This window comes from Sphingomonas sp. CL5.1 (genome assembly GCF_013344685.1).
Taxonomy (GTDB): Bacteria; Pseudomonadota; Alphaproteobacteria; order Sphingomonadales; family Sphingomonadaceae; genus Sphingomonas.
In genome coordinates, this window is the sequence record NZ_CP050137.1 from 1,938,073 (window position 1) to 1,995,312 (window position 57,240).

51 protein-coding genes (2 of these 51 cut by a window edge) are annotated in these 57,240 nt (G+C 66.5%); 31 read left to right on the top strand and 20 right to left on the bottom strand.

Annotated features, from left to right (window positions below; all coding sequences use genetic code 11):
- The 8 genes from F9288_RS09400 to F9288_RS09435 all read left to right on the top strand — a co-directional run.
- Window positions 1-731: the 3' portion of an FAD-binding oxidoreductase gene (locus tag F9288_RS09400; RefSeq protein ID WP_174836372.1), read on the top strand. It extends 670 nt beyond the left edge of the window; 731 of the gene's 1,401 nt are visible here — the last part of the coding sequence; its start codon lies off the left edge, out of view; it ends in the stop codon at window positions 729-731.
- Between the two features lie 85 nt (window positions 732-816).
- Window positions 817-2,100 carry an MFS transporter gene (locus F9288_RS09405; protein ID WP_254621146.1) on the top strand — a complete coding sequence of 428 codons (1,284 nt, stop codon included), beginning with the start codon at window positions 817-819 and terminating at the stop codon, window positions 2,098-2,100.
- Window positions 2,097-3,005: an ROK family protein gene (locus F9288_RS09410; RefSeq protein ID WP_174836373.1), complete on the top strand. Its 909-nt coding sequence runs from the start codon at window positions 2,097-2,099 to the stop codon at window positions 3,003-3,005. Before F9288_RS09405 ends, F9288_RS09410 begins: the two co-directional genes overlap by 4 nt.
- Window positions 3,002-4,462: a mannitol dehydrogenase family protein gene (locus tag F9288_RS09415; RefSeq protein WP_174836374.1), complete on the top strand. Its 1,461-nt coding sequence runs from the start codon at window positions 3,002-3,004 to the stop codon at window positions 4,460-4,462. The genes F9288_RS09410 and F9288_RS09415 overlap by 4 nt, the downstream gene beginning before the upstream one ends.
- 121 nt (window positions 4,463-4,583) lie before the next feature.
- Window positions 4,584-5,594, top strand: a complete 1,011-nt coding sequence (locus F9288_RS09420; protein ID WP_174836375.1) for an alpha/beta hydrolase — start codon at window positions 4,584-4,586, stop codon at window positions 5,592-5,594.
- A complete protein-coding gene (locus F9288_RS09425) occupies window positions 5,591-6,313 on the top strand; it encodes an AraC family transcriptional regulator (RefSeq protein ID WP_174836376.1) in 723 nt (240 codons plus the stop codon). Before F9288_RS09420 ends, F9288_RS09425 begins: the two co-directional genes overlap by 4 nt.
- On the top strand, window positions 6,310-7,068 hold the full coding sequence (locus F9288_RS09430; protein ID WP_174836377.1) for a FadR/GntR family transcriptional regulator: 759 nt from the start codon (window positions 6,310-6,312) through the stop codon (window positions 7,066-7,068). The genes F9288_RS09425 and F9288_RS09430 overlap by 4 nt, the downstream gene beginning before the upstream one ends.
- On the top strand, window positions 7,068-7,907 hold the full coding sequence (locus F9288_RS09435) for an alpha/beta fold hydrolase (RefSeq protein WP_174836378.1): 840 nt from the start codon (window positions 7,068-7,070) through the stop codon (window positions 7,905-7,907). Before F9288_RS09430 ends, F9288_RS09435 begins: the two co-directional genes overlap by 1 nt.
- On the opposite strand, the gene F9288_RS09440 is transcribed toward F9288_RS09435, so the two are convergent.
- The 5 genes from F9288_RS09440 to F9288_RS09460 all read right to left on the bottom strand — a co-directional run bounded on the left by F9288_RS09440 (window position 7,882) and on the right by F9288_RS09460 (window position 12,945).
- Entirely contained in the window at window positions 7,882-8,187 is a 306-nt protein-coding gene (locus F9288_RS09440) for a hypothetical protein (protein WP_174836379.1), read from the bottom strand. The genes F9288_RS09435 and F9288_RS09440 overlap by 26 nt on opposite strands.
- A 64-nt stretch (window positions 8,188-8,251) precedes the next feature.
- Window positions 8,252-9,130: a CoA ester lyase gene (locus F9288_RS09445; protein ID WP_302675324.1), complete on the bottom strand. Its 879-nt coding sequence runs from the start codon at window positions 9,128-9,130 to the stop codon at window positions 8,252-8,254.
- Window positions 9,127-10,401: an MFS transporter gene (locus F9288_RS09450; RefSeq protein ID WP_174836381.1), complete on the bottom strand. Its 1,275-nt coding sequence runs from the start codon at window positions 10,399-10,401 to the stop codon at window positions 9,127-9,129. The genes F9288_RS09445 and F9288_RS09450 overlap by 4 nt, the downstream gene beginning before the upstream one ends.
- Before the next feature lie 20 nt (window positions 10,402-10,421).
- On the bottom strand, window positions 10,422-11,900 hold the full coding sequence (locus tag F9288_RS09455) for an MmgE/PrpD family protein (RefSeq protein WP_174836382.1): 1,479 nt from the start codon (window positions 11,898-11,900) through the stop codon (window positions 10,422-10,424).
- A gap of 19 nt (window positions 11,901-11,919) precedes the next feature.
- Window positions 11,920-12,945 (bottom strand): cyclase family protein, encoded by a 1,026-nt coding sequence (locus F9288_RS09460; protein ID WP_174836383.1) that lies wholly within the window; start codon window positions 12,943-12,945, stop codon window positions 11,920-11,922.
- Window positions 12,946-13,045: 100 nt separating this feature from the next.
- Between F9288_RS09460 and F9288_RS09465 the strand changes: the two genes are divergently transcribed.
- A complete protein-coding gene (locus F9288_RS09465; RefSeq protein WP_217482615.1) occupies window positions 13,046-14,281 on the top strand; it encodes a CaiB/BaiF CoA-transferase family protein in 1,236 nt (411 codons plus the stop codon).
- Window positions 14,282-14,284: 3 nt separating this feature from the next.
- Here F9288_RS09465 and F9288_RS09470 read toward each other — a convergent pair whose 3' ends face one another.
- Window positions 14,285-15,472, bottom strand: a complete 1,188-nt coding sequence (locus F9288_RS09470; RefSeq protein ID WP_174836384.1) for a citrate synthase — start codon at window positions 15,470-15,472, stop codon at window positions 14,285-14,287.
- A gap of 207 nt (window positions 15,473-15,679) precedes the next feature.
- Between F9288_RS09470 and F9288_RS09475 the strand changes: the two genes are divergently transcribed.
- Window positions 15,680-18,628, top strand: coding sequence for a TonB-dependent siderophore receptor (locus tag F9288_RS09475; RefSeq protein ID WP_174836385.1), 2,949 nt, complete (start codon window positions 15,680-15,682; stop codon window positions 18,626-18,628).
- Window positions 18,629-18,736: 108 nt separating this feature from the next.
- Here F9288_RS09475 and F9288_RS09480 read toward each other — a convergent pair whose 3' ends face one another.
- From F9288_RS09480 to F9288_RS09490, 3 genes are read right to left on the bottom strand one after another with little or no spacing between them, the layout of a single operon-like run.
- Window positions 18,737-20,002 (bottom strand): TolC family outer membrane protein, encoded by a 1,266-nt coding sequence (locus tag F9288_RS09480; RefSeq protein WP_174836386.1) that lies wholly within the window; start codon window positions 20,000-20,002, stop codon window positions 18,737-18,739.
- Window positions 19,999-20,202, bottom strand: coding sequence for a DUF2892 domain-containing protein (locus tag F9288_RS09485; protein ID WP_174836387.1), 204 nt, complete (start codon window positions 20,200-20,202; stop codon window positions 19,999-20,001). The genes F9288_RS09480 and F9288_RS09485 overlap by 4 nt, the downstream gene beginning before the upstream one ends.
- Before the next feature lie 36 nt (window positions 20,203-20,238).
- On the bottom strand, window positions 20,239-21,516 hold the full coding sequence (locus F9288_RS09490) for an NAD(P)/FAD-dependent oxidoreductase (RefSeq protein WP_174836388.1): 1,278 nt from the start codon (window positions 21,514-21,516) through the stop codon (window positions 20,239-20,241).
- An 82-nt stretch (window positions 21,517-21,598) separates the two neighbouring features.
- On the opposite strand from F9288_RS09490, the gene F9288_RS09495 reads away from it, so the two are divergent.
- The 4 genes from F9288_RS09495 to F9288_RS09510 are packed head-to-tail and all read left to right on the top strand — an operon-like array spanning window position 21,599 to window position 26,564.
- Window positions 21,599-21,937, top strand: a complete 339-nt coding sequence (locus F9288_RS09495) for a rhodanese-like domain-containing protein (protein ID WP_174836389.1) — start codon at window positions 21,599-21,601, stop codon at window positions 21,935-21,937.
- Window positions 21,938-21,949: 12 nt separating this feature from the next.
- Window positions 21,950-23,041, top strand: a complete 1,092-nt coding sequence (locus F9288_RS09500; RefSeq protein WP_254621147.1) for an efflux RND transporter periplasmic adaptor subunit — start codon at window positions 21,950-21,952, stop codon at window positions 23,039-23,041.
- Complete coding sequence (locus F9288_RS09505) at window positions 23,038-26,244, top strand: efflux RND transporter permease subunit (RefSeq protein ID WP_174836390.1); 3,207 nt, start codon at window positions 23,038-23,040, stop codon at window positions 26,242-26,244. The genes F9288_RS09500 and F9288_RS09505 overlap by 4 nt, the downstream gene beginning before the upstream one ends.
- Window positions 26,241-26,564: a helix-turn-helix transcriptional regulator gene (locus tag F9288_RS09510; RefSeq protein ID WP_174836391.1), complete on the top strand. Its 324-nt coding sequence runs from the start codon at window positions 26,241-26,243 to the stop codon at window positions 26,562-26,564. The genes F9288_RS09505 and F9288_RS09510 overlap by 4 nt, the downstream gene beginning before the upstream one ends.
- A 101-nt stretch (window positions 26,565-26,665) precedes the next feature.
- Here the strand turns inward: F9288_RS09510 and cydX are convergent, their stop codons facing one another.
- The 3 genes from cydX to F9288_RS09525 are packed head-to-tail and all read right to left on the bottom strand — an operon-like array spanning window position 26,666 to window position 29,550.
- Window positions 26,666-26,770, bottom strand: coding sequence for a cytochrome bd-I oxidase subunit CydX (gene cydX, locus F9288_RS09515; protein ID WP_174836392.1), 105 nt, complete (start codon window positions 26,768-26,770; stop codon window positions 26,666-26,668).
- 29 nt (window positions 26,771-26,799) lie between these two features.
- Window positions 26,800-27,948, bottom strand: a complete 1,149-nt coding sequence (gene cydB, locus F9288_RS09520) for a cytochrome d ubiquinol oxidase subunit II (protein ID WP_174836393.1) — start codon at window positions 27,946-27,948, stop codon at window positions 26,800-26,802.
- A gap of 12 nt (window positions 27,949-27,960) precedes the next feature.
- Window positions 27,961-29,550 (bottom strand): cytochrome ubiquinol oxidase subunit I, encoded by a 1,590-nt coding sequence (locus F9288_RS09525; protein ID WP_174836394.1) that lies wholly within the window; start codon window positions 29,548-29,550, stop codon window positions 27,961-27,963.
- A gap of 91 nt (window positions 29,551-29,641) precedes the next feature.
- Here F9288_RS09525 and cydD point away from each other — a divergent pair, with 91 nt between their 5' ends.
- Window positions 29,642-31,222: a thiol reductant ABC exporter subunit CydD gene (gene cydD / locus F9288_RS09530; RefSeq protein WP_174836395.1), complete on the top strand. Its 1,581-nt coding sequence runs from the start codon at window positions 29,642-29,644 to the stop codon at window positions 31,220-31,222.
- Entirely contained in the window at window positions 31,219-32,829 is a 1,611-nt protein-coding gene (locus tag F9288_RS09535) for an amino acid ABC transporter ATP-binding/permease protein (RefSeq protein WP_174836396.1), read from the top strand. The genes cydD and F9288_RS09535 overlap by 4 nt, the downstream gene beginning before the upstream one ends.
- A gap of 35 nt (window positions 32,830-32,864) precedes the next feature.
- Here F9288_RS09535 and F9288_RS09540 read toward each other — a convergent pair whose 3' ends face one another.
- The 3 genes from F9288_RS09540 to F9288_RS09550 all read right to left on the bottom strand — a co-directional run bounded on the left by F9288_RS09540 (window position 32,865) and on the right by F9288_RS09550 (window position 35,437).
- Window positions 32,865-33,239 (bottom strand): helix-turn-helix transcriptional regulator, encoded by a 375-nt coding sequence (locus F9288_RS09540; protein WP_174836397.1) that lies wholly within the window; start codon window positions 33,237-33,239, stop codon window positions 32,865-32,867.
- A complete protein-coding gene (locus F9288_RS09545) occupies window positions 33,236-33,901 on the bottom strand; it encodes a peroxiredoxin (RefSeq protein ID WP_174836398.1) in 666 nt (221 codons plus the stop codon). Before F9288_RS09545 ends, F9288_RS09540 begins: the two co-directional genes overlap by 4 nt.
- 210 nt (window positions 33,902-34,111) lie before the next feature.
- Window positions 34,112-35,437, bottom strand: coding sequence for a hypothetical protein (locus F9288_RS09550; protein ID WP_174836399.1), 1,326 nt, complete (start codon window positions 35,435-35,437; stop codon window positions 34,112-34,114).
- 228 nt (window positions 35,438-35,665) lie between these two features.
- Here F9288_RS09550 and F9288_RS22135 point away from each other — a divergent pair, with 228 nt between their 5' ends.
- On the top strand, window positions 35,666-36,556 hold the full coding sequence (locus F9288_RS22135) for a LamG-like jellyroll fold domain-containing protein (RefSeq protein ID WP_254621148.1): 891 nt from the start codon (window positions 35,666-35,668) through the stop codon (window positions 36,554-36,556).
- A 340-nt stretch (window positions 36,557-36,896) separates the two neighbouring features.
- Window positions 36,897-38,525, top strand: a complete 1,629-nt coding sequence (locus F9288_RS09560; protein ID WP_174836400.1) for a Na+/H+ antiporter — start codon at window positions 36,897-36,899, stop codon at window positions 38,523-38,525.
- A 13-nt stretch (window positions 38,526-38,538) separates the two neighbouring features.
- On the opposite strand, the gene F9288_RS09565 is transcribed toward F9288_RS09560, so the two are convergent.
- On the bottom strand, window positions 38,539-38,676 hold the full coding sequence (locus F9288_RS09565; protein ID WP_174836401.1) for a hypothetical protein: 138 nt from the start codon (window positions 38,674-38,676) through the stop codon (window positions 38,539-38,541).
- 43 nt (window positions 38,677-38,719) lie between these two features.
- Window positions 38,720-39,376 (bottom strand): TetR/AcrR family transcriptional regulator, encoded by a 657-nt coding sequence (locus tag F9288_RS09570; RefSeq protein WP_174836402.1) that lies wholly within the window; start codon window positions 39,374-39,376, stop codon window positions 38,720-38,722.
- Window positions 39,377-39,498: 122 nt separating this feature from the next.
- Between F9288_RS09570 and F9288_RS22390 the strand changes: the two genes are divergently transcribed.
- From F9288_RS22390 to F9288_RS09595, 5 genes are all read left to right on the top strand, one after another.
- Window positions 39,499-41,988 carry a cytochrome P450 gene (locus tag F9288_RS22390; protein WP_174836403.1) on the top strand — a complete coding sequence of 830 codons (2,490 nt, stop codon included), beginning with the start codon at window positions 39,499-39,501 and terminating at the stop codon, window positions 41,986-41,988.
- A gap of 137 nt (window positions 41,989-42,125) precedes the next feature.
- Window positions 42,126-42,428: a 2Fe-2S iron-sulfur cluster-binding protein gene (locus F9288_RS09580; RefSeq protein ID WP_368076231.1), complete on the top strand. Its 303-nt coding sequence runs from the start codon at window positions 42,126-42,128 to the stop codon at window positions 42,426-42,428.
- 53 nt (window positions 42,429-42,481) lie between these two features.
- Entirely contained in the window at window positions 42,482-43,396 is a 915-nt protein-coding gene (locus tag F9288_RS09585) for an NAD(P)-dependent oxidoreductase (RefSeq protein ID WP_174836405.1), read from the top strand.
- A 23-nt stretch (window positions 43,397-43,419) separates the two neighbouring features.
- A complete protein-coding gene (locus F9288_RS09590; RefSeq protein ID WP_174836406.1) occupies window positions 43,420-43,752 on the top strand; it encodes a cupin domain-containing protein in 333 nt (110 codons plus the stop codon).
- Window positions 43,753-43,802: 50 nt separating this feature from the next.
- A complete protein-coding gene (locus tag F9288_RS09595) occupies window positions 43,803-44,222 on the top strand; it encodes a thioesterase family protein (protein ID WP_174836407.1) in 420 nt (139 codons plus the stop codon).
- A 60-nt stretch (window positions 44,223-44,282) separates the two neighbouring features.
- Here F9288_RS09595 and F9288_RS09600 read toward each other — a convergent pair whose 3' ends face one another.
- Window positions 44,283-45,146 (bottom strand): TetR/AcrR family transcriptional regulator, encoded by an 864-nt coding sequence (locus F9288_RS09600; RefSeq protein WP_174836408.1) that lies wholly within the window; start codon window positions 45,144-45,146, stop codon window positions 44,283-44,285.
- Window positions 45,127-46,596, bottom strand: a complete 1,470-nt coding sequence (locus tag F9288_RS09605; RefSeq protein ID WP_174836409.1) for a sulfotransferase — start codon at window positions 46,594-46,596, stop codon at window positions 45,127-45,129. Before F9288_RS09605 ends, F9288_RS09600 begins: the two co-directional genes overlap by 20 nt.
- On the opposite strand from F9288_RS09605, the gene F9288_RS09610 reads away from it, so the two are divergent.
- Both F9288_RS09610 and F9288_RS09615 read left to right on the top strand, forming a co-directional pair.
- On the top strand, window positions 46,595-49,513 hold the full coding sequence (locus tag F9288_RS09610; protein WP_174836410.1) for a TonB-dependent receptor: 2,919 nt from the start codon (window positions 46,595-46,597) through the stop codon (window positions 49,511-49,513). The two genes, F9288_RS09605 and F9288_RS09610, sit on opposite strands and share 2 nt — an antisense overlap.
- A 48-nt stretch (window positions 49,514-49,561) precedes the next feature.
- Window positions 49,562-50,581 carry an aminotransferase class IV gene (locus tag F9288_RS09615; protein ID WP_217482616.1) on the top strand — a complete coding sequence of 340 codons (1,020 nt, stop codon included), beginning with the start codon at window positions 49,562-49,564 and terminating at the stop codon, window positions 50,579-50,581.
- Window positions 50,582-50,710: 129 nt separating this feature from the next.
- On the opposite strand, the gene F9288_RS09620 is transcribed toward F9288_RS09615, so the two are convergent.
- A complete protein-coding gene (locus tag F9288_RS09620; protein WP_174836411.1) occupies window positions 50,711-51,499 on the bottom strand; it encodes an SDR family NAD(P)-dependent oxidoreductase in 789 nt (262 codons plus the stop codon).
- Between the two features lie 216 nt (window positions 51,500-51,715).
- Between F9288_RS09620 and F9288_RS09625 the strand changes: the two genes are divergently transcribed.
- The 6 genes from F9288_RS09625 to F9288_RS09650 all read left to right on the top strand — a co-directional run.
- Window positions 51,716-53,029 carry an MFS transporter gene (locus F9288_RS09625; RefSeq protein ID WP_174836412.1) on the top strand — a complete coding sequence of 438 codons (1,314 nt, stop codon included), beginning with the start codon at window positions 51,716-51,718 and terminating at the stop codon, window positions 53,027-53,029.
- A gap of 61 nt (window positions 53,030-53,090) precedes the next feature.
- Entirely contained in the window at window positions 53,091-54,431 is a 1,341-nt protein-coding gene (locus tag F9288_RS09630; RefSeq protein WP_174836413.1) for an MFS transporter, read from the top strand.
- Window positions 54,432-54,500: 69 nt separating this feature from the next.
- Window positions 54,501-55,763 (top strand): FAD-binding oxidoreductase, encoded by a 1,263-nt coding sequence (locus F9288_RS09635; RefSeq protein WP_174836414.1) that lies wholly within the window; start codon window positions 54,501-54,503, stop codon window positions 55,761-55,763.
- A complete protein-coding gene (locus tag F9288_RS09640) occupies window positions 55,760-55,981 on the top strand; it encodes a hypothetical protein (RefSeq protein ID WP_174836415.1) in 222 nt (73 codons plus the stop codon). Before F9288_RS09635 ends, F9288_RS09640 begins: the two co-directional genes overlap by 4 nt.
- Window positions 55,982-55,993: 12 nt before the next feature.
- Complete coding sequence (locus F9288_RS09645) at window positions 55,994-56,875, top strand: phytanoyl-CoA dioxygenase family protein (RefSeq protein WP_174836416.1); 882 nt, start codon at window positions 55,994-55,996, stop codon at window positions 56,873-56,875.
- Between the two features lie 23 nt (window positions 56,876-56,898).
- Window positions 56,899-57,240, top strand: partial view of a hypothetical protein gene (locus F9288_RS09650; RefSeq protein WP_174836417.1) — the 5' end (the start) only. It continues 678 nt past the right edge of the window; 342 of the gene's 1,020 nt are visible here — the first part of the coding sequence; the start codon lies at window positions 56,899-56,901; the stop codon falls past the right edge of the window.

Here is a 57,240-nt window from a genome sequence, read left to right on the forward strand (position 1 = left end):
CGGAGGCGGTCAGCGCGGCGGTCTGCGGCTTCGAGACGATCGAAGGGGCGGTGGAGACGGTCGTCCAGGCGATCCAGTGCGGCGTGCCGCTCGCGCGGATCGAGCTGCTCGACGATGCGCAGATCCGGGCGGTGAATGCGTGGTCGAAGCTCGACCTGCCGGAGCTTCCGACCCTGTTCCTCGAATTTCACGGATCGGAGAACGGCGTCGCCGAGCAGATCGGGACGGTCGGCGCGCTCGCCAGCCAGAATGGCGGGGGCGATTTCCAGTGGTCGAACCTGCCGGAGGAGCGATCGAGGCTGTGGCGGGCGCGTCACGAGGCCTTTTACGCCGCGGTCAACCTGCGGCCGGGCGCGGTCGGGTGGAGCACCGACGTCTGCGTGCCGATCAGCCGCCTGCCGGAATGTATCGCCGAGACCAGGCGCGATCTGGACGGGGCCTCGATACCGGCGACGATCGTGGGCCATGTCGGCGACGGCAACTTCCATGTGATCTTTCCGATCGACCCCCGATCGGCCGGGGAATTGCGGGAAGTCGAGGCATTGAACGACCGGATCGTCGCGCGGGCGCTGGCGATGGACGGCACCTGCACCGGCGAGCATGGCATCGGCCTCGGCAAGCAGGCGGCGCTGATCGAGGAACTCGGCGACGCGGTCGACCTCATGCGGACCGTGAAGCGCGCGCTCGATCCTCAGGACCTGTTCAACCCCGGCAAGATCTTTCAGCTATAATCATGCGGTCCCTGCCAAGCCCGAACGCGGAAGGCCCCGTCGCGTCGCGACGCCCGGACAGGCATCTCTCCGCGCGGCCCTGCCGGTGAGCGCCGGCAGGGATTTTCGCGCTGCGCTCCCGTCGCTGCTGATCATCGCCGTGCTGATGGCGGCGGGCAACACGATGATGGGCGTGTTCGCCACCGTGCAGGAAGCGGCCAAGGCCGAGCTTGGCCTGAGCGACACGCAGATCGGCCTGATGCAGGGCCTCGCCAATTCGATCCCGCTCGCCCTGTTGTCGATCCCCATGGGGCTGCTGGTCGACAGGCTGAACAGGGTCCGGCTGCTCGCCCTGACCTCGCTCATCTGGACGGCCGGCACGTTGCTGACGGCCTATGCCGACAACCTGTCCATCCTGTTCGCGGCCCGGATGCTGGCGGGGCTGGGGGCCAATATCTCCACCACCATCGGGGTGTCGCTCGCGGCGGACCTGTGCCGGGCGGAGATACGCGGCCGGTCGATGCTGCTGCTGACGATCGGGAAATATGCCGGCAGCGCGGCCGCTTTCGCGCTGGGCGGGCAGCTTTTCGGCCTGTTCGCGAAAAGCGGCCTGTACGGGTTTCCGGCGTGGCGGGCGGTCCATCTCGTCCTGGGGCTGGGCAGCGCGGCGTTGACCCTGTTGCTGCTCGCGCTGCGCGAACCGGCGCGGCGGGAGCGCGAGGCGGTCTCCGCCCCCGCGCGGACGGTGGCGCGGGAACTATGGGCGCGCCGCGCGTTTCTTCTTCCGATGTTCGTGGGACAGACCAGCGTGCTGATGGCGGACGCGGCGGCGGCGATCTGGGCAGCGCCCGTCCTGTCGCGCAGTTTCGGGCAGACGCCCGCGCAGTTCGCCGGCTGGATGGGCCTTGTCATATTCAGCGTGGGTGTCGTCGGTGCCTTCACCGGCGGGATCGCGGCGGACTGGGGGCATCGCAGCGGCAGGCGTGGCGGCATATTGATCGGCGCGTTGGTCGCGGCGCTGATCGCTTTCCCGGCGGCGCTGTTCCCGGTCATGCCGAATGTCTTCTGGTTCGGGGCGGCGATGACGCTGCTGCTGCTCGGTGGGACCGTCACCGGCCTCGTCGTGGCGACGGCCATCGCGGTTCTCCTGCCCAATGAACTGCGCGGCCTGTGCGTCGGCACATTCGTCGCGTTCGGCGGGCTGATCGCCTTCGGGCTGAGCCCGCCGCTAGTCACCGGGCTGAGCCTGTGGCTGGGTGGCGAGAGCCATCTTGCCCCCGCGCTCGCGATCGTCGGCCTCGCCGTCAGCATCGTCGGCGTGCTGGGCTTCGCGCTCGCCTGGCGCAATGCGCCGCTCAACTACAGCGACGAAGCGGAGGGTGTCCGGTGAGCGGGCTTTTCGGCGCGATCGAGGCGGGCGGCACGAAGTGGAACCTCGGCACCTTCTCCGCCGATGGCGAGGCGATCGAAAGCGCGCGCATCGCCACCACCGGACCGGAGGAGACGATCGGCCAGGCCCTCGCCTTCTTCGCGGCGCGAGGCGCCGGGCCGGGTTTCGCCGCGATCGGCATCGCCTGCTTCGGCCCGATCGAGTTGCGCCCCGGCGCCCCGCATTGGGGCTATGTGCTCGACACGCCGAAGGCCGGATGGGCGGGCACCGATGTCGTCGGCCCCTTCCGCGCGCGGCTGCGCTGTCCGGCCGGCTTCGACACCGACGTCAACGGCGCCGCGCTGGCGGAGCATCTGTGGGGCGCCGCGCGCGGATGCGGGAACGCCGCCTATATCACCGTCGGGACGGGGATCGGCGGCGGCGCGATCATCCGTGGCGAGCCGGTCCACGGCTTTCGTCATCCGGAAATGGGCCATGTCGCCGTCGGGCGTCACTCGGACGACCGCGACTTTCCCGGCGTCTGCCCCTTTCACGGCGATTGCCTGGAGGGTCTGGCGAGCGGACCCGCCATCCACGCGCGCTGGGGCTGCTCGCTGTCGGAGCTGGCGGCGGATCATCCGGGCAGGCGGATCATCGCCGACTATCTCGGCCAGCTCGCGATCATGCAGATGGCGCTGCTGTCCTGCGAGCGGATCGTGTTCGGCGGCGGCGTGCTCGCGACGCCGGGGCTGCTCGACATGATCCGCGCGGAGGCGAAGCGCCGCGACAACGGCTATTTCGGTTATCGCGACGTCGCGGAGATCATCGTTCCTCCCGCCCTCGGCGATCGGGCGGGCCTGATGGGCGGACTGGCGCTCGCGCAACGCGCCCTCGCCGCGCAGGCGGACGGACAGCGCGGGGGATGACGGCCCTCGACACGCCGCCGCGCGGCGTCGCGGGCGTCGGCTATGACCGCTCCACCCTCGCCACCGGCATCGTCCATCTCGGGCTTGGCGGCTTCGCGCGGGCGCATCTGGCGCGCTACACCCACGATCTGATGCAGGCGGATGCCGACGCGCGGCGCTGGGGCATAACCGGCGTGGGTCTGCGCGAGACGGACAGGCCGCTGATCGCCGCGCTGGCGGCGCAGGATGGCCTCTATACGCTGACCGAGCGGGACGGTACCGGCGCGCGCTCGGCCGTCATCGGCTCGCTTGCCGGATTGCTCGACGCCTCCGCCGATACCGCGCCGCTGCTCGACGCCATCGACCGCGACGCGGTGGGCATCGTCACGCTGACCGTGACCGAGCATGGCTATTGCCTCGATCGCGCGACCAGGACGCTGGACCGCACGCATCCGCTGATCGTCCATGATATCGAGACGCCGGACAGGCCGCGCAGCGCGATCGGCGTCATCGTCGCGGCCCATGCCCGCCGCCGCCGTCGCAACGCGCCCGCGTTCACGGCGCTGAGCTGCGACAACATCCAGCACAATGGCGACGTGCTGCGCGGCGCGGTGCTCTCCCTCGCCGAGGCGAGCGATCCGGGGCTTGCCCGCTGGATCGCGGAGGCCGCGACCTTCCCCAATGCGATGGTCGACCGGATCACGCCGGTCCCGACCGAGGCGGACATGCGCGATCTTCGGCAGCGGACGGGGATCGCCGACGCGGCGCCCCTGCTGGCGGAGCCGTTCCGGCAATGGGTCATCGAGGATCGCTTCGTCGCCGGGCGGCCGGCGTGGGAGAAGGTGGGCGCGCAGTTCGTCGGCGATGTCACGCCCTATGAATTCATGAAGCTGCGCCTTCTCAACACCAGTCATCTCGTCGTCGCGGGGCTGGGGCAACTGGCGGGCCACGAGCGGATCGACGAGGCCATGGCCGATCCGCTCATCCGGCGCGTCATGATCGCGCTGATGGAGCGGGAGACCGGGCCGACGTTGCCGCCCGTTCCCGGCGTCGATCTCGCGGCCTACAAGGCGACGCTGGTCGCGCGTTTCGGCAATCCGGCCATTCGCGACACGACGCAGCGCGTCAACACCGATGCCCCGCTGAATTATCTTCTCGATCCCCTGCGCGATCGCCTGGCCGCACGGGCTTCGGTCGACCTTCTGGCGCTGGGGCTGGCGGCGTGGCTGCGCCGCGTGCGCGGGACCGATGACGCGGGGCGGCCGCTGACGGTCCAGCATCCCCTGGCGGACGCGCTGCGCGCGCGGGCGGTGGAGGGCGGCGCCGATCCCCGCCCGTTGCTGCGGATGACGGCGCTGTTCGGCGACCTCGGCCAGCATCGGCGGCTCGTCGCGCGGGCAGGGGACTGGCTCGGCCAGCTCTATGGCAGCGGCGTGGCCGGCACTCTCGGCAAGGCGGCCGCGGACGGCCTGATCTGATTCCCGGGCACTGGCCGAGCGGCGTGCATCGGCTTGGCTCTTGCCCTGTTACGGCGAATCGACCTATAGGATAGCTATAAACAAGCATGCATATAAGTTTGGCTCGGAGAGGCTTCAGGAAATGGGCAGCGTCGATTCATCTCCGGAAACGGCCGGGACGCGCTCCGCCGACGATGCGGGATTGATCGACCCCGAACTGCGCGCTTTCCTCGAAGCGCAGCCGACGATCGACATCACGATCACCAATCTCGCTCTCGTGCGGGAAGCGTCGATGCTTCCGCTGGCTCCACCCCCCGCCGTTCCGGTCGCCATTTCCCGGCGACTGGTTCCGGGGCCGGGCGGCGCGCCCGATATCCCCGTCCTGATCTATCGGCCGGAGGGGGCGGGCGGGGCGCTTGGCTGCATCTTCCACATCCATGGCGGCGGTTATGTGGCGGGAACGGCGGCGGCGATGGAGCCGGTCAATCTGTCGCTCGCCGATGCGCTGGGGTGCGCCGTCGTCAGCGTCGATTACCGGCTTGCCCCGGAAACCCCGTTTCCCGGCCCGCTCCACGATTGCCACGCCGCGTTGCGCTGGCTCGCCGCGCATGTTGCGGACCTCGGCATCGATCCCGCCGCGATCGGCGTGCTGGGCGAAAGCGCGGGCGGCGGGCTGGCGGCCGCGCTGGCCTTGCTCGACCGCGATTGCGGCGAGCGTCTTCTGGCGTTCCAGCATCTGGTCTATCCCATGCTGGACGATCGCACCTGCGTTCGGGAAAGCGCGCATCCCTTTGCCGGCCGCCATGTCTGGACGGCGCGGAGCAATCATTTCGGCTGGGCGAGCTATCTCGGGCGGAAGCCGGGTTCGGCCGAAATCGATTATCTCGCCGCGCCCGGCCGCTGCGAGGATCTCGCCGGGTTGCCGCCGGCCTATATCTCCACCGGCGCGCTCGATCTCTTCGTCGACGAGGACATGGACTATGCTCGACGCCTGTCGCGGGCCGGCGTCCCGGTCGAGCTGGCGCTCTATCCCGGCGCCGTGCACGGCTTCGATCTGCTGCCCGGCACCGCCATCGGGGAAAGGGCAAGGCGCGACCGCGTCGCGGCGCTCGGCCGGGCGCTGGCGTCGGCGCGCAGGGGTGCCGCGCGATGACCGCCCGAGCGACCAGCACGTTCGCGATCGCGATCAAGGGGGCGGAGCCGGCGGAGGATGCCGCTATCGCATTGCATGCCGATCTCCGGCTGGCGGAGGTGTCGATCCGCCTCGCATCGACCGAGGAAGCGCCGCATGACGCGCTCGCGGTCACCATCCCCGCGATGAGCTTCAACGCATTGCGATCGGCGATCGCGCGGCTCGACGATCACAGCTTCGCGATGACGCCCGCGCTTCTGCGCATCGCCCCCGCGCTGGTCGAGCGGGACGAGGACGTGCTCGAAGCCATCCACCGCTCGGTCAGGGCCGCCGAGTTCGCCTCGCAATTCATCACCACCCTATTGGCGGATCAGTTCAGGAAGCGTGCGCGATCGGCGCGCCTGACCGCCGACGATACCAGTCGCATCGCGGTCGCCATGGACCTCATCAACGAGAAATGGCGCGAGGGGATGAGCATCGAGGGGCTGGCGCGCGCCTGCGGCCTGAACCGCGACAAGCTCGCGCGGGGCTTCCGCAGCCTGTTCAGTTGCAGCATCGGCGATGCGATCGCGGAGCGAAGGCTGGGCCATGCGGAGGAACTGCTGGCGACGACGGATATCGCCATCGCTATCGTGGCCTATCGCAGCGGCTATCTGAACGACGCCAGTTTCTGCCGCGCGTTCAGGCGACGCTTCGGCATGTCCCCCGGCATGTATCGTGAGAGGAAAATGGCTGCATGATCCACCTGAACGGTTCGGGCGCCGCGCGTGCCGGCGGCAAGGGCAATTCGCTCGTCGATTGCGCGGTGGCGGCGGTGAAGGACCATATCGCGAAACATGCGATGCGCGTGGGCGACACGGTGCCGGGCGAGGCGTTCTTCGCCGGGCAGATCGGGGTCAGCCGCAGTGTGATGCGCGAGGCTTTCGGCGTCCTCGGCGCATTGGGCGTGCTGGACGTGGCCAACGGGCGGCGCCCCCGCGTCGGGGCGCTCGACAGCGGCGTCCTGGCCGAGGCTTTCGGGCATGGCGTGGCGACCGCCCAGATCACCGTCGCGGACGTATGGGACGTGCGCCGCGCCATCGAGGTGACGACGGTCAAGCTGGCAGCGGCGCAGCGCAGCAACGCCCAGGCATCGGCTATTCTCTCACTGGCCGAGGCGATGGCGACCGATGCAGACGATGCCGAGCGCCGGGCCGCCCACGATGTCGCGCTGCACCTGGCGATCGCGGAGGCGAGCGGCAATCCGCTGTTCGGAAAGATCGTTGCTTCCTTCGGCCCGCTGATGGAAGTCGCCGTCCCGACGGCCTGGCGCACCCGGACGAAGCGGCCGCAGCGCGATGCCATGATCGAATGCCACCTCGCCATCGCACGCGCCATCGCGACGCAGGACGTGAAGGCGGCCGTCAGCGCGATGGAGGCGCATTTCCGGGCGTCGATCCGCGATATGCTGCTGTCCGGCTTCAGCCGGGGCGGCAATGGCGAGGACGCGGGGTGATGGACGGTTCCGTTGTCACGTCGGACGGCGTGCGGCTTCATGTCGAAAGCCGGGGGGAGGGGCCACCGATCCTGTTCGTGGCGGGCTACACCGCCACGGCGGCGAGCTGGGCGTTCCAGGCGGATTCCGTGGTCGCGGCGGGTTATCGGGCCGTCATCCTCGACCGGCGCTGGCATGGGCAGTCGGATCGGCCCGCTCATGGACACAGGATCGCCCGCCACGCCGCGGACGTCCATGACGTCATCGACGCGCTCGGCCTCGAACGGCCGCTTCTGGTCGGCGCCTCGATGGGCGCCAGCGTCTGCTGGTCCTATCTGGATATCTTCGGGTGCGCGGCGGTGCGCGGGATGATCGGCATCGATCAGACGCCCAAGATGGTCAACGCCGACGGCTGGCCCTTCGGCTTCTATGGTCTGGACGAGACGAACCTCGGCACCTTCTTCGCCGACGGCGTGCCGTCCACCGGACAGGGGCGATCGATCGAGGCGAGTATCCGGGCGGCGACGGCATTGCAGCAGCGCGTGGGCGAAGCGCGGTTGTCTGACCCGATCGTGCCCTATACGCGTCCGCTGCTCGACGATCATGCGCGTCAGGACTGGCGGGACCTGATCGCGGTCGCCGATGTCCCGATGCTGTTGATCGCCGGTCAGGACAGCCAGCTCTGGCCGGCCGATCATGCGCGGGCCGCCGTCGCATCGAGCCGTCGCGCGCGGGCCGCCCTCATCGCGGATTGCGGTCATGCCGCGAATATCGATCAGCCCAAGGCGGTGAACGACCTCATCATCACGTTCGCCAAGGGCATCCAGGGGAACGCTATGTTCCAGAACCCAGGCTGCTGAAGTGATGCGACAGGTAGAGTGACAGCAGAAGTGCTCCGACGGCACTCGACGAGAGCGATGCGATGTCGCTGATGCTGAAACCGCCCGCGCGACCTGCCGCATATGCAGCGATCAGGTTCGCGAAGCCCCAAAGGACGTTTGCCTTGGCGGATGACTGGCCTTTGCCCGGCGGATTGGCGAACGGCGTGGGGAACGTTCGTCCGTTCATGCCGCTGAGGAGATGGGGAAGCGCGTTGAACAGGGCCGCGCCCGCGATAATGCACAACAGGTAGGATGCCATTGCGGACTCTCTCCGGGTTCGTTGTTGTCTCGGCCTGATTCGGCAGTCTGTCCGAGTGGCGAGGTTATCGCGAGCCTTTGGCACCCGGGAGATTCGGAGCCTGCGCCAGGATCGCGCGGGCCTGGCGCACCACCGCCTCGTCCACAAACGTCCCGTCGGGCATCTGGAATGCGCCGGCGCCGCCCGCCTGGTTTGACGCGGACCGGGCAACGATCTCCCGCGCCTTCCGCAACTCGGCCTCGGAGATCCCGAAGCTCGCGTTGACGACCTCGACCTGGGAGGGATGGATGCAGCTGCGAGCGCCGAATCCCAAAGCGCGGTCCTCCACGCACGCGCGCCGCAACGCCGTCAGGTCGGCGATCGGGGCGAAGACGTGGGCGACCGGCGGGGCGAGGCCGAGCAATCGGGAGCGCATGGCGATCTCCGCGCGGGCGATCAGCGTCTCGGTCCGCTCGGGCGTGGCGACGCCGCCGAGGTCAGCGACGAAATCGCCGGCACCAAAGGAGAAGCGCCCGACTCGCCGTGAGGCGGCGGCGAGTTCGGCAAGTGCATACAGGCCTGCGACCGATTCGATGATCGGCTGCAACGCAACGTCCGCGAGACGCGGACCGGCGGCGTCCAGGCTGACACCAAGACACCTTATCGCGCCGCCCGTTTCGGCTTTCGGCACGAGCAACCCCGCGAAGGCTGCGCCAGACGCGACCAGCGCCTCGACATCCTCCAGCCCGAGTTCGCCGTCGTTGATGCGGACGAAGACCGGCTTGGCCGCGTCATCGGCATTGGCGAGGAGCCAATCGGCCACCGCCGCGCGCGCGACGGGCTTCCCGGCGGGGGGAACGGCGTCTTCCAGATCGAGGATCACCGCATCGGCCGCGCCCGCCATCGCCTTCGTGAACAATGCCGACCTGTTTCCCGGGACGTAGAGGAGCGAGCGGATCCTCACGACAGTTCCACCCCCTTCGTCTCCGGCGCGATCAGGATGATCGCCACCGCGCCGATCAGCGCCAGAATGGTCAGCCCCATCCCGGCCTGGAACCCCGCCGTCGTAGCTCCCATCGCGCCGATCAGGACGGGGGCGATGAGCGCGCCGGCCCGGCCGCCATTATAGGCGATCGCCATGCCGAGCGCGCGCATCCGCGTGTCCTTCAGCATCTCGGCGATGAACGGTCCGAGGCCGCCGAAAATGCCGCCGATGCCGAAGCCGACCATCGCGGTCGCGAGCAGGAGCAGCGCATTCTGCGTCGCGAGGACGAAGACGCCGAGCGCCACCGCCCCGACCGTGAGATAGAGGATGAACGTCGGACGACGTCCGATCCGGTCCACGATCAGCGCCATGACGACGAAGCCGAGCAGGGTTCCGATCTGTTGCGCGAAGGTGAAGCCCAGACTCTTGAGGAAGGTCATGTGCTTGACCTCGATCAGGAAGGTCGGCGTCCACGTCGCCACCCCCCAGAATACGAACTGGACGCAGAAGACGAACAGGAAGGCGATCACCAGCGACCTGCTCATCAGCGACCCGCCCGTGGGCGAACCGCCGGCCGGGTCCGGGACTTTCTTCCGCCGCGCGAGCCACACCGGCGACTCGGGAGTCTTGAGGATCACGGGCAGAAGAATGATCGCGGGCAGCGCGCCTATGGCGAACAGCCACCGCCACGCCCCGTTCGAAAGGCCGCCAGCGAGCCATGTGACAAGCGCGGCGAGGCCGATGGCGATGGCCGATCCGATCGGCAGCCCCGATTGCATGATGGCCCCGCCCTTGCCGCGATGCTGCGGCGGCCAGGTCTCGGCGACCAGCGCCGCCGCCGCGCTCCACGCGCCGCCCATGCCGATCCCGCCGAGGAAGCGCAGAATCACGAGCGTCTGGAGGTCGCGGGCCAGGATCACCAGACCGGTCAGCAGCGAGTAGATCAGGATCGCGGCGTAGAGCGTGCGCACGCGGCCGAAGCGATCCGCGAGGTAACCGAACAGGATCCCGCCGAGGATGCTGCCGAAGGCCGACGCGCTGGTGATGCCGCCAGCCTGCGCCTTAGTCAGGTCGAAGACGCCGAGCAGCACGGGCGTCAGCACCGACAGGATCGCCAGGTCATAGACCTCAAATGTCCAGGCCAGGAACGCGGACGCGATCACCCACCAGCCCCCGGAGGAGATGTCCCTGGTCCACCCGCGCTGGAGGCCCGCGCCGCCGGGCGACGCGCCGTCTTCAGATACGATCATGCGATCCGCTCCCTTGCCGGTCAGCCGGCGACAATCGTGGCGCGCAGCAGCGCGTCGACGCTCGGCAGTTTCTCGAGCGCCCAGATCTGGTCGAGCAACCGGCGTCCCCTGGCGCGCGAGATCGCCGGACCGACCGTGCGCCAGAACTTCGCCTCCACCTCGGCGCGCGAGAACGGCCGCTGCGACGAGCCCGGCAAGTCGTCGACCTGCTCGGTCAGCACCTCGCCGGACTGAAGCGTGATCGTGACGCGGTTCGATGCCTGGCGCGGGAACTTCGCGGTAAGCGCGGGGTCCTCGCTCACCGTCGTCTTCGCCATCAATGCCCTGGCCTCCGGGTCCGCGAGCTTGTCGGGCGCGTAGCTCCGCCCGGTGATCTCACCGTCGATGAGCGCGCGCGCCACGACATAGGGCAGGCTGTGGTCGGCCGTCTCCCGCGTCGTCGGCGCGAACTTGTCCGCGCCCTTGCCCGCGGTGGTGTAGCCGTATCGGGTGCTGGCGATGGCGATCGACCTGATCGCGCCGCGGTCGGGAATCCGCGCCCTCAGGCTGATGGCGGCGACGACCGCGGTCAGCGTCAGCCCCTGCGCGGGAAACGGCTTCAGGCCGCAATCGTTGATCCGGAAGCGCCGTCCACGGCCGCCGAACGATGCGACATCGACGTCGAAGGGGCCGCCTACGACCATTTTGGCGAAACCCGCGTCGCCCTCGAAGATCGGGCTAGGCCCGGTGATGCCGGCCCGTGCCAGTCGGGCCGCCGCGACGCCGTCGCCGCCGGCCGCCGGGTTCGCCAGCGCCTTCCAGGCGGAGAGGACCTGCATGCGCGTCTGGTTCATCGCTATGTGGTTGACCAGCGCGAGGTTCACCGCCTCGGTGAGCTGCGCGACGCTCAGCCCCATGAGCTTGCCGGCAGCGAGCGCCGCCGCGACGACGCTGTAGGTCGGGTGATCCCACCCGCGCGGGCTGATCGCCGCCGCGTCGAACAGGCGGCATTCGATCTCGTAGACGAGGATCGTCGCGACGATGAAGTCCCTGACTGACCGCCGTTCGGCCTGCGCGACGGCCAGGCACGTCCCGATCAGGTCGCTCGGGTGGCCGATCTCCTTGCCCGCATAGCCGTCGTTCAGGTCGGAGAAGCGAATCGCCGACCCGTTGGCGAACGCGGCAAGCTGCGCGGTCGTGCGCTGTCCAGTGCCGATGAGCGTCGCCGGCCCGGACTCGCTCGCCGCGACCCGGTACACCGATTGCACCACCGGCTCGTCAAGCGCGCCCAGCGAGCAGCCCAGCGAGTCGGCGAGATGCAAGCGCAGCGTCTCCAGCGTCGGCTCGTCGATGTCGGCGTAGCTGAGATCGAACGCGTAGCGGGCGAGTCGCTCGGCCAACGGCTGCGCGCCGTCGGCGGCGAGCCCGGCGGCGCGGGCCGGCAATGCCCAGGCAGCGAGCAGCGCGATGGTGGCGCCGTCGCGCATCAGCGCCCGACGGCTGGTCAGTGCACTCTTCATCTTGGTCCTTCCACGATGATCATACGGTGGCGATCGGCGTCACCGGCGAACCGACCGCGCCGGGCAGGCGAAGCGGCGGCGCGGTGAGCAGGAAACGGCTGCGGTCGTGCTCGCGCAGCCACCGCGCGAGATCGCGCAACAGCCATTGCTCGCCGAGCGGGATGCCGAGCTTGAACAGGCAGAGTTCGTGGATCGGCGCGGCGGTGCCCGTCCGAGCGGCGTTGCGCGCGGGGATCAGCTCGACCGCCCGGTTGTCGGACGCGATCGCGGCGACTCCGCTCCGCGCGATCCAGTCGCGCAGTGCTTCGTCGCCGCCCTCCAGCCCCGCGCAGCTATGGTGGATCGCATCGTGGGTCGGCACGCCGCCGCCTTCCAGGATGACCTCGTCATAGCCGGTGTAGAGCAGCAGGATATCGCCGGGTTCTACTGTGACCCGGTCCTCGGCCATGATCGCCATGAGCTGGTCGCAGGTGACCGGCACGCGCTCCCGGCCGAACCGCGAATGGAGGTCGACCAGCACGCCGCGCCCCTGGATGCCCTTCACGGCGAAGCCATCGATGCCGAGTTCGTGCGCGTGGCTACCCTCGAACCGCTGGCCGGAGGGCGCGCCCGGCGTTTCGGTCGGTGCGACCACCGTCTCGCCGCCGCGCCAGCCATTATAATAGACGATCTCCGCCACGCCGTCGCCGTCCGCGTCGAACAGTGCGCCGGCGTGCGCGAAGCTGTCCCATTGCGTCGAATATTGCGAATAGAGCAGCACCGCATCGTCGCTGACGACGCCTCGGCCCCGAATCTGGTTGAAAACCGGGACGCCGTCCTGTTCCGCCGCGAACAGGCGCGGCGGGCGGCGGCGGGGGTTGGCAACATTGCCCCCCGGCAGGTCCAGCGGCAGGCTGAGGCAGAACGACAGGCCGGCCCGGACCTCGGCGATGCCCTGCAACACCTTCTCCGGCGTCAGCAGGTTCAGCCGCCCGAGCCGATCGTCGGCACCGAACTCGCCCCAGTTCGACCCATCAGGCCGATGCGTCCAGCGTAACTCAGCCATCGGCCTCCCTTCCTCGTTGACGCTTACCTAACGCATAACGTCAATGTTGACAATATATGTTGGAAAGAGTTTACGGCGTAAGAAAGCGCAATGGGAGACAATGTCCATGGTCGGTGAGGAAGCGGCAACGTCGAGCGGGGCGGCAACCAGATCGCAGCCGCTGGCCGGGCTGAAGGTCATAGACGCGGCGACCCTGTTCGCCGGGCCTGTCGCGGCGATGTTGCTGGGCGACTATGGCGCGGACGTGCTCAAGGTCGAGCACCCCCGTGGCGACCCCGCCAGGGGCCACGGCATGGGCGGCGCGGGCCATTCCGTGCTGTGGGCGCAAATGGGGCGCAACAAGCGGTCGGTCACGCTCAATATCGGCCGGCCCGAGGGCGCGGATATCTTCAAGCGCCTCTGCCGCGATGCCGATATCGTGATCGAGAACTTCCGGCCGGGGACGCTCGAGCGCTGGGGACTCGGCTATGACGTGCTGTCCGCGATCAATCCGCGGCTGATCCTCGTGCGGGTCACGGGGTTCGGCCAGTTCGGTCCCTATGCGCGGCGGCCCGGCTTCGGCACGCTGGCGGAGGCGATGAGCGGTTTCGCCGCGATGACGGGCCAGCCGGATGGCCCGCCGACCTTGCCCCCCTTCGGCCTCGCCGATGGAATCACCGGCTTCGCGGCGGCCTTCGCTGCGATGACGGCGGTGGAGAGCCGCCACCGGTCGGGGCGCGGCCAGGTCATCGACATCGCGCTGATCGAGCCGATCCTGACCATTCTCGGCGCGCACGCGACCGCCTATGACAAATACGGGACGATCCCGAAGCGGACCGGCAACCGCTCGCGGATGAACGCGCCGCGCAACACTTACCTTACGCGCGACGACAAGTGGGTCGCGATCTCGACCTCGTCGACCTCGATCGCCGAGCGCCTGATGCGATTGGTGGGGGCGGAGGAGATGGTCACGCAGCCATGGTTCGCGTCCGCGTCCGGGCGCTACCAGTATGTCGACGAGATCGATGCGCGAGTCGCCGCGTGGATACGCGTCCGCGACGCCGAAACGGTGGTTCGCGAGATGGAAGCGGCGGAAGCGGCGGTGGCGCCGATCTACACGATCGCCGACATCATGGAGGACCCGCAATATCGGGCTCTCGACACGATTACGCGTGTCCATGACGAAATCTTCGGCGATATCCGGATGCAGAACGTCATGTTCCGCATGTCGGAGGACGCCGGCGCGATCCGTTTCACCGGCCGTCCGCTGGGCGGCGACAACGACGCCGTGCTCGGCGATGAGCTGGGCATCGGCGAGGAGGAGCGCGCCAGGCTCCGGCAGGCGGGCGTGATCTGAAGCTCAGTCGGTCGGGGTCGGCACCCGGCGGATCAGCTCGCGATGGTGCGTGGGGCGGGTCCGCATATCGGATTGGAACTGCTCGATCGAATGCGCGACCCAGCCCGCTGACCGCGCGAGCGGGAACAGGATGTCGGAATCGTCGACGCCCAGCTTCAGGCTGACAAGGGCGCGCGCGAAGGGGAAGTCGGGCTGGAGCCCCGACCATTCGCGCATCAGCTCGATCGCCGACATCACCTTCTCAAGTTCCCGATCCGCCGGAAGCAGCGCGAAACAGCTGGCGAGCAGCGCCCGGGCGCGCGGGTCCTCGCCGTCATACTGGCGCGAGCCGAAGCCCGGCACATCGTCGCCATGCCGCAGCCGCCGCATGACCGGCTCGCGCGGATCGGCGCTCTCCGTGATCTCGGCGAGCAGGCGCCGCACCGAATAGGCGTAGCCGAACCAGCTCCGCCGCCCGGCGGCGACGAGCAGCCCGGCGGTCACCGTTCGCCAGGGGGTGACGCCGGTGCTCGCCAGCGCCCGAACCGCCCGCGCTGCCAGCTCCAGCCCGTGATCCGCCGTCAGCACGAGCAGCCGCCGGGTCAGGTCAAGCTGTGCCTCGTCAAGCTTGAGCGCCGCCCCGACGGTCTCGTGGATCGGCGTCTTCGCCGGCGCGGATTGCCCGAGCAGGATCGCGGCGAGCCATCGCATCGCGTCCGCGCCGGTCCGCGCCATGCCCTGCGGCGACAGGTCGAACGAACGCGGATTGGCGCCTTCGAGCAGGTGGAGCAGCGCGGTGGCCCGATCGATGCCGTTCTGCCCCATCATCGCGTTGGCGAGGCGCTCGAACTCATCCGTGGAGCGCGGGACATCGTCGGTGAAGACCTCCGCCTCATCGACCTCCCACAGCAACGCCGCCGTCTGTTCGAGCGTCGCATGCTCCGCAAGCGCGATCGCGTTGTGCCCGCGATATGACGGCCCGGTCGCGTCGATGTGGGTGATCGCGGTCGTCGGACCCGCGCTCGACATGCGCGGACCGTTCTTCCGCGACATCTCGCGAAGCAGATCGGCCTTCAGATAGCGGCGCGCCCGCGATCCTCCCACGGGACGCGAGCGCAGCCCCTTGCGGCCGACGTACACGTAGAGCGTCGACAGGCTGACGCCGAGCATCGTGGCCGCCTCGCTCGCGGAAACCCATTCCGCGTCATCCATTTGCTCGTCGATTTTGCCTCCCATGGATCGAGTATGCCGGGGCAAGGCGCGTGGATCAAGTTATAGGCGTGATAACCGCTAACCTAACATTAAATTGTAAAGATTGACTATAACATCGTTATGATGACAAAAGCGCCTCGCAACCGGCACGGCTCGTCTCCAGTCAGGGAAAACGCGCCAACAGGCCGATGATTGGGGAGGAAGACGATGCGCGGAAGGTTGGCTTCGGTATTGCTGGCAACGACCACTCTGGCTCTGGGACTCGCGCCCGGGATCGCGGCCGCGACCGGCTTGCCCCAGGATAATTCGCAACCCCCCGCCGTTCCGGCCGACGACGCCGCCCGCGTCGCCCAGCCCGGCGCGGCCGCCGGAAGCGCGCAGAACGATCCCTCCAGCGGCGAGATCGTCGTGACGGGTTCCCGCACCGTGACCAACGGATATTCGGCGCCGACGCCGGTGACCGTCCTCACCAGCGAGCTCCTGACCAATCAGCAGCCGCAGTCGCTGGCGCAGAGCCTGAGCCAGACGCCCGAGTTCCGCAATTCGGCGTCGCCGCAGGCCAATGGCACGGGCACGTCGGTCGGCAGCTCGCTGGGTGCCAGCTACCTCAACCTGCGTGGGCTCGGTCCGCAGCGGACGCTCGTCCTCCTCGACGGCCATCGCATCACGCCGACGTCGTTCCTTGGGCCGAGCGACATCGGCGTGCTGCCCGAAGGCCTGATCTCACGCGTTGACGTCGTGACGGGCGGCGCCTCGGCGGCCTATGGGTCGGATGCGATATCCGGTGTCGTCAACTTCGGCCTCGACACAAAGTTCACGGGCGTGAAGGGCGTCGCGCAGGCCGGCGTGTCCGAGCGCGGCGACAACGCCAACCGCAAGGTCGGGATCACCGCGGGCGCCGATGTTCTGGATGGCCGCGGCCACTTCGTGTTCAGCGCCGAATATTACGGCAACAATGGCATCGCGAACGAATACGGTCGCGACTGGGCGCTCCGCAGCTACGGCATCATCGCCGTTCCCGGCGTGAACGATGCCAACAAGAGCCCGACCAATCCGAAGAGCGTCGTAGTACCGAACGTGCGCACCGCCAACGGCAGTTTCGGCGGCCTCATCACCAATACATCCCTGCGCGGGACGCAGTTCCTGCCGGGCGGAACGCCGGCGCCGTTCAACTACGGTTCCTATCTCACCACCGCCACGATGGCGGGTGGTGATGGCGCCGATGCCTATTACGACCTTGCGTTGCAGCCCGATCAGCAGCGCGTCAACGTGTTCAGCCGCTTCGACTATAAGCTCACCGATGACATCAGCGCCTACGTGCAGGGGCTTTACGGCAGGGATCGGGTTATCTTCGTCTCCGGCCCGGCCGCCGAGCTCGGCAGCTCGCAATTCACGATATTCCGCGACAACGCCTTCCTGCCCGACACGATCAGGAACGCGATGACGACGGGCAACATCCCGTCCTTCACCCTGGGCAGAGTCAGCCGTGACATCGGCCTGGTCCGCTACAACAATCTCAACCAGACACTCCAGTTCAACACGGGGATCAAGGGCCGCCTGGGCAACGGCTGGAAGTTCGACGTTTACTACTCGCACGGCGAAAACCGTGACCGGTCCCTGATCACGAACGCGCCCATTGTCACGAACCTGTATCGGGCGGCCGACGCGGTGGTGAATCCTGCGACGAATCAGATCGTCTGCCGCTCCACGCTGACCAATCCGGGCGACGGATGCGTGCCGCTCAACCTCTTCGGCGAGGGGTCGCCGTCGGCCGCCGCGATCCGCTATGTCACCGGCAACGAATACGCGCTGCAGAAGTTCGTCGAGGACTACGCCGGCGCTTCACTGTCGGGCGATCTGTTCGCGCTGCCGGGTGGGCCGCTGTCGTTCGCACTCGGCGGCGAATACCGGCGGGATTCGGCACGGCAGACCGCGGACGCGCTATCCACAGCGACGGTTCCGACCAACACCGGCATCCAGGGCCTTCCCTCGACGATCGCCGGCAAGGTCGGTTACTACGACCGCGGCAATCTGCAGAATTTCTACGGCTCCACGCATGTCGCCGAAGGCTTCCTCGAGCTTCTCGCGCCGATCGTGCGTGACCTCCCGGCGATCCATTCTCTCGAGCTCAACGGCGCGGTGCGCTACGCGAACTACAAGAGCAGCGGCGGAGTCGTGACCTACAAGGCCGGCGTGGTCTACGAGCCGTTCGACTTCCTGCGGCTGCGCGCCACGCGCTCGCGCGACATCCGGGCGCCATCCTTGTTCGAACAATATCTGGCGCCGAGCCCCGCCTCGACCGGCGGGCCGGTCACCGATCCGTTCAACAACAACCGGGTGTCGCCGCAGATCATCGTGATCGTCGCGGGCAATCCGAACCTGGTCCCCGAGAAGGCTGACACGACCAGCTTCGGCGGGGTGCTCAAGCCGGCGTTCCTCCCCGGCTTTGGCCTGTCCATCGACTATTGGCGCGTCAACATCCGTAACGCCATCAGCCAGCTGTTCCTGAGCACACCGGTGAGCAACGCCCAGCTGCTGATCAACCAGTGCTTCGCGGGCAACACCGCTTTGTGCGGCGCCATCGGCCGCACTGACGGCGTCATCAGCTCGGTGAACAACACCTATTTCAACATCAGCCGCTTCGTCGCCTCCGGCGTGGACTTCGAGCTGAACTACCGCGTCCCGATCGCGGCGAGCGACACCAGCCTTTCGTTCCGCGCGGTCGCCTCGTACCTCCACGAACTGTCCAGCCAACTGCCCGGCGGCCTGGTGATCGATCGTGCCGGCGACAACGGCCAGTCGGCCGCTGGCAGTCCCCATTGGCAGGGGACCTTCAGCGCCCAGGCCGAGCACGGCCCGCTCTCGCTCTTCGTGCAGGAACGCTACATCGGCGGCGGAACGCTCGACAACACATTCACGCCGAGCGACATCAACATCAACCGGGTTCCCGCCGTCTGGTATACCGACCTTACGCTGCGGCTTCGCGTGCCGACGGTCTCGCGCTCCGCGGAGTTTTTCCTGACCGTGAACAACCTCTTCGATCGCGATCCGCCGATCGACCCGCGATTTGCCAACTTCGGCACCGTGCCGACGAACCGGAGCCTGTACGACGTGGTGGGCCGCCAGTTCACCAGCGGAATCCGTTTCAGGTTCTAGCTGCGTCAGGGCGAACGACGGCGGGTGTTCGCGCCTGGCGGACATCCGCGTCGCGGCGGCAGGTGGCAACCGCCCGAACTGGATCGATCGCGGACGTCCTTCGGGAAATCAGCGTCCAATGAGCGCCAGCAGGCGGTGGGCTGCAACGATCCGGTCGCTATGCGCCTTCGCTTCGTTGACCGCAGCCGCGGTCGCCTCGCGTTCGGCATCGAGCAGATCTAGCTGGGGCCTCATGCCGACGCGGACTTCGTGGCGGATGCTGTCGCGGGCCTGTGCCGCGGCGAGGGCCTGCTGGGTGGCGGCGGTTTCGACCAGGCTCGCCGACCGTACCCCCTGAAAGGCGCTGATCGTCTGCTCGTCGACGGCGGCGCGCGCGACGCGCACGCGCGCGTCGGCGGCTTTTACCGCGCTGTCCGATTCCGTGATCCTGGCGGAGACCCGGCCTCCGGAGAATAACTGCCAGCGCGCCCGCACACCGAAAGTGGCGGCATCGGAACGATAGTCGGGGAAGAACTGGTCGCGCACTGTCGCCCCCTCGGCAAAAGCGCCGATCGTGGGCAGGCGTTCGGCCCGAGCGCCGCGTGCGCCGGCACGGGCGGCGTCGAGCGCGGCTTCGGCCTGGGCGAGGGCGGGGTTGTTCGCGCGCGCGCTGTCGAGCGCTTCGTCGAGCGTGGCGGGCAGGGCCGGGCTTGCCGGAATGGGTTGAAGGTCCTGCGGCGTCAGACCCGTCAGGTTGGCGAACCGCGCCTGGGCCGAAACGGCAAAGCTCCGCGCCCCTTCGAGGGCGGCCTGTGCTTCGGCAAGGCGGGCGGCCGCCTGGGCGACGTCGGTGTTGGGGCTTTCGCCAGCCTTGAAGCGGAGCCGGGCCTGGCGCTGGATCTCCTCCATCTGGGCGACCATCTGCTCATAGAGCGCCACCATGCGGTGCGTGGTCAGCACCTCGCCATAAGCCTGGACCGTCGCGACGACGATCTGGCTGCGCGTCATGGTTTCACCGGCGCGTGCCGCTTTGCTGCCGGCTCTCGCCTGCGCGATCCCGGCGCTGACCCGGCCACCCGTATAGAGGGGCTGCTCGATGGTGAGCTGTGCCGCGCGCGGCGTGACATTGGCCGCCGGAAGCCCGAAAAATCCCTGCGGATCGAGCCGTCCATAGCCGATCATCCCGCTCAACGTCGCGCTGGGAAGTCCCTGGCCCCGCGCTTCCCTGATCCGGGCATCGGCGGCATCGGCATCGGCCCGCGCGGCTTCGATCTCAGGCGCATGGTCCATGGCCGCCGCGACCGCCTCTTCGAGCGTCGTCGCCTGCGCCGGCATGGCGACATTCGCCGGCGGGCAAGCGAGCAAGACGAGGGAAATCGCCTGCTTGAGCGTCATTTGAAGGCGGTCCCCGGACGGACGCCGAATGCCTTGAACGCCATGGCGGCGGGGCAGAAGCCGGTGAAGCTCGCCTGAAGCATGTTGAGGCCGGCGAATGCGGTGAGCGCGATCCACCACGGATGCACGGTCAGCGACAGGACGACGCCGAGCAGAACGACACAGCCGGCGAACGCCATCACGGCACGATCGAGGGTCATCATCTCACTCCTTCGCTCGAGGAATCGGAAACCGGATCAGAAACGCAGCTTGCGGATGCCCATCGCGTGCATGACGAACTTTTCGTAGAATGGCTCGCCCTCGCCCTTGCGGACCTTGCGCAGGAAATATTTCTCGAAGCCGATCTTGGCCAAATGGACCCATTTGCCGCTGGACGACCAGTTGACGTTGCGCGGCGGGATCTGGGGCTGGGCGACGAAGGCGACGCCGCCATCGCCGAAATCGGCGAGGCAGACCGCGTTCCACGTAGCTTCGGCGGTCGGCGCCTTCCCTTCGAGGATCGACGCGACGTTGGCGGCGATCGCCGTGACCATGGATTCGATCATGAAGCCGGTCTTGGGCACGCCCACGGGCACCGGGGTCGGCCCCGTCGGCGGGATGGCGACACAGACGCCGAGCGCGAAGATTTCGGGGAAAGCTGGATTGCGCTGATGCTTGTCGACGATGATGAAGCCGCGCGGGTTGGTCAGCCCCTCGATATTGCTGACCGCGGGCACGCCCCGGAACGCCGGAAGCATCATCGAGAAACCGAAGGGCAGATCGTGCGCCTTCCTGACCGAGCCGTCCTCGCCGACTTCCTCGACGTGCATGACGCCGGGATCGACCCTGGTCACGCGGGCATTGGTGATCCATTTGATATGGCGGTCGCGCAGCTCGCTTTCGAGCAGCGACTTGGTGTCGCCGACGCCATCGAGGCCGAGATGGCCGATATACGGCTCGGCGGTGACAAAGGTCATCGGCACCCGGTCGCGAATCTTGCGACGGCGCAGCTCGGTGTCGAGGATCAGCGCGAATTCGTAAGCCGGGCCGTAGCAGGACGCGCCCTGCACAGCGCCAACGACGATGGGGCCGGGATTCTTCACGAACGCGTCGAAGGCATCGGCCGCCTCGGCGGCATGGGCGGTCTGGCAGACCGACGCGGTATGGCCTTGCGGCCCGAGGCCCTCGATTTCGTCGAACGCAAGTTCGGGGCCGGTCGCGATTACAAGATAATCGTAAGTGATTGATGTTCCGTCATTGAGCTCGAGTCGTTTTTCGCTCGCATGGAGACGCCTGGCGCCGACGGAGGTGAAGCCGATCCTCTTTTTCGCGAACACCGGCGGGAGGCGGACCTGGATAGCCTCCGGCTCGCGCCAGCGTACCGCGACCCACGGGTTCGAGGGGATGAAGCTGTACATATCCGTGTCGGACACGGTCATCACGTCCGCGAGGTCCTTGACGGCGGCCTTGATCTCATAGGAGGCGATCGTGCCCCCCAGGCCCGCGCCCAGCACAACGATCAACGGCCTGCCCATCTGCGATCCCTCCTCATTCAACATCATTGACTAATATAATCATTACACGTTATATGCAATCTACAAACTGTGAGAGGCTCTCATGCTCGGATTCAGGAAACGCGAGGCGCATCGCGAGATCGGCCCCGGAGAATTGCACGCCATGCTGGAGGACGGCACGGTGCTGCTGATCGACGTGCGTGAGCCGGGCGAGTTCGCCGCCGGCCACATTCCGGGCGCGGTGAACATGCCGCTGTCGGCCTTTTCACCTGATGACGTCCCCGATCCCGAGGGTCGGACGGTCGTGCTGCAATGCGCGGGCGGGCGGCGTTCCGGGCAAGCGCTCGACCAGTGCGCGGCCGCGCAAGCGGCGATCGACACGCATCTCGCGGGCGGCATCGGCGCATGGAAAGATGCCGGATTGCCGGTGGTCGGCGGCTGAGCGCGGAAAAGAATGAGCCGAACGAGGGGCATGAGCGGCATGATGAGCGGCGGGGGCAAATGGCTCTGGTTGGCATGCGCCGCGCTGGCGCTGTCGGCATGCGGCGGTCAGCCGGAGAAGGACGAGGCGGCGGCGACGCTGCCCGCCGGCGACGTGATGCGGCTCGCCCCCACGGAGATCGCCGACATGAAGGCGGTCGGCGCTGAGATCGCCACACGCGACCAGGCCGACGTCCTCGCGCGCATCCCGGGCATCTTGACTTCTCTCGCCGTGCGCGCCGGAGACACGGTGCGGAAGGGCCAGCGCATCGGCATGATCGTCGACTCGCGGCTCGGCTATGAGACGAGCGTCTATGGCGCGCAGGCCGCCGCCGCCCAGGCGGAAGCCGCGCGGGCCAATGCGGATCTCGCGCGCATCCGCGATCTCTACAGCAACGGCGTCTATGCGAAGGCGCGGCTGGACCAGGCGGTGGCCGTCGCGCGCGCGGCCGGCGCGCAGGCCGCCGCCGCGCGCGCGCAACAGGGCGCGAGCGCCAGCGTGGCCGGGCAGGGCGCGGTGATCGCCCCGGCGAGCGGGCGGGTCTTGCGGGCCGATATCCCCGCGGGCTCGCCGGTCGCGCCGGGCATGTCGATCGCGACCGTCACGGCGGGTCCGCCGGTCCTGCGCCTGATGCTGCCGGAATCGGTCGCGCGGCAGGTTCGGCCCGGCGCGCGCGTGCTCGTCAATGATACGGCGTCGGATGATGCAGGGGTGCCCTTCGGGTCGCACCAGGGCAGCGTGACGCAGGTCTATCCTGCGATCACCGGAGGCCAGGTTCGCGTCGATGCGACGCTGCCTGGCCTCTCAACGCAATTCATCGGCCGCCGCGTGGGCGCATCGGTCGAGATCGGCAAGCGCAAGGCGCTGGTCGTGCCGCGCCGTTTCGTCGCCACGCGCTACGGCATAGATCAGGTCCAGGTCGTGGGCGAAGGCAAGCGGCTGAGCATGGTGCCGGTCCAGATCGCGCCGACGACCGACCCCGCAACGGTCGAGATATTGAGCGGCGTGTCCGCCGGCGACCTGCTGTTCGCCCCCGGCCAGCCCGCCAAGACCGCGCGCCCATGAAGCTCGGCATCTCCGGTCGCCTCACCAGGGCCACCATCGCTTCACCGCTGACGCCGCTATTCCTCCTCGCGGCGATCGCCGTCGGCCTGCTGGCGCTATTCTCCATCCCGCGGGAAGAGGAGCCGCAGATCAGCGTGCCGATGGTGGACATCCAGGTGATGGCCCCCGGCCTGTCCGCCGCCGACGCGACCGAGCTGGTCGGCATCCCGCTGGAGACGATCGTCAAGAGCGTCGATGGCGTCGAGCATGTCTATACCCAGGCGCAGGACGACGGCGTGCTGGTGACGGCGCGCTTCCTCGTCGGATCGAACCCCGAGGACGCGGCGATCCGCATCGAGGAGAAGCTGCGCGCCAATTGGGACAGGAAGCCGGTCGGCATCCCCGATCCCAAGGTGACGGTGCGCGGCATCAACGATGTTCCCGCCGTCGTCCTGACCCTGACGCCCAGGCCCGGAGCGGCGGGCCAGTGGAACGATGCCAGCCTCTACGAACTGGCCTCAAAGCTGCGCACCGAGATAGCCAAGGTCGATAATGTCGGCATCACCTTCCTCGTCGGCGGGCGCCCCGAGGAAATCCGCATCGCGCCCGATCCCGCCAGGCTGCGCCAATATGGCGTGCCGCTGGGCAGCGTGATCGAGGCGGCGAGCCAGGCCAACCGCAGCTTTCCGCTGGGCAATATCCGCGAGGACGGCAGGGCGGTCGGCGTGACCGCGGGCCGCACGCTGTCCTCGGCGCAGGAAGTTGGGCTGCTTACCGTGCGGTCCGCGACCGGGGCGCCTGTCTATCTGCGCGATGTCGCGAGCGTCACGCAGGGGCCGCGCGAGGATCAGGCGCGGGCATGGCGCTGGGCCAAGGCAGGGAATGGCCGCTGGGATTTGGCGCCCGCCGTCAGCATCGCCATCGCCAAGCGGGCGGGGGCCAATGCGGTGGTCGTCTCCGACGCCATCCTTGAGCGCGTCGAGAGCCTGAAAGGCAAATTGATCCCCGCTGACGTCACCGTCGCCGTCACGCGCAACTATGGCGAGACGGCGAACGAGAAGGCCAACGAGCTGCTGTTCCACCTGGCGCTGGCGACCGTCTCCATCGTCGTGCTGATCGGCTTCGCGATCGGGTGGCGCGAGGCGGGCGTGACCGCCGTGGTCATCCCGACGACGATCCTGCTCACGATGTTCGCCTCGAACCTCATGGGCTATACGATCAACCGGGTCAGCCTGTTCGCGCTGATCTTCTCCATCGGCATCCTCGTGGACGATGCGATCGTCATGATCGAGAATATCGCGCGTCATTGGGCGATGGACGATGGCCGCAGCCGGACGCAGGCCGCGATCGAGGCGGTGGCCGAAGTCGGCAACCCGACCGTGGTGGCGACGCTCACCGTCGTCGCGGCGCTGCTGCCGATGCTGTTCGTCTCCGGGCTGATGGGGCCGTATATGGCGCCGATCCCGGTCAACGCCTCGGCCGCGATGATCTTCTCCTTCTTCGTCGCCGTGGTGATCGCGCCGTGGCTGATGATCCGGTTCGCGCGCAAGACCCTCACGCACGGGCACGGCCACGACGAAAGCGGCGGCAGGCTGGGGCAGCTCTATGCGCGCGTCGCGCATCGCGTGATCGGTACGCGCCGGTCCGCGCGGAATTTCCTGATCGGGGTCGGGCTGGCGACGCTGGTCGCCTGTTCGATGTTCTACTTCAAGGCCGTCACCGTGAAGCTGCTCCCCTTCGACAACAAGTCGGAGCTTCAGGTCGTGGTCGACATGCCGGGTGGGACCGCGCTCGAAAGCACGGGCCGCGTGCTGGAGGATGTCGCCGGCATCGTGCGCGGCCTGCCGGAAGCGACGTCGATGGAGGCCTATGTCGGCACATCGGCGCCGTTCAACTTCAACGGCCTCGTCCGCCATTATTTCCTGCGCTCACAGCCCGAACAGGGCGACGTGATGGTGACGCTGCTGCCCAAGGGCGACCGCAGCCGATCGAGCCACCAGATCGCGCTCGACCTTCGTCAGCGGTTGAAGGCGCTGAAGCTGCCCGAGAGCGCGTCGATCAAGGTGGTCGAGACGCCCCCCGGTCCGCCGGTCCTCGCGACCTTGCTCGCCGAGGTCTATGGCCCCGATGCCGCCACGCGCGAAAGGACGGCGACCGAGCTTGAAAAGATCTTCAAGTCGATCCCCTTCATCGTCGACGTCGACAACAGCTTCGGCACGCCGCGCCCGAAGCTGCGGCTCGATCTCCAGCGCGACCGCATCGATTATTACGGCCTGTCGCAGCGTCAGGTCGCCGACAGCATCGGGATGCTCATGGGCAGCCAGACGGTCGGCTATGCCCCGCGCGGAGACGGCCGCACGCCGCTGCCGATCACCATCGCGCTCGCGCAGAAGGACCGGAGCTGGACGCAGGCCCTGTCGAGCACGCCCGTCGCACAGGCGCCGGGCGGCCAGCTCATCGACCTCGGCGCGGTGGTCGATGCCCGCGCCGAGACGGGCAGCCCCGCGATCTTCCGCCGCGACGGCCGCTATGCCGACATGGTGACGGCCGAGCTGGCGGGCGCCTATGAAGCGCCGATCTACGGCATGCTGGCGGTCGATCGCGCGGTGGACAAATATGACTGGGCGGCGAAGGGCCTTCAGAAGCCGGAAATCCGCCTCAACGGTCAGCCAGACGACGAGAGCGTGCCGACCCTGCTATGGGACGGCGAATGGGAGATCACCTGGGTCACCTTCCGCGACATGGGCGGCGCGTTCATGGTCGCCTTGCTGGGCATCTATATCCTCGTCGTCGCGCAGTTCAGGAGCTTCCGCCTCCCGCTGGTCATCCTGACCCCTGTGCCGTTGACGCTGGTCGGCATCGTCATCGGCCATATGCTGTTCCGCGCGCCGTTCACGGCGACGTCGATGATCGGCTTCATCGCGCTGGCCGGCATCATCGTGCGCAATTCCATCCTGCTCGTCGACTTCATCCGACATTCGGCGACGCCGGACAAATCCCTTCGCGACGTGCTGCTCGAAGCGGGGACGATCCGCTTCAAGCCCATCGTCCTGACGGCCGCCGCGGCGATGATCGGCGCGGCGGTCATCCTGACCGACCCGATCTTTCAGGGGCTCGCGATTTCGCTGCTGTTCGGCCTTGCATCCTCGACGCTGCTGACCGTGCTGGTTATTCCGGCCATTTACATCGTGCTTCGAGATGATGGAAAGCCCGCGACCAGATGATGCCCCTCGAAACGCCCCTTGCGCAACTGACCCGGCATGCGGCCCATGCCGCCAGCGTGCTCAAGCTGCTCGCCAACGAACAGCGCCTGTTGATCCTGTGCCGGCTGACCCAGGGGGAGTTTTCCGTCGGGCAGATCGTGGAGCTGTGCGGGCAGTCGCAATCCAGCGTCTCGCAGCATCTGGGGCGGCTGCGCGAAGGGGGCCTCCTCAAGACCCGCCGCGACGGCACGACGATCTACTACAGCCTGGCCGACGAAGGCGTCCGCAAGCTGATCGACTTGCTCTGCGATGGTTTCGGTCCCGGCGCCGCGCGATCCTGAGAGTCCGGCCGACGCGCCATCGCTCCCGCTTTTCTCCGCGCGCTCTTTACCGGAGCTTGCGCGCGGCGGGGCGGGGGACCTTGGTCTCGTCCTGGTCGCGCTTACATGGGCTCATCGGGATCGGCGTGGAATTCGTGCCACATGCCATTGATGATGCCGAACCCCACCGCGAGGCCGACGCCCAGAATCCAGCTGAAATACCACATTGGCCAAACCCCTTTCTGAACAATCCCTGTCAGTAATAATCGGGATTGGTGTCGACCTCCGCCAGCGTGATCCGGCCGAACATCACCTTATACGCCCAGGCGGTGTAGATCAGCACGATCGGCAGCAGGACCAGCGTCACGGCCAGCATGATGAACAATGTCACCTGGCTGGACGAGGCGTTCCAGACGGTCAGGCTCGAGGCCGGGTCGATCGAGCTTGGCAGGATGAAGGGGAACATCGACAGGCCCACCGTGGCGATGATGCCGATCGCGCCGACCGACGATCCGCCGAACGCCAGCACCTCGCGGCCCTTGCGGATGCCGATCCATGCCAGTGCCGGCCCCGCGAAGCCGAGGACGGGCGCGATCAGCATCCACGGATATCTGCCATAATTGTCGAGCCACGCCCCCGGCGCTGCGACCGTGCCCGACAGCAAGGGATTGGAGGGGCCGAACGGATCGGCCGCGTGGGCGAGCCGGAAGCCGAAGCCCATTTTCGCCACCATCACGCCGCCGAGCGCGAACAGCACGATCGACGCCGCCGCCGCGACCTGGCCGAAGGCGCGGGCGCGGTCATGCACGACGCCGCGCTCGACCTTGATCGCGAGCCAGCTCGCGCCGTGCAGCACGATCATCGCGACCGAGAGCAGGCCGGCGACCAGCGAGAAGGGGTGGAACAGGCCCAGCAGGCTCCCCTCGTAGAAGGAGCGCAGGTCGCTATCGAGGCGGAAGGGGATGCCGGTCAGGACATTGCCGACCGCGACGCCGAACACCAGCGCGGGCACGAAGCCGCCGATGAACAGCGCCCAGTCCCAGCGCGTCCGCCATGCGGCATCGGGCTTCTTCGACCGGTATTTGAAGCCGACCGGCCGCAGGATCAGCGCGGCGAGGACGAGGAACATCGCTAGGTAGAAGCCGGAGAAGCTGACCGCATAGACGAACGGCCATGCCGCGAAGATCGCGCCGCCGCCGAGGATGAACCACACCTGGTTGCCCTCCCACGTCGCGCCGATCGAGTTGATGACGAGGCGGCGCTCGGCATCGGTCTTCGCCACGAAGGGGAGGAGCGCCGCGGTGCCGAGATCGAAGCCGTCCGTCAGGGTGAAGCCGATCAGCAGGACGCCCATCAGCAGCCACCAGATCAGCCGGAGCGTTTCATAGTCGATGGGAGGAGCCATGACCTGTTCTCCTTATTCGGCGGGAATGGGGGCATAGCCGCCGACGGTTGCCGGGGCGGCCTCGGGCGGCGCGCGATTCGCGTCCGGCCCCTTGCGGATCGCCGCCAGCATCAGGCGCACCTCGATCACCGCCAGCGCGCCGTAGATCACGGTGAAGCCGACGATCGTGGTCCAGAGCTGCGCCACCGTCAGGCTGGAGGCGGCGAGGAAGGTCGGCAGCACGCCGTCGATCGCCCAAGGCTGGCGGCCGATCTCCGCCAGGATCCAGCCGAACTCGATCGCGATCCACGGCAACGGGATGATCCACACGGCGGCCCGCATCAGGAAGCGCCAGACGCCGTGATCGCTCCCGAAACGCTGGACGGAGGCCATCCAGAAAGCCGCGCCGAAAAAGGCGATGAAGAAGAAGCCCAGCCCGGCCATGACGCGGAACACCCAGAACATCACCGGCACGTTGGGCACGGTGGACCATGCCGCTTGCCCAATCTGCTCCGGCGTCGCGTTGCGCGGATCGGCGACGAAGCGCTTCAGGAGCAGCGCATAGCCGAGATCGCCCTTGCTGCGCTCGAACTGCTCGCGCGCGGCCATGTCGTCGCGGTTCGTCTTCAGCCGCTCCACCGCGTCATAGGCCTGGATGCCGTTCTCGATCCGCTCCTGCGCCTTGGCGACCAGCTCGTAGATGCCGGAGACCTGCCCGGTCAGGCTGCGCGTGGCGATCAGCCCCAGCACATAGGGAATCTTCACCTCATAGCTGGTTTCGCGGCCCTTCAGGCTCGGGACGCCGAAGATCGCGATCCCGGCCGGCGCCGGCTCGGTGTGCCACATGGCCTCCAGCGCGGCGAGCTTCATCTTCTGGTTGTCGGTCAGCGCATAGCCGCTCTCGTCGCCCAGCACGACGACCGACAGCGAGGAGGCGAGGCCGAAGGCGGCCGCGACGGTGAAGCTGCGCCGCGCGAGCGCCACCCACTTCCCCCGGAGCAGATACCAGGAAGACACGCCGAGCACGAAGACCGAGGCGCAGACATAGCCCGCGCTCACCGTATGCACGAACTTCGCCTGCGCGACCGGATTGAACAGCACCGCCATGAAGTCCGAGACTTCCATGCGCATCGTCGCCGGATTGAACCGCGCGCCCGCCGGATGCTGCATCCAGCCGTTCGCGACGAGAATCCACAGCGCCGACAGGTTCGATCCCAATGCGACCATGAAGGTGGTGAACAGATGCGCCTGCCGGGACAATTTGTCCCAGCCGAAGAACATCAGGCCGACGAACGTCGCCTCCAGGAAGAAGGCCATCAATCCTTCGATGGCGAGCGGCGCGCCGAAGATGTCGCCGACATAATGGGAATAGTAGGACCAGTTGGTGCCGAACTGGAACTCCATCGTGATGCCGGTGGCCACGCCCAGCACGAAGTTGATGCCGAACAGCTTGCCCCAGAAGCGGGTGACGGTGCGCCAGATCTCGCGCCCCGTCATGACATAGATGCTCTCCATGATGACCAGCATGAAGGAGAGGCCGAGCGTGAGCGGCACGAACAGGAAGTGATAGAGCGCGGTGAGGGCGAACTGGAGGCGCGAGAGTTCGATCACGGCCATGTCCATGGCGGCACTCCTTGCATTCCGGCCCCGGGCGAGCATCCTCGTCGTGAGTCGGTTGAAAGATTATAATTAGCCATTACTGGTAACTGAGTATATGAGCAACCGCTTTGACAAGCATGGCGCGTCATTTTTCTGGGTCGCGGACAGCGGCGCCGCCATCGTGGCGGCGGCGGCCCTGGCCGGCGCGGTCGCGTCCGCGGGGCGTGGCGACCGGCACGATCTCATGCTCGCCATCGGCGGATTGGCGGCCGCCGCCGTGCTTCGCGCGTTGATGCAGATCGGCGCGACCAATGCCGGGGAGGTTGCTGCCGTGCGCGCCAAAACGAGCTGGCGGCAGCGGGTGTTCCCGCGCGTCCTCGTCGCCGCGCCGGGCGAACGGCGGATGCTGGGCGAGGCGGTGGCCGATGCCGTCGACCGGATCGAGGACCTAGGCGGATTCCATGCCCGGTTCCTGCCGCTGCGCCGCGCGGCGATCCTGTCCCCTTTGCTCATCGCGATCGCGGCCGGCTTCGGAAGCTGGATCGCCGGTGGGATCATGCTGGCGACGCTGGTTCCCTTCGCGCTGGGCATGGCGCTCGCGGGAACCGCGGCGGCGCGCGCCGCCGCGCGCCAGCTCGACGCGCTCAGCCGCCTGTCGGGCCTGTTCGTCGACAGGGTGCGCGCGCTTCCCGTGATCGTGGGCTTCGGCGCGCAGGAGCGTATCGGCCGTCACCTGGGCGATGCCACGCGCGAGGTCGCGGCGCGCACGATCGACGTGCTGAAGGTCGCCTTCGTGTCGAGCGCGATCATCGAGTTCTTCGCGGCGTTGTCCATTGCCCTGGTCGCGCTTTATTGCGGCTTCAACCTGCTCGGCATCCTGCCCTTTCCGGTGCCCGAGAAGCCGACGCTCGGCCAAGCCTTGTTCGTCCTCGTCCTCGCGCCGGAATTCTATCTGCCGATGCGCCGCCTTGCGGCGGCCTACCATGACAAGCAGGTGGGGGAGGCCGCGGTCGAACGTCTCGAAGCCCTCGCGCCCGCTGCGCGGCCCGCGCCGAAAGCGGCGATCGCGGGGCCGCCCGCGCTGCGCTTCGAGGGCGTGGTCATCGACTATGGCGAGACCGCGATCGGCCCGTTCACGCTGGACGTCGCCGCAGGCACCAGCCTCGCCCTCCGTGGGAGCACCGGCATCGGCAAATCGAGCCTGCTCCATGCGTTGCTGGGGCTGGCCCCCATCGGCGCGGGGCGGATATTGGTCGACGGCCTCGACGCGGCCGAGACGGCGCTTTGCGGGCATATAGGCTGGGCGGGGCAATCGGTGGCGTTCGTGCCCGGCACGCTGGCCGATAATATTCGTCTCGCCCGCCCCGAAGCCGATGACGCGACAATTGAAGCCGCAGCGCGTCGCGCCGGCCTTGGACCGATGATCGAGGCGCGGCGACAGGGATTGGCCCTGCCGCTCGACCATCGCGGCTCCGGCCTTTCCGGGGGCGAACGGCGCAGGGTGGGAATAGCGCGCGTGCTGTTGAAGGACGCGCCGCTTTGGCTGCTCGACGAGCCGACGGCGGATCTGGATGCGCGATCGGCGGCCGACATCGCCGGGATATTGGCGGCGGCGGGAAAAGGCCGCACGGTCCTCATGGCGACGCACAGCGCCGAACTGGCCGCGACCGCCGACCGCGAGATGGCGCTGGCATGAGCCGCGCGGATATGGACCGGCTGCTGGCCGGGGCGATCGGGCCGGAGCGGCGAACCTTCAGGATCGCGAGCCTCCTTGCCGCCGTCGCGACGATCGCGGCGGTCTTGCTGCTGGGCCTGTCGGGATGGTTCATCACCGGCGCCGCGCTCGCCGGCCTGGGTGGCACGCTCGCGGTGCAGGGTTTCAACTATCTCGTGCCGAGCGCGACGATCCGGCTGCTTGCCATCGTCCGCACCGCTTCGCGCTATGGCGAACGGCTCCATGGCCACCGCGCGGCGCTGATGGCGCTCGCCACAGTCCGCGCGCGCCTGTTCGACCGCGTCATGGCCGCGCGCGACGTGCGGGCGGTATCGGCGGGTGATGCCGTGACCCGGCTTGTGCAGGACATAGACGCGCTCGAGGACAGCCTGATCCGGAAGCCGGCGTTGCCCGCCGCGCTTGCTGGCGCCGCCATCGGCTTTTGCCTGACGTGGCTCGCCAGCCCTTTGGCGAGCCTGGCATTGCTGGTGGTGCTCGCGGGACTTGTCCTGTGGGCGCATCTGGCAACGCCACGACTGCTCGCGGTCGCCGCGACCGACATGGCGGCGGCGTCGGCGCGGCTGAAAGCGGGCATGGTGGATTATGCCAGCGCCTCGCCCGAGATCCTTGCCTATGGCCTCGCTCCGGCGATCGAGCGAAGTCTTGCCGTCGAGACGGCCGCGCTCGACACGGCGCGGCTGCGCTTCGCGCGCGGCGAGGCGATTATCGGCGCGGGCCTGGTTATGGGCGGAGGCATCGCCATGGGCGCGATACCGATCCTCTCCCAGGCGGCCCTGCCATTGACGGTCCTCGCCGTGCTCGCGGCGGCGGGAGCGATCGAGGCGCTTTCCGGCCATGTACGGGGAGTTGCCCGCGGCGCGCTGGTTTCGGCGGCCTTGTCCCGGCTGGAGGGGGTGGCGGGCCAGCCTTCCATATCTGTCCGAAACGAAGGCACATCCATTCCGGCCGCGCGGACGATCGCCATTGATTTCGAGGGGCTGCATGTCCGGCTCGCGGCGGGTGAGCGTCTGGCGATCGCCGGACGATCCGGCAGCGGCAAGACGCGTCTGCTCGAAACGCTTGCCGGCATCCGTCCCGCCGACGGCGATCGGGATATTCGTCTCGACGGTCAGCCGCTGGCCCGGCTGCCGCCGGATGCGGTCCGCGCCGCCTTCGCCCTGTTGCCGCAGGATGCGCCGCTCCTGTCCGGCACGGTGCGCGACAATCTGCGCGTGGCGCGCTCCGGGCTCACCGACGACGAGCTTTGGACGGCGCTGGAGACGGCCTGCCTGGCCGACGACGTCCGCGCCATGCCGCATGGGCTCGATCAATGGGTCGGCGATGGCGGCGCGCGATTGTCGGGCGGGCAGCGCAAGCGCCTGTCGCTCGCCCGTGCGCTGCTTGCCGGAAAGCCATGGCTATTGCTCGACGAGCCGAGCGAGGGACTGGACACGGTGACGGAAGCGCGGCTTGGGCGCCGGCTCGACAACTGGCTACGCGAAACCGGAAGCGGCCTTGTCGTGGTGAGTCATCGCGGGGCGCTGCTGGCGCTCGCCGGCGAAGGCCGCACGGTCGCGTTCGGGGCGTGACGGGCCGGTCCCGCTGCCAATCAATGACGCGCGGGTCACAATATCTTCGCGAACGTCGCCGCCGATCCCCGCGCGCGCGAATGGGCGGGCCTGGTTCCCGGCTGGGCTTCCCGTGACGTGATCCCCGCCAGGGCGCAGAGCAGTTCGGCCGCGCCGCGCAACGCCTCCGGCACGAGGCTGTAGAAGACGAGCTTGGCATCCTGACGCGTCTGCACAAGCCCCGCCTTTCGCAGGATGCCGAGCTGTTGCGACAAGCCCGGTTGGCCGATCCCGGTCAGCGCGCCGAGCTCGCTCACCGACTTCTCGCCCTTTTCGAGCAACGTGCGCAGCAGCGTCAGGCGCACGTCATGGGCGACCGCCTTCAGGGCGTCGATGATCTGCTCGACCTGGGTATCGGTGGGGCCCGTCACTTTCGCGCCCCGTCAGGCTTGTCGGGGCGTGTGCGATGAAACCAGCAGCTATCGCCCGCCGCATCGAGCGCTCCGTCCTGGTCCTGATAGGGCGGCAGCAGCACGTCGTCGCCCGGCCGCCAGCCTTCCGGCGTCATCACATTGTCGCTGTCGACCCTTTGCAGGGCGGCGACGACGCGCAGCAACTCCTCGACCGAGCGCCCGATCGTGGCCGGATAGCAAAGCCTAGCGCGAACGATGCCGTCAGGGTCGATGAAGAAGGTCGCGCGCAGCGTCGCGGCATCGGGCGCGTTCTCGGCGAGCATCCCGTAGGCGCGGCCGATCACCATCGAGGGATCTTCGACGATCGGGAAGCTGACGGTGACGCCGAAATGCTCGTGGATCGCGCGTATCCAGCCCAGATGGGCGTAGAGGCTGTCGACGGAGATCGCGACGAGATCGCAATTCAACGCCTTGAACCGATCGCTCGCGTGGGAGAGCGCGACGAACTCGCTGGTGCAGACCGGCGTGAAGTCCGCGGGATGTGAAAACAGCACTACCCAGCGCCCGCGATAGTCGGACAGGCTCATGTCGCCCATCGTCGTGCGCGCCCGGAAGTTAGGCGCGGCGTCGCCGATCTGGACAGGGGAACACACGGCCTTCTCGTCAGCGCTCAAACCCAAATTCCTCACTCCTGCAGGGCACAAGCTTCGAACCTTGTCCCTTACACGGTTACATCATACGGGTAAACGATTGGGCGGCGCACTCCAAAGGAGAAAGCCGCATGGCCGAATCCTTGCTGGTAGTTTGTCCGGTCTGCGAGTTTGCCCGTGTCGCGCACCGGCAGCGCACCGACTAGCTCCCCCAATGCCCCGCCTGCGGACACGGCAAGATCAGATAAGTGGCGCCGCCCGACCGCAGGCCGTTTCGATGTCATTTTTGCTTAACACGCGCGCGAGCAGAAGGTCGGACCCCGCGCTGATCGCGGCCGGTTCGTGGGTTTCACAGGCGCGTTGGATAGCGTCCTTGGCCTTGGTCCGATCGCCCGCCAATGCCGCCAGCCGCGCGATCTGAAACCATCCCGCCCCGGATTGCTCGGCATTCCGTAGCATGATCTCCTTGATCGACTCAGGCGACAGGCCCGAGGCTTCCAATCGCCTTGCTTGAGACAGCCAGCCGGCGTCCGAACGAAGCCGCGCGGTGATGACCGATTCCCGCAGGAAATCGGCCATCCTGCCTTCGGACAGCGCGATTTCGGCAAGCCAGCGATGCGGGCTGATCGCGTCCGTCTGTTCGCGCGCCAGATCGCGCAGGTCCGTAATGCCTTCGGCGCGATAGCCGGCGGCATATTGGATCAGCCCTTCGTCGGCGAGGATCGCTGTGGCCTCGGGATCGAGTTCGCGGGCTCGTTCGATCTCGCGCAGCGCGGCACCCGATTCGCCGTTTGCGAGCAACGCGGTCGCAAACCAATGGTGCGTCAGCGGATCGTCCGGCTTGAGTTCGAGCGCGCGGGCGAATTCGCGACGCGCGGTTGCACGATCCTCCCGCCACCAGAAGGCGATGAAGGCGAGCGCGCGATGCGCGTCGGCCGAGGAGGGGGCGAGTGCGACCGCCGCCCGCGCCGCGGCTTGCGCGCGCATGTAGGCATCGGCATCGGGCATCGTGCCATATTCGCGTAACAGCAGATAGCTGTTCGCCAGGCCGATATAGGCGGCGGGCATGCGGGGATCGCGCGCGATGGTGGCGCCATATTCCCGCACCGCGCGGGTTAGACTCACCGGCGAGCGCAAGTTCCAGTCATAGCTTGCCTGAAGAAACAATGTCCTTGCCACCGGATCGTCGGAAATCGCGTTGCCTGGAGGCGTTCGGGACGAGGAATAGTGAAGCGTCAGCGCGCCGATCGCCGCGAGCAACGCGCCCGAAGCGATCAGGGTGCGCGTCGTCCGCCGTCGGCGCCACCAGGCCAGGGGAGTGACCGTGACGACCGGTGGTCCGACGGGTGCGATGGTCGTGGAAATGGGCCGGGCGCTACAGGCCGCCTGTGCGCGATCAGCTTCGATCCAGGCGTCGATTTCTTCCGCTACCGCATATACCGAACCACGCCCCGGCCCCGGCATCCGGTATACCGGCATGCCGCTTTCCGCCGCCCATCGCCGCGCCGTGCGCTCATCGCGCCGCAGATAGGCTGCGATCGTCTTCCAGCCGTTCAGCCTGTCCATTTTTCCATCCCGCGTCTCCGCGCCCTGCAAGGAAAAGCCTCAGCACCGCCCGAGGCTTGCACCTTACCATATCGCGCGACGTTGGTACGCCCGCCTCCCGGTAACTCAAATGTCCCACTTTCAAACGGGTATAACGAAAATGTCCGTTCCATGCCCGGACTTGTCAGGTGCCGGACTGGTTGACGAATCCTTAAGCGATGGGTCGGTTCAGTGGCAAAGGATCGAACGATGAAGATCAGTGTACAATTGCGCGCTACGGTGGGAGCGGTGGCTTTCGGCATGTTGGCGTTGGCGGTGACGCCGGCGGCCGCGCAGACTTATCAGCAGGCGGTCCAGGCGACCAACCCGGAGGCATATTTCCGGCTGACGGACCCCGCGGCCGGATCGACCAACGGTAGTTATAATACCACCTATCAGGGCAGTGTTGCGACGGGCGCCGGCGCGCCGCTCGCCTCCGATCCCGGCAACACCGGAGCGGTGTTCGACGGCGTCAATAACGGCAACCCCGGCATGATCTCCACGAGCCTGTCGGGCGGCGTTCCCGGAATGGGCACGATATTGGCCTGGGTCAACCTCGCGGCGCTGCCTGGCACCACTGGAACCTTCCAGTACGTCGCGGGGGAATCGCAGGGCGGCAATGACTTCGATCTTCAGTTCGAAACCGACAACGCGTTGCGGTTCTACACGGGCGGAGGCGAGAATACCGCGTTCACGGCGGACCCGACGACCCTGGTCGGGCAATGGCATCTGATCGCGGCGACCTATGATTCGACGCTCGGCAGCAACTCCTTCCGCGACATCTATTGGGACGGCGCGCTGGGGGCTGGCTATACCGGCGTTGTGAATGGAGCGGACAAGAGCAGCCCGTTCACGATCGGCTACAGTTCCGCGTTCGGCGGTCGCGAATTTGACGGCTCGATCGACGAAGTTGCGGTTTACAACCGGGCGCTCAGCGCCAGTGACATTTCGGCCATCTATGCTGCGCGGCTCAACACGGGTACGGTCGCCGGTGTGCCCGAGCCAGCGAGCTGGGCGATGATGATCTTCGGCTTCGGCATGATCGGTGCGGGATTGCGTTTCCGGCGGCGGCGGACGGCTGTTCGGTACACGCCCGCCTAAGGTCAGGCGTTCAACCGCGACAAAATTGGAAAGGCGGCCCGCTTCGGCGAGCCGCCTGTTTCTTATGATCGTTATCGGGGCGCCGGTGGCGGACGTCGCAACGCCGGCGCGCCGAGCACGCCTGGGGCCTGTCCGCACTTTCGCGCGACCGATGCCGGCGTGAAACGATGCGGAAGCGGGCGCTCGCCGCGGGCGGCCGTTTGGATATGCCTTCCGGGAACCTGACGCGCGTAACAGTCATTGAGCCGCCGCGCGCGATGGCCTGATCCCGGATGTGACCGGTTGACCCGCAAAGGGCGGATGGTGACAAAGGCTCCGTCCCGCAAATCAGGACCATGCCTTGGAAACCGTCACGATCGTTCTCGTCCTGCTCCTTGCCGTCGTCGTGAGCGGTATCGTTTCCCGCGTCTTTCCCATCCCGCTGCCCCGGCCGCTTTTCCAGATCGCGCTCGGCGCCGTGATCGGTCTCATGGCCGACTGGCGCGTCACGCTCGATCCGGAAATCTTCTTCCTGCTGTTCCTGCCGCCGCTGCTGTTCCTCGACGGCTGGCGCATCCCGCGCGAGGAGCTGTTCAAGGACGGCAAGACCGTGCTGGAACTGGCGCTCGGCCTCGTCGTGTTCACGGTCGTCGGCATGGGATTCCTGATCCATTGGATGATCCCGGCGATGCCGCTCGCGGTTGCGTTCGCGCTGGCGGCGGTCGTTTCGCCGACCGATCCGATCGCGGTGTCGGCGATCGCGCAGCGCGTGCCGATCCCCAAGAGGATGATGCACATCCTGGAGGGCGAATCGCTGCTCAATGACGCCTCGGGCCTTGTCTGCCTGCGCTTCGCGGTGGCGGCCGCGCTGACCGGCGCGTTCTCGGTCCATGATGCGGCGCTCAATTTCCTGTGGGTGGCGCTTGGCGGGATCGCGGTGGGCATGGGCGTCACCTGGCTCGTGTCGCGCGCCAAGAGCTGGGTCTCGCGCCACTATGGCGAGGACGGCGGCGCGCAGATCCTCATCTCGCTGCTTATCCCCTTCGGCTCGTACCTGATCGCCGAGCATCTCCATTGCTCGGGCATCCTCGCCGCGGTCGCCGCCGGCCTGACGATGGGCTTCGTGGAGACGACCGGCGAGGTCGCCGCCACCACACGCATCAGGCGCAACACCGTGTGGGACACGATCCAGTTCGTCGCGAACGGCATCATCTTCGTGCTTCTCGGCGAGCAGCTCCCCGGCATCCTTGCCGGCGCGGCGGGCATCGTGCGCCTGACCGGCCATCGGGAGATATGGTGGCTCGGGGTCTATGTCGTCGCGATCAATCTCGGCCTGGCGGCCTTGCGCTTCCTCTGGGTCTGGCTTTCCTTCCGCCTGACGCTGTTTCGCGCCGGCGAGTGGAAGCGATCGCCGAACTGGCGGATCGTCGCCGCCATGTCGTTCGCCGGCGTGCGCGGGGCGATCACGCTCGCCGGCGTGATGACGCTTCCGCTGGTGATGGGCGACGGCGCGCCCTTTCCCGCGCGCGAGCTTGCCATCTTCCTCGCGATGGGGGTGATTATCGTGTCGCTGGTGGTGGCGAGCCTGGGGCTGCCGCCGCTGCTGCGCGACCTGAAATTGCCGCCGGAGCCGTCGCATCTCGCCGAGGAGGATGCGACGCGGATCGCGGCGGCGGAAGCGGCGATCGCCGCGGTCGAGCGCGCGGAGCATGAGATGGCGGAGGGGCGCGCCGACGCCGACGTCTATGTCGCGGCGGCCTCGCGGATCATGGACGCCTATCGCCAGCGGATCGAAGTGCGCCGTTCGGATGCGGGCGAGCGGGAGTCCGCGAGGCAGCTTGAGCGGATCGAGCGCGAGTTGCGCCTGGTGGCGCTCCGCGCCGAGCGCGCTGAGGTCTTCAGGCGCGTCCAGAATCGCGAGATCGGCAGCGAGGCCGCCCGCAAAATGGTCCGCGAGATCGACCTGCTCGAAGCGCGCTATGCGGGGTGAGCGGAAGAGGCGATCATGGGGCGAACCGGGTGAAGTCGAAGTCGCGCCCCTTCACGCGCGCCGCGTGGCAGGCGAGGCGGGTCCGATGCCGCGACGACCTCTGTCCCACCGCCGCCTTCTTCCCGGCCATCGCGCTCGCCGCCACCGTCATCTTCTGGCTCCGGGTAACGAGTCCTGCGCCGGGTGCGCATTCCCTAACCCATTGCGGGTAAAATCTCGCCAGTGAGGCGGATAACGAGATCGACGATCCTGTGATGCGGCGTGACCCTGTTTCGCCGGGTCCCGTATAAGACAGCGGTGCCTTCCGATATCACCGCGATGAACTGGACGAGATCGCGAATATCGCCCGGATTGGCGGCAGGATAGGTGGCTTCCAGCTTTACAGCGACTCTATCCATCAGTTCGTCATAGAAGTCGTCGAGCGCGTCGCTTACGATTTCATCGTGTCGCGCCATCGCCCATAGCTCCCGGAACAGCCAGGTCGCCTCCTCTGTCGCGGCCTCCCCGAGAAGCCACTTCACCAAAGACTCCAAGCCTTGTCCCGGCGTCTGGAGAACGTCCTCGAAACGCTCCAGATATCGCTTCATCAGCCGGTCTATTAGCGCCTGGACCAGCCTGGATTTGGTGGGGAAATGATAGGTGAGATTCCCCAGCGCGATCGATGCCTCCATCGCGACGCGTCGCGTGGAGAAGCCGGCGTAGCCATGCGTCCGCAGCACGGACTCGGCGCTGTCGAGAATCCGCTCGGTAACGGTCCCCTCGCCACCCGTCTCCGGGGTCGAAGCACGCGGCCTCGAGTCCGCCGCCTCGGGTGCCCGCGAACTGATTGCCGCCGTGTCGTCCATCTTCATGTCGCACCTCTAGCTCAAAACCGGGTTGACAGTCTAGGTCTATCGTCCTAACCACCGCCTAGGTCGTATGACCTAAACGCAGGATCGCGCCTGAACCCGGCCTGCCAAGGAGAGCATCATCGATGGCACAGAACGCCTCTGCCGTTCGCGCGCGCCAGTCTGCCGCGACAATCGCTCTTGAAGACATCGACGTTAGTGATCCGGAGCTTTGGCGGACCGACAGTCACTGGCCGTATTTCGAGCGCCTGCGCGCGGAGGACCCGGTCCATTTCTGCGCCAACAGCCAGTTCGGCCCTTACTGGTCGGTGACAAAATTCAACGACATCATGGCGGTGGACACCAACCATGACGTTTTCTCGTCCGATATCGGCCTCGGCGGGATCACGATCCTCGATGACGATCCGAAGGATTCATTGCCGATGTTCATCGCGATGGACCCACCAAAGCACGATCATCAGCGAAAGACCGTCGCCCCGATCGTCGGCCCGAAGAATCTCGCGAACATGGAAGCGCTCATCCGTTCGCGCGCCGCGAAGATTCTCGACGACCTGCCCATCGGCGAGACGTTCGACTGGGTGGAGCGCGTCTCGATCGAACTGACGACGCAGATGTTGGCGACCCTGTTCGATTTCCCCTTCGAGGACCGCTACAAGCTGACCTATTGGTCCGATGTCGCGACGACCTTGCCCGCCCCCGGCGCGCTGGTGGAGACCGTCGAGGAACAGAACGCGGCGCTGATGGAGTGCCTCGAATATTTCGTCAGGCTGTGGAACGAGCGGATCAATGCGGATCCGGGGTCGGACCTCGTTTCGATGCTGGCGCATGGCGAGGCGACGCGGAACATGACGCCGAAGGAATATCTGGGGAACATCGTCCTCCTGATCGTCGGCGGCAACGATACCACGCGGAACTCGATGACGGGGAGCGTCCTGGCGCTGAACCAGAACCCGGATCAGTATCAGAAGCTGCGCGACCATCCCGAGCTGATCCCGTCGATGGTTTCCGAGACGATCCGCTGGCAGACGCCGCTCGCGCACATGCGGCGGACGGCGACGCGCGACACGGAACTCGGCGGCAAGCGCATCGCCAAGGGCGACAAGGTGATCATGTGGTATGTCTCGGGCAACCGCGACAAGACGGTCATCGAGAACCCCGACAGCTACATCATCGATCGCGAGCGGCCGCGCCAGCACATGTCGTTCGGCTTCGGCATCCATCGCTGCGTCGGCAACCGCCTTGCGGAGATGCAATTGCGCATCGTGTGGGAGGAGATACTGAAGCGCTATCCCGTGATCGAAGTCGTGGGGGAGCCGGAGCGTCCGGCGACGCCGTTCGTCAAGGGCTATCGCAGCCTCCCGGTTCGCATCCCCGCCTCCAGCACGTTGGCCGCCCGCGCCGGGGCGCCGGAGGAACGCCGCGCGCCCGAACGGCCGGTGGTCTATCGGCAGCCCGTAAGGGTTCTGGCCTCCGCCACGGCGGTGTCGGCGGCTGGGGCGTTGCTGTTCAACCTGATGCCGACCCTGCTCGCCACCGCCGCATCGCGATTCGGGCTCGACCAAAACCAGATCGGCGCGGTCGGCTCCAGCTATCTGGCGGGCTTCGCGCTGGTCGCGACCACCTCGAACCTGTGGATCGATCGGTTCGACTGGCGCAAGGCGATCGGTGGCGGCGCCATCCTGTCGATTGCGAGCCTTGCGGGTGGCGCGCTCGCCGGCTCCTTCCATGCGCTGCTGACGGCGCTCGTCCTGGCCGGCATCGGCCTGGGCGTGCTCTATACGGTCTGCATCGCCGTGGTTTCGGAGAACCACAAGCCGGATCAGGCATTTGGCGCCAAACTCGCCGGCGAGGTGGCGCTCGCGGTGGCGGGGCTCTTCACCCTGACCTCATTCGTCATCGCACGCTGGGGCTTTTCCGGCGGGATGATGACGCTCGCGTGCCTGGTCGGCGTCGCCGTCGCATCGGGGATGCCGGGATTTCCCGCCCGCCGCGCGCTGGTGCCGCCCGAAAAGCGCTTTGCCATGGTGCGGCGCGGCGGTGGACCATCGCCCCTCCTGAGCGACTGGCCGTCCTGGCTTGGTCTGGCCGGATTGTTCGTCTCCTTCATGGGCCTGTCCGCGCTCTGGGCGTTCGTTTCGGAAGTGGCGCCGACGCTTGGCGTAGGCGCGCGGACGGTTGACGGGGTATTGACCACCAGCCTGATCGTCGGCGGCGTCGCGAGTCTGGCGGCGGTGTTCATCGGGGACAAATTCGGCCGCGCGAGGCCGCTCGCCATCGGCATGCTGCTCGCCATTTCTGGGGTCGCCGCGCTGCAACTGGGGCATGGCCCCGGCGCCTATCTCGCCGGCGTCGTCCTGGCGGTTGGCCTGTGGAACTTCCCGATGGCCTATCAGATGGGGATGATCGCCTCGTCCGACGGTCGCGGCAAGGTGGCGGTATTGATGCCCGCGGCGCTCGCCGTCGGCGGCGCGACCGGGCCGCTGCTGGCCGGATCGCTGCTGGCGGGGGGCACCGGCTTCGCGCCGCTCTACGCGCTGTTCGCCGGCGCGGCGGCGATCGGCCTCACCGCGTTCATGGTGCTGGGCCGCCGGCTGGCATCCGGCAATGTCGGATAAATTTTTCGGCCCGCACCAGCGGTACTGGACGGAAGCATAAACCGGATATATATCCGCTTGAAATGGTCGAGCGGACTCCAGCGAGAGGCATGCCCGTCAAATCGGGCATGGTGATAGCGATGACCAGGATCATTTTTGTGGAACACGACGGAACCTCCCATGAAGTCGAGGCCGAAGACGGGATTTCGATCATGGAGGCGGCCAAGAGCAATGGCGTGCCGGGAATCGATGCCGATTGCGGCGGCGCCTGCGCGTGCGCGACCTGTCATGTCTATATCGACCCGCTGTGGCTGCCCAAAACGGGCAGCAGGAGCCAGATGGAGGAGGATATGCTCGATATCGCCGAGGGCATCGAGGCGAATTCCCGGCTCGCCTGCCAGATCAGGATCGACGGGACGCTCGACGGGCTTGTCGCGCATATCCCGGAAAACCAATATTGATCGATAATATCCGCGTGTCGGGGGCAGCGAACGTGGCAAAAAGGGAGAGCATCTTGCGCGACGAGAATCCCGGCCGCTCAGGCTTTGACGTGTCCGTGCTCGGCCTCGGCGCCATGGGAACGATCATGGCGCAGGCGTTTCTCCGCCAAGGCAAGCGCGTCGCGATATGGAACCGATCCGCCGACAAGGCCGAGACGCTCGTTGCCGCCGGCGCGCATCTTTGCGAATCCGCCGAAGCCGCGCTCGCGGCAAGCCCGGTCGCGGTTCTCGTGCTGCTCAACGACGAGGCGGTGCGCGCGATATTCGACGCGGTTGGCGTGTCCCGCGCGCTCTCCAACTGCACGATCGTCAATTATACGACGAACTCGAAGGAGGAGAGCCTGGCGCTTCATGCGCGCGTGAACGCGGCGGGCGGGCAATATCTAAAGGGGGTGATCGTCGCGTATCCCCGCAACGTCGGACATCCCCGGAGCTATTGCATCCACACCGGCGACCGCGACGCTTTCGAGCGGCATGGCGAATTGCTCAAGATACTGGCCGGGCACACCCTGTTCCTTCCGTGGGACGAGGCTTTCGCTTTTTCGACCACGCTTCACGCGCAATTGTTCGCGTCGATGGTCGTCTTCTATGAAGCGGTTGGGGCGAGCCATCATTTCGGCATGAGCATTCCGGAGACGGCGCGGCGGGTATTGGACGCCTCGCGCTTCTTCATCTCCGATGCCCTCGAAGACGCGGTGCGCCGGTTCGAGAGCGGGAATTTCGCGGGCGATCAGGCGCGGCTCGACGTGCACGCGAGCGCGTTCGAATATCTGGCTGAGGCGATGCAGGCGCGTGGCGCCTCGATCCCGATCTTCGATGCGGTCTGCGATGTGACACGCAGCGCGCAATCCATGGGCTATGGCGACCAGGACATTTCGGCCGCCGTCAAGACGTTCGCGCCCGAAGCCGCGGTTACGGGCGTTCCGTGAATGGCAGTGTTGGGAGACCGGGCATGACCGAGCTTGCGCAGACGATCAAACTCACCGGCGGCGAGAAGGTCGGGATCGGTCCTTCCGTGCTCAACCGGCTGCTCACGCGCGAGGATCCGGCCGGTATCATGCTCGGCGTCTCGGAATTCACGCCCGGCGAGGTCGAGGCGGAGGTCAACCTCGACGAGATACTCTACATTCTCGAAGGGGAGATCAACATAGACGGACGCGGCACGTCCAACCGCCTCGTCGTGGGGGACTGCTTCTGGATGCCCAAGGGCGACAAGGTCATCTTCAGGGCCGGGCAGCCCTGCAAATTGCTTTACATCATCATCAAGGACAGCCCTGACCGATGACCGCTGGTTGCCGGGCGGCGCAGCGCATCTAGGGACGGGAAGGGGACACAATGACAGCGGAGTTCGCCCATTTTCATTCATTCCGCGTCCGCTTCGCCGAAGTCGATGCGCAGGCGGTCGTCTTCAACTCGCGCTATCTCGAATATGCCGACATCGTGCTTACCGAATTCATGCGCGCCGCCGACGTGCCGATTTTGGGGCCGGATTCATTCGAGATGCACGTCGTACAGGCCAACGTCCAGTATCGGCAGCCGCTGCGGCTCGACGATGCGGTCGAAGGGTGGATGCGGATCGATCGGATTGGCCGGTCGAGCATCGCATTCGAGGTCGAATTGCGGCCGGCGGGCACGGCGATGGCGAGCGCGGTGATCGTGCTGCACTACGTCCATGTCGATCTTGCCACCGGCAAGTCGGCTGAAATTCCCCCGATGATCCGGGCCAGACTCGAAAGCTGTCCGGCCGGCCGATGAGAAAATAGCAGCCCTGCTCGACCGGACCGCGAGGGGCGCCGTCACCGGCAGCTTCGCGCCTCAGGTCCCGATTACCTGGAATTCGCCGTCAAACGGCAGCAGCAGCTGCTGCCCCCGCCGGGCCGCTTCGGTGAGCAGGGGCCGTGGCTCGAGATAGTCGGGCAGCGAGAGGCGGCTATAGGCAATGCAGGCCCGGAAGGCTTCTTCATGCTCCTCGTCGGCGATCCGGCCGTGCGAACGAACCGACATCGTCCAGATGGCGTCGAGGATCGCCAACCGGATCTGGAACATCCGCTGGCGGTCGCTCAGATACGGCACATGGAAGATCATGTTGAGGCGGTCATAGCTGTTGGCGGTGATCGCGTCGGCCGTGATCCGGTCGATCGCCTGGGCGTCGACCCCGCCGGAGCCGCCGTAGAATATCTTCAGCGCCGGCGGACTGCTGTTATAGAATGCGCGCGCCCGGTCGATGTCGATCCGAAAGAGGTCCGGCCAGTTGGTGATCCGCCTCGCGTCGATCGGGCGGTGATGGACTTCGAGCAATTGGGTGGTGAGGCGCCTGGCGAGCGCCTCGAACGCGGCCTCCTTCGACGGAAAGAAATGATAGACCGATGGCGGCGGGACATTGGCCTGCTCGGCGATCTGATAAAGGCCGATCTCTTCGGGGCCGTGGCTGGCGAGCAGGATTTCGGTCGCGTCGAGCAACGCCGCATGGCGGCGCAGGCCGCGGCCGCGCGACGGCGTGCGTGGCCCCGGGCTTTGCTTGCGCTTCGGTTCCGGCACGATAACACCCCCGTCCTGTTCTCGATCACCGTCAGCGACGCGCGCGTCTTTCCGACGATCTCCCTGTCGATCAGGATAATCGATCTTTATTCGGTTTGCCAAGGCAAGAGCGCGCCACGGCTCAGCCGTGTGCGATGCCAAGCTCGTCGAGCCTGGCGACAAGCGGCGCGAGATGCTGGCGATATCGCCTCCAGATCCCTGACGATGTCGAATAGATGCCGTGCCTCACCTGCGCCGCGCTCGCCGTCAGCGACGCGCTCCGGTTGCTCGCGATATCGAGCGCCCGGGGCGACCACGCCAGCCCGCAGCGCGACGCGAGCGACGGCGCGATCCGGTCCGGTCCGGCCACCAGATCCTCATAGTCGATGAACGTCAGGCGGTCGCCATATAGCGAGACCCAATGCAGCCTCAGCCGTTCATAGGCGGCGTAATAGCGTGCAAGCTCGTCCAGATCGTAGCTGAACGGATAAGCCGCGGCGAACAGCGTGCGGAACATCGCGAAGCAGCTGTCGATCGGATTGCGCCGCACCCAGATAATCGGCGCGGTCGGGAACGCTTTCAGGATCGCCCCGACGTAAAGGTAGTTGAACGGAAGCTTTTCGATGATGCTGCCGGTGAACGCGTCGGGATTAGCGAGCGCTTCATATTCCTTCGCCACAAGACCGGAATCGGCGCGCGCGGCGCGGGCGAAGACATCCCCGCCGGTGGCCGGGGAAGCGCGCAACAGCGCTGTCGAGAAATTGTCGGTCTCGTTGTTGGAACGGACATGATCGAGGCCGCCCAGGATTCGTTCGGTCAGCGTGGTGCCCGAGCGGGGAAGGCCGATGATGAAGATATGCCGGCCGACCGGTGCGGCGGGCGGAGCCGCATCAGCCTCGGGATAGCTCTCCGCGATCCGGCGAAGCTTGGTTTCGTCGTGCGCAACGTCGTAATCGAGGTTGCGACGCCGCGCGGCGGCTCCTTGCGCGAACGCCGCGAAGGCGTCGTCATATTCGCCTAGCTCATGCAGTTCCTTGCCGAGCGCGTAGTGAAGGAACATTGCCTCGCCACCGGCCCCCGCGACGCGGAGCCGCTGGCGCAACTCGTCGACATGGTTGGCGGAGGCGGTCGCGCGCGATATCTCCGATCGCAGCAGCAAGGCCGGGCGCAGATTGCCGTCGAGCGCGAGCGATCGCGCGCACGCATCGCGCGCGAGATCGAGATGCCCGAGCGCGCGCTCGCTCGTCGCCAGATTGTACCAGTACGTCGGGTTGCGCGGCGCCAGTTCCACCGATCGCTGATAGAAACGCCTCGACAATTCGTGGCGATCGAGCTGGCGGGCGAAGAAAGCCAGCGCGTCGGCGGCCTCCGCGTCGGTCAATGGCAGGGTACATGCCGCGTCGAGCGCGCTCGCGGCTTCGGCCCGCTTGCCGCGCGCGATCAATGCTTCGAGTTGCAGCGCGTGGGCGGGGCCGACGGCCGATGCGCGAGCGGCGACCGCGGACAACAGGGAGAGCGCCGGTTCCGTTCTGCCGGCGCGCAGCAATCGAACCGCCTCGAGCAACCGCGGATCGGGCTGGGTGCTGCGTTCCCGAATGTCGTGCGACGCCATGATGATTGTCTTTCCCAGCCCCATTCGTGCGTCATCTTCGCGTTCGATCTTTCCCGCCGAAGGCCGGCAAGGAACAAATCCGGTGAAATGCGCGGTGATCCGAGGGGAGGGGATGTCAACCTTCCACGCCGAAATTGTCAACTCAAATCGGCATTTCGTTGCCGATCGCGCAGGAAGAAAATGGCGTGTCGCCGCGCGCACCGCAGGGCGCCGGCGCGCATTTTCGGCGGGAATCGTGAGTTCTGCCCCTCATGGGCGCGGCCGGGCGATAAAATCGATTTCTATTGACTTCGGGCCGGCGTTCCTGAAAAATGCGACAATTATCCGGTTACGAATCGAAAACAGAATTCGGATCGGCGCAGGTGGCAACAACCGCGGCGGGGGACTGTCCCTCGCATCGCGTCCACATCCGGGGAGGGACGAAGGCATGAGGCAAATGCGAAAATTGACGGTTTACCGGCTTCTCGGGGCGACCATGCTGAGCGGGTCGGCGGTCGTCGCGGCGGCGCCGGCATCGGCCCAGGAAGTGGCTCAGGCTAGCGCCGCCCCGGCTGCTGCGACGGCGGCGCAATCGGAGGCGCCGCAACCCGAGCGTGGTGACATCGTGGTCACGGCCAACCGGCGCGGCGAAGACGTCAGCAAGATCCCGTACAATATCACGGCGGTCAGTTCCGAGCAGGTGCAGCGTACCGGCGCGACATCGATCGAGGATCTGTCGCGGCAGATCCCCAATCTTGTCGTGACGTCGAGCGGCAACCAGTTCCTCGGCGCGCAGCGCCAGATCATGCGCGGGCTCAACGCGTCGAACTCCAGCCGTCTCGGCGTGACGCTCGAGCAAAATTCAGTTTCGACCTATCTCGGCAACGCGCCCTACGCCAACTTCTTCCAGGTCGAGGATATCGAGCGCGTGGAAGTGCTGCGCGGCCCGCAGGGGACGCTCTACGGCGCCGGATCGCTCGGCGGGGCGATCCGCCTGATCCCGACCGCGCCGAAACTGGGCAAGTTCGAGGGTCAGGTCCAGGCGACGGGTGGTCTCATCCAGCATTCCACCGACAAGGATTATAGCGGCAGCGCCATCGTCAATATTCCGATCGGCAGCACCTTCGCGATCCGCGCCAGCGTGTCGCATGAATATGACGGCGGCTATATCGACCAGCTCGGCATCTTCCGGCGGCAGGGCGATCCCGTTCGCGGCGTGCCTGTCCTGACGGACCCGTCCTCGCCGACGACCAGCCCGGCGGCGCTCTATAACAAGAAGGATATCAACTGGTCGAAGACCACGGCCGTGCGCGTCGCCGCGCGCTGGAAGCCGACCGACGCCTTCGACGTGACGCTCGCGTACAACCGCTCGCGGATCAACGGCTACGGCCCGAACATGGACACGCCGGATTACCATGGCGGGACCGACCCGCTCGCGCCGTCCGTCACCTATCCTGCCACGGGTGATTACGAAGTCGTCATGCGCGCCCTCCAGCCATTTGTGCGCAAGTCCGACATGATCACGCTCGACGCCAGCTACGATGTCGGCTTCGCCACGGTCTCATCCACATCGAGCTGGTTCCGCACGCGTGGCGAGACTTATTATGACGGAACCTGGGGAACGCTGGGGCTTCCGCCGGGCTATTTGCCTTATTACACCGGAACCCCGGCCTATCCCCAGTTCACCAGTCTCCAGCGGTTCGACGATCGCAGCAATGTCTTCACGCAGGAAGTGCGGGTCGTCTCGAATGGCGGCGGGCCGATCGACTATATCTTCGGCGGTTTCTACCAGAGGGAGCGGAGCTTCTCGCAGTGGGTCTCGTTCGATCCCGGCCAGACCGCCTACAATGCGCTGCCCGGTGTCATCCCGGGCGGGCCGACGCTGCCCAACGATCAGATCTGGCAGAACTCCGGCGACAACGTGTTCACCGACAAGGCGGTCTTCGGCGAGGTCACGTGGCATGTGAACGATCGCTGGGACGTCACCGGCGGTATCCGCGTGTTCAAGCAGACATTCGCGCGTAACGCGGAAAATCTCAGCCCCGTCTTCGGTATCGACGAGAAGGGCAATAGCAGCGCCAAGTTCAGTTCGCAGAAATTCAAGTTCAATACGCAATATGAGTTCCTGCCGGACCAGCGCGCCTATTTCACCTTCTCGCAGGGGTTCCGGCGTGGTGGAGCGAACTCCTTCACCCTGACCGGCCCGTTGCGTGAGCCCATCGCGCTGCGCACCTACAAGCCGGACTCGGTCGACAATTTCGAACTCGGCGCGAAGGGGCGGCTCCCGCACGGTTTCCGCTATTCGGCGGACGTCTTCCTCGGCAAGTGGCACAATCCCCAGATCGGCGGCTTCACCGCGGTCAATTTCTGGCCCGCCGTCTTCAACGCCGCCGAAGCCGAGAGCAAGGGCGTCGAGTTCGAGGTGTCGGGCAAGCTCACGCACGCACTCGATTTCACGATCGGCTATTCCTACACCGACGCCAAACTCACCAAAAACTTCTGCATCCCGTCCGGCGACGGCAGCGGCCGGCCAAGTCCCGATGGAGACATTGCGTGCGCCATTTCCGGGACAAAGGGAGATACGCTTCCCTCGGCGCCGAAGCATAGCGGCACTTTTACGCTGAACTACGAACAACCCGTCGGCCGCGGGGATGACAAGATCGTTGCGACCCTCAATGGCAATTATAAGAGTTCGACGCAGCAGGTGCTGCCGACCACTGGCGCCCGTAACCCGACCATTCCGTCCTATTGGTTGTTCAACGGCTATTTGGGCTACGATATCGGGCACGCGACGATCGCTGCTTATGCCCACAATATCTTAGACAAGCGCGTCGTCTATGCGGTGAACACCCGCATCACGTCATACGCGCCGATCGACCTTTACGACACCGTGGGGCGGCCGCGCGAGGTCGGGCTCGAGCTGACCTTCCGATGGTGATTGCCGGGGCGGAAAGCGAATTTTCCGCCCTGCATTTCCGGCGGCCGAGTGGCGGCGATCATCGTCAATCCAAGCAGGGATAGGTGTTTCATGACTGATTTTTCGATGGAAGCCGTGCTCGGCGCGCACAAGCAGCGTCGGGAACTGCTCGAGAAGAGCGGCAACCTTTATGCGGAGGGCATCGCCTGGATCGGCGGCGAGTATGCGCCACTCCATGAGGCGCGCATTCCGATCCTCGACCAGGGATTCCTGCGCAGCGACCTGACCTATGACGTGCCGGCCGTCTGGGACGGGCGGTTCTTCCGGCTCGACGACCATCTGGAGCGGCTGGAGGCGAGCTGCGAGAAGATGCGGTTCAAGATGCCGATGGCGCGCGACGCCGTGCGCAAGACGCTCGTCGACATGGTTGCCAGGAGCGGCATCCGCGATGCCTATGTCGAGCTCATCGTGACGCGCGGTCTGAAATTCATTCGCGAATATCAAAGCTATGAGAACACGCTCTATCTCATGGTCATGCCCTATGTCTGGGCGATGCCGCCGGAAGTCCAGATGACCGGCGGCGCGGCCGTCGTCACGCGTACCGTGCGGCGCACGCCGCCGGGCGCGATGGATCCGACGATCAAGAACCTGCAATGGGGCGATTTCTGCCGCGGCTGGATGGAGGCGATGGATCGCGGTGCCGTCTATGCGCTTCTTCCCGACGGTGACGGCAACATCACCGAAGGTGGTGGCTACAATATCTGCGTGATAAAGAACGGCGCTCTGCGGACGCCATTGCGCGGTGTTCTGGAAGGCGTCACGCGCAAGACGGTGCTTGAAGTAGCGCGCGCGCGTCAGGTGCGGGCCGAACTCGACTTCGTTCGCGTCGAGGAGCTCTACGAGGCGGACGAGCTGTTCATCTGCACGACGGCAGGCGGCGTGATGCCGCTCACCCAGCTTGACGGCGCGCCGGTGGGTAACGGCGAGATCGGGCCCATCACGCGACAGATCTGGGAAGACTATTGGGAAGCGCATTATGATCCGAAGCTGAGCTTCGCGATCGACTATGCGGATCTGGCGGTCGCCTGAATCGGTCGATGCGGCACGCGGCCCACGCGGCCCATTTTCGCGGCTACGAACAAGGGGAGGAGCTCCGGCGGTGATCCGCCGGAGCCCCTCCGTCTTATGTGCCAGGCGGCACGCCCTTTCCCGCCCGGATCAGGTGGCGAGCGAACCGCCGTCGACCACAATGACCTGACCGTGGATGAAATCGGCGGCCTCCGAGGCGAGGAACACGACCGCGCCGCCGATGTCGCGAGGTTGACCGATCCGGCCGCAGGGGATGCGGTCCCTGGCATAGGCCATGCCGGCTTCGCTTCCCCACAGATTGTTGGTCATGTCGGTCTGGATGAGGCCCGGCGCGACGCAATTGACGCGCACGCCCTGCTTGCCGAGTTCGAGCGCCATCGTCCGCGTCAGGCCGAGGACGCCGTGCTTCGCGGGCGTATAGGCGCCAGCCTCAGCCACCGCGACCTGACTCAGCACCGATGCGATGTTGACGATCGATCCGCCGCCGTTGGCGACGAAATGCCTGGCTGCCTGCTGCGACAGGCGCATCGGCACTTCGAGGTCGAAGCGGATCACGCGACGCCACGTCTCGAGATCGTAGTCGATCATCGGCCCGTCCGCATCGATCCCGGCATTGTTGACCAGGATGTCGAGCTTGCCGGCCAAGGCGACGGTATCGGATATCAGGGTATCGACGGCATCGTCGTCGAACAGGTCGCAGACGACAAGGTCGCCTTCGGTGCCGACCTTTCTCGTGGCCGCGACAACGTCTTCGGCATTGGACCTGTCGCGCCCCGAGACGATCACCTTCGCGCCGGCGGCGGCCATCGCCAGGACGATCCCGCGGCCGATGCCGCGCGTGCCGCCGGTAACCAGCGCCACCTTGCCCGCGAGATCGAGCCGGGCGGGCGCATATTGGATTTCGCTGTCGACGGACATCAAGACGGTTCCTTTCCTGACGGATGACGCCCCCTGCTCCGGGGGGCTATTCTGGCCAGCGTAACTTGGCTCAGAAACCAGATAATAATCAACTCAATATGTCGATGATAGCCGAAAAACGCTCGAATTGTCCGCCATCGCGCCGAATTAACTCGACATCTATCGTGTTTTGATTAGGCTCGGGTTCCTTGGGGCCGCGAACGTGGAGCGGGCGAGATGAGGAATGAGGAAGCGCGCGGCGGCGCGCCGGGACGCGGCATTTACTTCGGCTGGCGCGTCGTTGCGGCATTGTTCCTGTGCACGCTGGCGCTGTTCGGCGTCAGCATCTTCTCGTTCATCATCCTGACCGCGCCAATGGCCGCCGAATTCGGCTGGACCACGACGCAATCGGGCATGCTGATCTCGGCCATGTATCTCGTCGCGCCACTCGCGCTCCTGGCCGGGCCGATGACCAGACGCGTACCGCCCTGGCGTCTTATCATCACGGGTCTGTGCATCCAGGCCATCGCCATGGTGCTGCTCGGTCACATCTCCAGTATCACCCAGCTCTATCTGCTGCGCGTCTTCATGGGGTTCGGCAAGATTATGACCGCGTCGGCGGCGCCGATCGTCGTGGCACGCTGGTTCTCGCGGCGATTTGGGACAGCTGTCGCGCTGGTCTGGGCCGGAGGATCGGCGGGAGGTTTCATCATGTCGCCCTTGACCGAAGCGCTGGTGGCGGCATTCGGATGGCGCAGCGCGGCGCTGTTCATTGCGGCGATCGTGCTGCTGCTCGCCGCGGTCGCGGCCCTTCTGGCCCGTGGTGCCGCCTCGCCCGCCGAACTCGGCGTCGGGCTTGATGGCGATCCTTTGGGTGCCGGCCATGTCGCGGGCGAAGCATCGCCCTCCGGCGAGATATTTCCTGCTGACCAGCGTTCGATCAGTCCGCTCGTCGCGATCGCGATGATGCTGGCGATCGTCGGTGCCGGCATGACCTCGCTCGGGACGCAGGCGCAGCAGCCGACCTTCCTGCGCGGCGCCGGGCTGTCGGCCGAACTCGCCGCCACAATCCTTGGGCTGACTGCTGCGGGATCGCTCATCGGTTCCGCCTCGATCGGGGTCGTGCTCGATCGGTTGCCGGGCTGGTGCTGCGGATTGCTGGTGTCGGCCGGCATCTATGTCGGCGTGGTTGCGCTCTACTTCGTGTCGCAATCGCCGAACCCCGTATTCGCGATCATCGGGGCGATCTCGATGGGCTACGGATTCGGCGCCGGTGAAGTGATGTGGATCACATTCACCAAGCGGCAGTTCGGGCAGCGGGTATTTCCACTGGCCTATGGCGGCTTCTACTTCGCTCTCCAATTGGGTTACGCCCTTGGCGGCGGCATAACGGGCTGGAGCCTGGAGCATTTCGGTTCGAATGGTTTTCTCGCCTTGCTCGGCCTCCTTTACCTGCCGCCGCTCGTCGTCGGCCTGCTGATCCGGGCAGCCCATATCCATCCCCGCGCGCTGCGGGTCATCGAGCCCGCGCGCGCCATTGCGGCTCAATGAATCGGACTTCGTTGCGTCGCGCGCGCGGGAAAATGAAGTTTAATCGGAAAAATATGCGGCGATGATGACCGAACCGCACGATCCGCGGTTGAAAACCGATTTTAATCTGATAAAAATCGAATCGTATAAGCGAAGCCGCGATCAGGAGAGGTGCTCAGCCGTGCGCCAGGCAAACCATAACGCCAACGCGGTCGACGCCTTGTCCGCGTTGATCGCGGCGGCGCTGCTGAGCGGGCTCACCGCGCTGGTCGTCAATCTTCAGCCCATCATCATGGGGGCGCTGGCCGATGGTCGTGGACTCAATGATGGCGATCTCGGCCGGGTCAGCGCGATTTTCATTGGCGCCAACACGATTTCGGTGATGACCGCCCCTTGGTGGGTGCGGCGCTGGAGCTGGCGCATGACGGCGATGCTTGGCGTGGCCGCAACGGTGCTGATCTCGCTTGCCGGAATATTCATCGCCGGACTTGCCGGGATCGCCGTGATCTTCACCGGGCTGGGTCTCGCCACCGGCGTCATCGGCGCAACCGCCTTTGCCTGCCTTGGCGACAATCATGACCCCGACCGCGCCTATGGCGCATCGATCATCGCCCAGTCCATGCTTGCCGCATTCGCCGCATGGCCGATGTCGGGTTGGGTAATTCCGGGCTGGGGTGTGACCGGCATGTTCGTCGCGCTCAGCGTCCTGAGCGGCGTCGGTTGGCTGGCGCTGCCCTGGTTGCCCGCGCGCGGACGAGTGCGGGCCGAGGAGAGCGACGACCGGCGAAGCGCCGGACTCGTGTCGCGCGCATCGATTCCCGCTGCCGTCTCGCTTTTGGCCTGTACCTTCTTCGCAGGCGGCATCCTCGGCTTCTGGTATTTCATGGAGCGGATCGGGACGGCGCGCGGCGTTTCGCCCCAGCAGATCGGCGCGGTCGTGAGCTTGAGTGCGCTGTCGACGATCGTGACGGCTGGGGTCGTCGCCTGGTTTGGAACGCGGCTTTCGAGTTGGACCTATATGTGGATCGGCACCACCCTGCTGCTCTCGGGCTACGGTCTGATCGTCAGCCCCGGCACCATTCCCTTCATGATCGGTGTGCAGCTTTTCGCGCTCGGCTGGGGGTTCGCGCAACCGCCTTATTATGCACTGGCGCGCAAGATCGACGTGACGGGCCGGTTGTTCGTCGTGGCCCCCGGCACCGTCGGGATCGCCGGCGTCCTGATCGGTTCCTCGGCAGGCGCGATCATCGCGCGTGCCGGTTATGACGGGCTGGTGTTGCTGAGCGGCGGATTGATCGTGATCGCGACCTTGCTCTTGCTGGTCGCGGTTCGCGCCGCCGGGGTCGCTGCATTGAGCGATGCGCCGGGCGTCGAGGACATCGTGCGCGAACCGCCCGTCCATCTGCTCCACGCAGAGGCTTAGGATGTATTCGCTCGGTGAGAAGACGCCGCCGCGTGACGCCATCGAATCCAATATAATGGACAATCGCTTGTGACCCAAACCTTTCCTTACAAGACGAGCTTCTGGGCAACCGAAGACGTAATCGCCCAGAACCCGCTCGGAACGCAATCGATCGAGGCGGACGTCGTCATTATTGGCGCCGGTTTCGCAGGCATGTCTTCGGCCTATTACATCAAGAAGGCCAGGCCCGATGCGCGGGTGGTGGTTCTTGAAAAGGAATATGTCGGCTTCGGTCCGAGCGGTCGCAATTTCGGCGCCGTGGTGCCGGGACTGCGCGAGTTGCGCACCGTTTTCCTGACCGATATCGATCCCGCCGAAGAAGCCTTCGCACAGCAATGGTATCTGGGCGCGCGCGGTGAGCTTGAGCGCCGCATCGCAGAGGGCGGGATCGAGTGCGAGTATCGCGAGGAGCCGCTGCTGATGCAGTCGCTCGACGAGGAAAGCTGGGAAGCGCAACAGCGCGAATCCGAATTGCTGACCCGGCGCGGCACCCCGCACATATTGCTCGACCGCGCGGCGTTCAGGCAGGCGATGGATCTTCCCTTCGACACCTTCGGCGGCATCGTGCGCACGGCCTGGCGCGCGGTCCAGCCGTTCAAGCTCGCGCGCGGCTTCGGCGCGCAGTTGAAGGCGCTCGGTATCGCCGTCCATGAAGCGACGGCGGTTACCGGGGTTGCCGATGACGGGAGCCGGGTGACGATCACCACTGCGGAAGGCGGCGTGGTGAAGGCGAAAAAGGCGGTCCTCGCGACCAACGCCTATACACGGCTCCTCGATCAATTCTCCGGCATGATCTGGCCGCGTCACACCCATGTGATCGCGACCGAGGTGCTGCCCGACGACGTGTTCAATTCGCTCGGCTACCGTGACTACAAGTTCGTCGAGGATTCCGGGCTCACCTTTTACTATACCCGCGTCTACAAGAACCGCCTGCTGATGGGCGGCGGCGCCTCGAGCCACGGCCTTTTCCATATGTCGAGCGTCGATGCCGCGGCCGACCGGGATACGCTCGAGTTCCAGCGCATCTATGACGAGATGCAGCGGCGTTTCCCCCAGCTTGCCGGTGTCGGGATCGACGCCGCCTGGGGCGGGCCGGTCGATATGACCGACAATTTCATGCCGATCATCAAGCCGCTGGACGATCTGCCCAACGTCATTTCGCAGATCGGCTTCAACGGCGATGGGCTGCTCAACGGCAGCATCACCGGCAAGATGGTCAAGGGGCTGGTATTGGGCGACGAATATGTCGACCCGGCGGCCGAGCGCATCCGTCAATATATGGCGCGGGCATGAAGATCAGCGCACCGTCGCTGAAGCTCGACATGGCGTTGCACGACGTCGTGGTGAAGGACGGCCGGCCGGTCATCGTTTGCCGGATGGGGGTCTATGAGGCGACCACCGATCTTTCGCGGGACGATGTCATTGCGATGCTCAAATGTCTGGCGCGCCCTTCGATATTCGCGGCTTTCATGCGGCTTGTCCTGTCATCCCGTAGCGCTCGAACCGGATAGAGGAGAATGGAAATGACGATACTCACCCGCATCGCGAACCGCCCGGATGCGCTCGCCGATGTGATTGCCGTGATCGATCGCGACGGCGGCGTCATCGTCGAGGATTTCATTTCGCAGGAGACGCTTGCCGCGCTCAAGCAGGATCTGCTGCCCCTCGTCGCCGCGGTCGATACGGGCAAGGACGATTTCTTCGGCAAGCGCACCCGGCGGTTGTCCAACCTGTTTGCCCATACCCGGCATTGCGCCGGGATCGTGACCCATCCGCTATTTCTGGAAGCGGCGAAGCATTTCATCTGCGTCCCGCGCAAGGTGTGGAGCGGCGATGAGCAGATGACCAGTTCGTGCGACGTCCAGATCGGCGTCGGCCAGGTGATCCAGATCGGGCCGGGCGAAGGCGCGCAACCGATCCATCGCGATGACGGCGCCTTCATGTGGTCGCGTTCCTATGGCCGCGAGGCGCGGCTCCAGATCATGATCGCGCTGTCTGATTTCACGAGGGAGAATGGCGGGACGCTGGTGATCCCCGGCAGCCATAAATGGGACGATGACCGGCCGCCCGTGATGAGCGATGTGGTGTCGACGGAGATGAAGGCCGGCTCGGCCCTGCTGTTCCTTGGCGGCACGTTCCACGCCGGCGGCCAGAACCGGACGAGCGGCGAATTGCGCACCGGCCTGACCATCGCGCTCGACGCCTCCAATGTGCGCCAGGAGGAGAATCTATACTTGTCGCTGGCGCCGGAACGCGTCGCGGAGTTTCCCGAACAGGTCCAGCGTCTGCTGGGCTGGTCGACCTCGGGCCGATCGCTCGGCTGGATCGAGATCGATGGCATCCAGAGCGATCCCAATGAATTGCTGGCCCGCCTCAACCCTGCCAGCGCCGCTGCTTTGGCGTAGCGGGACGCGGCAGAGTAATTGAGATGACCCGGCCTGTTCTCCTCATGGGCGGCTACGGCGTGCTTGGCGCCGAGCTCGCACGCACGCTGCGGCGTCGGCAGCCGGATCTGCCGCTGGCGATCGCGGGGCGGACGATCGGGCGCGCCGAGGCGCTCGCCGTCGAGCTCGGCAATGCAACCGCCCATTGCTTCACGTACCGTCAGTCCGGCGAAGCCATACCTTCAGGCGAATTCTCGGCGGTGGCTGTGCTGCTCAAGGACAACACATTGCGCTTGACCGACGTCGCCGTCCGTCGCGGTATTCCGCTCATCTCGGTTTCCAGCGCCGCATTCGAGATCGGCGCGGATCTCTTTCATGGTTTGAGG

What these genes read in the sequence shown, in the direction of transcription:
- F9288_RS09605 (WP_174836409.1), bottom strand. Translation starts at nt 46,596, where the DNA reads ATGGCGTCGCACGACATTCGGGAACGCAGCACCCAGCCCGATCCGCGG.
- F9288_RS09495 (WP_174836389.1), top strand. Translation starts at nt 21,599, where the DNA reads ATGCTCGGATTCAGGAAACGCGAGGCGCATCGCGAGATCGGCCCCGGA.
- F9288_RS09505 (WP_174836390.1), top strand. Translation starts at nt 23,038, where the DNA reads ATGAAGCTCGGCATCTCCGGTCGCCTCACCAGGGCCACCATCGCTTCA.
- F9288_RS09620 (WP_174836411.1), bottom strand. Translation starts at nt 51,499, where the DNA reads ATGTCCGTCGACAGCGAAATCCAATATGCGCCCGCCCGGCTCGATCTC.
- F9288_RS09440 (WP_174836379.1), bottom strand. Translation starts at nt 8,187, where the DNA reads ATGGCATCCTACCTGTTGTGCATTATCGCGGGCGCGGCCCTGTTCAAC.
- F9288_RS09500 (WP_254621147.1), top strand. Translation starts at nt 21,950, where the DNA reads ATGAGCCGAACGAGGGGCATGAGCGGCATGATGAGCGGCGGGGGCAAA.
- F9288_RS09550 (WP_174836399.1), bottom strand. Translation starts at nt 35,437, where the DNA reads ATGGACAGGCTGAACGGCTGGAAGACGATCGCAGCCTATCTGCGGCGC.
- F9288_RS09510 (WP_174836391.1), top strand. Translation starts at nt 26,241, where the DNA reads ATGATGCCCCTCGAAACGCCCCTTGCGCAACTGACCCGGCATGCGGCC.
- F9288_RS09460 (WP_174836383.1), bottom strand. Translation starts at nt 12,945, where the DNA reads ATGGCTGAGTTACGCTGGACGCATCGGCCTGATGGGTCGAACTGGGGC.
- F9288_RS09455 (WP_174836382.1), bottom strand. Translation starts at nt 11,900, where the DNA reads ATGAAGAGTGCACTGACCAGCCGTCGGGCGCTGATGCGCGACGGCGCC.
- F9288_RS09475 (WP_174836385.1), top strand. Translation starts at nt 15,680, where the DNA reads ATGCGCGGAAGGTTGGCTTCGGTATTGCTGGCAACGACCACTCTGGCT.
- cydB (WP_174836393.1), bottom strand. Translation starts at nt 27,948, where the DNA reads ATGGCTCCTCCCATCGACTATGAAACGCTCCGGCTGATCTGGTGGCTG.
- F9288_RS09535 (WP_174836396.1), top strand. Translation starts at nt 31,219, where the DNA reads ATGAGCCGCGCGGATATGGACCGGCTGCTGGCCGGGGCGATCGGGCCG.
- F9288_RS09485 (WP_174836387.1), bottom strand. Translation starts at nt 20,202, where the DNA reads ATGACCCTCGATCGTGCCGTGATGGCGTTCGCCGGCTGTGTCGTTCTG.
- F9288_RS09425 (WP_174836376.1), top strand. Translation starts at nt 5,591, where the DNA reads ATGACCGCCCGAGCGACCAGCACGTTCGCGATCGCGATCAAGGGGGCG.
- F9288_RS09640 (WP_174836415.1), top strand. Translation starts at nt 55,760, where the DNA reads ATGAAGATCAGCGCACCGTCGCTGAAGCTCGACATGGCGTTGCACGAC.
- F9288_RS09525 (WP_174836394.1), bottom strand. Translation starts at nt 29,550, where the DNA reads ATGGACATGGCCGTGATCGAACTCTCGCGCCTCCAGTTCGCCCTCACC.
- F9288_RS09630 (WP_174836413.1), top strand. Translation starts at nt 53,091, where the DNA reads ATGATGACCGAACCGCACGATCCGCGGTTGAAAACCGATTTTAATCTG.
- F9288_RS09450 (WP_174836381.1), bottom strand. Translation starts at nt 10,401, where the DNA reads ATGATCGTATCTGAAGACGGCGCGTCGCCCGGCGGCGCGGGCCTCCAG.
- F9288_RS22390 (WP_174836403.1), top strand. Translation starts at nt 39,499, where the DNA reads ATGGCACAGAACGCCTCTGCCGTTCGCGCGCGCCAGTCTGCCGCGACA.
- F9288_RS09490 (WP_174836388.1), bottom strand. Translation starts at nt 21,516, where the DNA reads ATGGGCAGGCCGTTGATCGTTGTGCTGGGCGCGGGCCTGGGGGGCACG.
- F9288_RS09415 (WP_174836374.1), top strand. Translation starts at nt 3,002, where the DNA reads ATGACGGCCCTCGACACGCCGCCGCGCGGCGTCGCGGGCGTCGGCTAT.
- F9288_RS09480 (WP_174836386.1), bottom strand. Translation starts at nt 20,002, where the DNA reads ATGACGCTCAAGCAGGCGATTTCCCTCGTCTTGCTCGCTTGCCCGCCG.
- cydD (WP_174836395.1), top strand. Translation starts at nt 29,642, where the DNA reads ATGAGCAACCGCTTTGACAAGCATGGCGCGTCATTTTTCTGGGTCGCG.
- F9288_RS09465 (WP_217482615.1), top strand. Translation starts at nt 13,046, where the DNA reads ATGTCCATGGTCGGTGAGGAAGCGGCAACGTCGAGCGGGGCGGCAACC.
- F9288_RS09645 (WP_174836416.1), top strand. Translation starts at nt 55,994, where the DNA reads ATGACGATACTCACCCGCATCGCGAACCGCCCGGATGCGCTCGCCGAT.
- F9288_RS22135 (WP_254621148.1), top strand. Translation starts at nt 35,666, where the DNA reads ATGAAGATCAGTGTACAATTGCGCGCTACGGTGGGAGCGGTGGCTTTC.
- F9288_RS09565 (WP_174836401.1), bottom strand. Translation starts at nt 38,676, where the DNA reads ATGACGGTGGCGGCGAGCGCGATGGCCGGGAAGAAGGCGGCGGTGGGA.
- F9288_RS09430 (WP_174836377.1), top strand. Translation starts at nt 6,310, where the DNA reads ATGATCCACCTGAACGGTTCGGGCGCCGCGCGTGCCGGCGGCAAGGGC.
- F9288_RS09595 (WP_174836407.1), top strand. Translation starts at nt 43,803, where the DNA reads ATGACAGCGGAGTTCGCCCATTTTCATTCATTCCGCGTCCGCTTCGCC.
- F9288_RS09590 (WP_174836406.1), top strand. Translation starts at nt 43,420, where the DNA reads ATGACCGAGCTTGCGCAGACGATCAAACTCACCGGCGGCGAGAAGGTC.
- F9288_RS09470 (WP_174836384.1), bottom strand. Translation starts at nt 15,472, where the DNA reads ATGGATGACGCGGAATGGGTTTCCGCGAGCGAGGCGGCCACGATGCTC.
- F9288_RS09625 (WP_174836412.1), top strand. Translation starts at nt 51,716, where the DNA reads ATGAGGAATGAGGAAGCGCGCGGCGGCGCGCCGGGACGCGGCATTTAC.
- F9288_RS09570 (WP_174836402.1), bottom strand. Translation starts at nt 39,376, where the DNA reads ATGAAGATGGACGACACGGCGGCAATCAGTTCGCGGGCACCCGAGGCG.
- F9288_RS09610 (WP_174836410.1), top strand. Translation starts at nt 46,595, where the DNA reads ATGATGATTGTCTTTCCCAGCCCCATTCGTGCGTCATCTTCGCGTTCG.
- F9288_RS09435 (WP_174836378.1), top strand. Translation starts at nt 7,068, where the DNA reads ATGGACGGTTCCGTTGTCACGTCGGACGGCGTGCGGCTTCATGTCGAA.
- cydX (WP_174836392.1), bottom strand. Translation starts at nt 26,770, where the DNA reads ATGTGGTATTTCAGCTGGATTCTGGGCGTCGGCCTCGCGGTGGGGTTC.
- F9288_RS09420 (WP_174836375.1), top strand. Translation starts at nt 4,584, where the DNA reads ATGGGCAGCGTCGATTCATCTCCGGAAACGGCCGGGACGCGCTCCGCC.